Origin of the sequence: Ensifer adhaerens, from assembly GCF_002007205.1 — a bacterium.
Lineage (GTDB): Bacteria > Pseudomonadota > Alphaproteobacteria > Rhizobiales > Rhizobiaceae > Ensifer > Ensifer adhaerens_D.
This window is the reverse complement of sequence record NZ_LAZS01000005.1, coordinates 1,233,304-1,290,275: the sequence shown is the minus strand read 5'-3', so window position 1 is coordinate 1,290,275 and position 56,972 is coordinate 1,233,304. Positions and strand designations below refer to the sequence as shown.

53 protein-coding genes and 1 pseudogene (2 of these 54 only partly in view) are annotated in these 56,972 nt (G+C 62.0%); 40 read left to right on the top strand and 14 right to left on the bottom strand.

What is annotated here, in order from left to right:
• From XB14_RS09945 to hflX, 8 genes are all read left to right on the top strand, one after another.
• A protein-coding gene (locus tag XB14_RS09945) for a two-component system sensor histidine kinase NtrB (protein WP_077961414.1) crosses the window boundary here: on the top strand, positions 1–192 show its end. Its footprint begins 960 nt before the window's first position; only the last 192 of its 1,152 coding nucleotides appear in the window; the start codon falls outside the window, past its left edge; its stop codon occupies positions 190–192.
• Positions 189–1,643, top strand: a complete 1,455-nt coding sequence (gene ntrC, locus XB14_RS09940; RefSeq protein WP_077961413.1) for a nitrogen regulation protein NR(I) — start codon at positions 189–191, stop codon at positions 1,641–1,643. The genes XB14_RS09945 and ntrC overlap by 4 nt, the downstream gene beginning before the upstream one ends.
• Before the next feature lie 225 nt (positions 1,644–1,868).
• On the top strand, positions 1,869–4,139 hold the full coding sequence (locus XB14_RS09935) for a sensor histidine kinase NtrY-like (RefSeq protein ID WP_077961412.1): 2,271 nt from the start codon (positions 1,869–1,871) through the stop codon (positions 4,137–4,139).
• Complete coding sequence (ntrX, locus tag XB14_RS09930) at positions 4,129–5,493, top strand: two-component system response regulator NtrX (RefSeq protein WP_043622069.1); 1,365 nt, start codon at positions 4,129–4,131, stop codon at positions 5,491–5,493. The genes XB14_RS09935 and ntrX overlap by 11 nt, the downstream gene beginning before the upstream one ends.
• Positions 5,494–5,540: 47 nt before the next feature.
• The gene (trkA, locus tag XB14_RS09925; protein ID WP_077961411.1) at positions 5,541–6,917 is read left to right on the top strand and encodes a Trk system potassium transporter TrkA; all 1,377 of its coding nucleotides are present in this window, start codon (positions 5,541–5,543) and stop codon (positions 6,915–6,917) included.
• A gap of 10 nt (positions 6,918–6,927) precedes the next feature.
• Positions 6,928–7,791: a D-amino-acid transaminase gene (locus XB14_RS09920; RefSeq protein ID WP_077961410.1), complete on the top strand. Its 864-nt coding sequence runs from the start codon at positions 6,928–6,930 to the stop codon at positions 7,789–7,791.
• A gap of 110 nt (positions 7,792–7,901) precedes the next feature.
• The gene (gene hfq / locus XB14_RS09915) at positions 7,902–8,144 is read left to right on the top strand and encodes an RNA chaperone Hfq (protein WP_003535434.1); all 243 of its coding nucleotides are present in this window, start codon (positions 7,902–7,904) and stop codon (positions 8,142–8,144) included.
• 78 nt (positions 8,145–8,222) lie between these two features.
• Positions 8,223–9,548, top strand: a complete 1,326-nt coding sequence (gene hflX / locus XB14_RS09910; protein WP_077961409.1) for a GTPase HflX — start codon at positions 8,223–8,225, stop codon at positions 9,546–9,548.
• A 97-nt stretch (positions 9,549–9,645) separates the two neighbouring features.
• Here the strand turns inward: hflX and mazG are convergent, their stop codons facing one another.
• Complete coding sequence (gene mazG / locus XB14_RS09905) at positions 9,646–10,479, bottom strand: nucleoside triphosphate pyrophosphohydrolase (RefSeq protein WP_077961408.1); 834 nt, start codon at positions 10,477–10,479, stop codon at positions 9,646–9,648.
• A gap of 5 nt (positions 10,480–10,484) precedes the next feature.
• The gene (locus XB14_RS09900; protein ID WP_077961407.1) at positions 10,485–11,072 is read right to left on the bottom strand and encodes a deaminase; all 588 of its coding nucleotides are present in this window, start codon (positions 11,070–11,072) and stop codon (positions 10,485–10,487) included.
• A 232-nt stretch (positions 11,073–11,304) separates the two neighbouring features.
• Between XB14_RS09900 and cysG the strand changes: the two genes are divergently transcribed.
• From cysG to XB14_RS09870, 6 genes and pseudogenes are all read left to right on the top strand, one after another.
• A complete protein-coding gene (gene cysG, locus XB14_RS09895) occupies positions 11,305–12,765 on the top strand; it encodes a siroheme synthase CysG (protein WP_077961406.1) in 1,461 nt (486 codons plus the stop codon).
• Between the two features lie 10 nt (positions 12,766–12,775).
• The gene (locus XB14_RS09890; protein WP_077961405.1) at positions 12,776–13,090 is read left to right on the top strand and encodes a DUF2849 domain-containing protein; all 315 of its coding nucleotides are present in this window, start codon (positions 12,776–12,778) and stop codon (positions 13,088–13,090) included.
• A 14-nt stretch (positions 13,091–13,104) separates the two neighbouring features.
• A complete protein-coding gene (locus XB14_RS09885) occupies positions 13,105–14,775 on the top strand; it encodes a nitrite/sulfite reductase (RefSeq protein ID WP_077961404.1) in 1,671 nt (556 codons plus the stop codon).
• A gap of 17 nt (positions 14,776–14,792) precedes the next feature.
• On the top strand, positions 14,793–15,293 hold the full coding sequence (locus tag XB14_RS09880) for a DUF934 domain-containing protein (protein WP_077961403.1): 501 nt from the start codon (positions 14,793–14,795) through the stop codon (positions 15,291–15,293).
• Positions 15,294–15,440: 147 nt separating this feature from the next.
• The gene (locus XB14_RS09875) at positions 15,441–16,253 is read left to right on the top strand and encodes a ferredoxin--NADP reductase (protein WP_077961402.1); all 813 of its coding nucleotides are present in this window, start codon (positions 15,441–15,443) and stop codon (positions 16,251–16,253) included.
• A 257-nt stretch (positions 16,254–16,510) separates the two neighbouring features.
• Positions 16,511–18,030: pseudogene (locus XB14_RS09870) on the top strand (acetyl-CoA hydrolase/transferase family protein).
• 69 nt (positions 18,031–18,099) lie between these two features.
• Here the strand turns inward: XB14_RS09870 and XB14_RS09865 are convergent.
• Positions 18,100–18,717 carry a GntR family transcriptional regulator gene (locus tag XB14_RS09865; protein WP_077961401.1) on the bottom strand — a complete coding sequence of 206 codons (618 nt, stop codon included), beginning with the start codon at positions 18,715–18,717 and terminating at the stop codon, positions 18,100–18,102.
• A gap of 370 nt (positions 18,718–19,087) precedes the next feature.
• Here XB14_RS09865 and XB14_RS09860 point away from each other — a divergent pair, with 370 nt between their 5' ends.
• From XB14_RS09860 to XB14_RS09840, 5 genes are all read left to right on the top strand, one after another.
• Positions 19,088–20,347: a ferric reductase-like transmembrane domain-containing protein gene (locus XB14_RS09860; protein WP_143348314.1), complete on the top strand. Its 1,260-nt coding sequence runs from the start codon at positions 19,088–19,090 to the stop codon at positions 20,345–20,347.
• 143 nt (positions 20,348–20,490) lie between these two features.
• Positions 20,491–23,619 carry a c-type cytochrome gene (locus XB14_RS09855; protein ID WP_179119564.1) on the top strand — a complete coding sequence of 1,043 codons (3,129 nt, stop codon included), beginning with the start codon at positions 20,491–20,493 and terminating at the stop codon, positions 23,617–23,619.
• 10 nt (positions 23,620–23,629) lie between these two features.
• The gene (locus XB14_RS09850) at positions 23,630–24,529 is read left to right on the top strand and encodes an OmpA family protein (RefSeq protein WP_077961399.1); all 900 of its coding nucleotides are present in this window, start codon (positions 23,630–23,632) and stop codon (positions 24,527–24,529) included.
• Positions 24,526–26,076, top strand: a complete 1,551-nt coding sequence (locus tag XB14_RS09845) for a caspase family protein (protein WP_077961398.1) — start codon at positions 24,526–24,528, stop codon at positions 26,074–26,076. Before XB14_RS09850 ends, XB14_RS09845 begins: the two co-directional genes overlap by 4 nt.
• Positions 26,073–27,602: a caspase family protein gene (locus tag XB14_RS09840; RefSeq protein WP_077961397.1), complete on the top strand. Its 1,530-nt coding sequence runs from the start codon at positions 26,073–26,075 to the stop codon at positions 27,600–27,602. The genes XB14_RS09845 and XB14_RS09840 overlap by 4 nt, the downstream gene beginning before the upstream one ends.
• Before the next feature lie 75 nt (positions 27,603–27,677).
• Here XB14_RS09840 and XB14_RS09835 read toward each other — a convergent pair whose 3' ends face one another.
• The 4 genes from XB14_RS09835 to XB14_RS09820 form a co-directional block, all read right to left on the bottom strand.
• Positions 27,678–28,454, bottom strand: a complete 777-nt coding sequence (locus XB14_RS09835; protein WP_064816988.1) for an amino acid ABC transporter ATP-binding protein — start codon at positions 28,452–28,454, stop codon at positions 27,678–27,680.
• A gap of 17 nt (positions 28,455–28,471) precedes the next feature.
• Positions 28,472–29,629 carry an amino acid ABC transporter permease gene (locus XB14_RS09830; RefSeq protein WP_077961396.1) on the bottom strand — a complete coding sequence of 386 codons (1,158 nt, stop codon included), beginning with the start codon at positions 29,627–29,629 and terminating at the stop codon, positions 28,472–28,474.
• Between the two features lie 4 nt (positions 29,630–29,633).
• The gene (locus XB14_RS09825) at positions 29,634–30,827 is read right to left on the bottom strand and encodes an amino acid ABC transporter permease (RefSeq protein WP_077961395.1); all 1,194 of its coding nucleotides are present in this window, start codon (positions 30,825–30,827) and stop codon (positions 29,634–29,636) included.
• A gap of 89 nt (positions 30,828–30,916) precedes the next feature.
• Positions 30,917–31,942, bottom strand: coding sequence for an amino acid ABC transporter substrate-binding protein (locus XB14_RS09820; RefSeq protein WP_077961394.1), 1,026 nt, complete (start codon positions 31,940–31,942; stop codon positions 30,917–30,919).
• A gap of 339 nt (positions 31,943–32,281) precedes the next feature.
• Between XB14_RS09820 and XB14_RS09815 the strand changes: the two genes are divergently transcribed.
• Positions 32,282–33,472, top strand: coding sequence for a cystathionine beta-lyase (locus XB14_RS09815; RefSeq protein WP_077961393.1), 1,191 nt, complete (start codon positions 32,282–32,284; stop codon positions 33,470–33,472).
• Positions 33,473–33,589: 117 nt separating this feature from the next.
• On the opposite strand, the gene XB14_RS09810 is transcribed toward XB14_RS09815, so the two are convergent.
• Together XB14_RS09810 and XB14_RS09805 are read right to left on the bottom strand one after the other, a co-directional pair.
• On the bottom strand, positions 33,590–34,756 hold the full coding sequence (locus XB14_RS09810; protein ID WP_077961392.1) for an FAD-dependent monooxygenase: 1,167 nt from the start codon (positions 34,754–34,756) through the stop codon (positions 33,590–33,592).
• A 9-nt stretch (positions 34,757–34,765) separates the two neighbouring features.
• Positions 34,766–35,011 carry a zinc-finger domain-containing protein gene (locus XB14_RS09805; RefSeq protein ID WP_077961391.1) on the bottom strand — a complete coding sequence of 82 codons (246 nt, stop codon included), beginning with the start codon at positions 35,009–35,011 and terminating at the stop codon, positions 34,766–34,768.
• Between the two features lie 174 nt (positions 35,012–35,185).
• On the opposite strand from XB14_RS09805, the gene XB14_RS09800 reads away from it, so the two are divergent.
• From XB14_RS09800 to XB14_RS09765, 8 genes are all read left to right on the top strand, one after another.
• Positions 35,186–35,971, top strand: a complete 786-nt coding sequence (locus XB14_RS09800) for an alpha/beta fold hydrolase (RefSeq protein WP_077961390.1) — start codon at positions 35,186–35,188, stop codon at positions 35,969–35,971.
• Positions 35,972–36,059: 88 nt separating this feature from the next.
• A complete protein-coding gene (cysE, locus tag XB14_RS09795) occupies positions 36,060–36,887 on the top strand; it encodes a serine O-acetyltransferase (protein WP_077961389.1) in 828 nt (275 codons plus the stop codon).
• 98 nt (positions 36,888–36,985) lie between these two features.
• The gene (locus XB14_RS09790) at positions 36,986–37,189 is read left to right on the top strand and encodes a DUF3126 family protein (RefSeq protein WP_034796738.1); all 204 of its coding nucleotides are present in this window, start codon (positions 36,986–36,988) and stop codon (positions 37,187–37,189) included.
• Between the two features lie 279 nt (positions 37,190–37,468).
• Positions 37,469–37,825: a phasin family protein gene (locus tag XB14_RS09785; RefSeq protein ID WP_077961388.1), complete on the top strand. Its 357-nt coding sequence runs from the start codon at positions 37,469–37,471 to the stop codon at positions 37,823–37,825.
• Between the two features lie 243 nt (positions 37,826–38,068).
• Complete coding sequence (gene clpS, locus XB14_RS09780) at positions 38,069–38,422, top strand: ATP-dependent Clp protease adapter ClpS (RefSeq protein ID WP_043622145.1); 354 nt, start codon at positions 38,069–38,071, stop codon at positions 38,420–38,422.
• Positions 38,423–38,431: 9 nt separating this feature from the next.
• Positions 38,432–40,948, top strand: a complete 2,517-nt coding sequence (gene clpA / locus XB14_RS09775; protein WP_077961387.1) for an ATP-dependent Clp protease ATP-binding subunit ClpA — start codon at positions 38,432–38,434, stop codon at positions 40,946–40,948.
• Between the two features lie 194 nt (positions 40,949–41,142).
• Positions 41,143–41,880, top strand: a complete 738-nt coding sequence (locus XB14_RS09770; RefSeq protein WP_077961386.1) for an AzlC family ABC transporter permease — start codon at positions 41,143–41,145, stop codon at positions 41,878–41,880.
• A complete protein-coding gene (locus tag XB14_RS09765) occupies positions 41,877–42,221 on the top strand; it encodes an AzlD domain-containing protein (RefSeq protein WP_077961385.1) in 345 nt (114 codons plus the stop codon). The genes XB14_RS09770 and XB14_RS09765 overlap by 4 nt, the downstream gene beginning before the upstream one ends.
• A 94-nt stretch (positions 42,222–42,315) precedes the next feature.
• On the opposite strand, the gene XB14_RS09760 is transcribed toward XB14_RS09765, so the two are convergent.
• Genes XB14_RS09760 through XB14_RS09745 form a run of 4 tightly spaced genes read right to left on the bottom strand, consistent with a single transcriptional unit; the run spans position 42,316 to position 45,174 of the window.
• Positions 42,316–42,732, bottom strand: coding sequence for an HIT family protein (locus tag XB14_RS09760; RefSeq protein WP_077961384.1), 417 nt, complete (start codon positions 42,730–42,732; stop codon positions 42,316–42,318).
• 42 nt (positions 42,733–42,774) lie between these two features.
• A complete protein-coding gene (locus XB14_RS09755; RefSeq protein WP_077961383.1) occupies positions 42,775–43,962 on the bottom strand; it encodes a GNAT family N-acetyltransferase in 1,188 nt (395 codons plus the stop codon).
• A 4-nt stretch (positions 43,963–43,966) separates the two neighbouring features.
• The gene (locus XB14_RS09750; protein WP_077961382.1) at positions 43,967–44,692 is read right to left on the bottom strand and encodes a glycerophosphodiester phosphodiesterase; all 726 of its coding nucleotides are present in this window, start codon (positions 44,690–44,692) and stop codon (positions 43,967–43,969) included.
• A gap of 14 nt (positions 44,693–44,706) precedes the next feature.
• Positions 44,707–45,174 carry a RidA family protein gene (locus XB14_RS09745; protein WP_077961381.1) on the bottom strand — a complete coding sequence of 156 codons (468 nt, stop codon included), beginning with the start codon at positions 45,172–45,174 and terminating at the stop codon, positions 44,707–44,709.
• Between the two features lie 145 nt (positions 45,175–45,319).
• Here XB14_RS09745 and XB14_RS09740 point away from each other — a divergent pair, with 145 nt between their 5' ends.
• The 8 genes from XB14_RS09740 to rseP all read left to right on the top strand — a co-directional run bounded on the left by XB14_RS09740 (position 45,320) and on the right by rseP (position 52,583).
• A complete protein-coding gene (locus XB14_RS09740) occupies positions 45,320–46,147 on the top strand; it encodes a cell envelope integrity EipB family protein (RefSeq protein ID WP_077961380.1) in 828 nt (275 codons plus the stop codon).
• Positions 46,148–46,330: 183 nt separating this feature from the next.
• Positions 46,331–47,098 (top strand): 30S ribosomal protein S2, encoded by a 768-nt coding sequence (rpsB, locus tag XB14_RS09735; RefSeq protein WP_053247295.1) that lies wholly within the window; start codon positions 46,331–46,333, stop codon positions 47,096–47,098.
• Between the two features lie 253 nt (positions 47,099–47,351).
• Complete coding sequence (gene tsf, locus XB14_RS09730) at positions 47,352–48,275, top strand: translation elongation factor Ts (RefSeq protein WP_077961379.1); 924 nt, start codon at positions 47,352–47,354, stop codon at positions 48,273–48,275.
• A gap of 192 nt (positions 48,276–48,467) precedes the next feature.
• A complete protein-coding gene (gene pyrH / locus XB14_RS09725; protein ID WP_077961951.1) occupies positions 48,468–49,190 on the top strand; it encodes a UMP kinase in 723 nt (240 codons plus the stop codon).
• Between the two features lie 54 nt (positions 49,191–49,244).
• Positions 49,245–49,805, top strand: a complete 561-nt coding sequence (gene frr / locus XB14_RS09720) for a ribosome recycling factor (protein ID WP_034796704.1) — start codon at positions 49,245–49,247, stop codon at positions 49,803–49,805.
• Between the two features lie 37 nt (positions 49,806–49,842).
• Positions 49,843–50,586, top strand: coding sequence for an isoprenyl transferase (locus tag XB14_RS09715; RefSeq protein WP_077961378.1), 744 nt, complete (start codon positions 49,843–49,845; stop codon positions 50,584–50,586).
• Entirely contained in the window at positions 50,586–51,419 is an 834-nt protein-coding gene (locus XB14_RS09710) for a phosphatidate cytidylyltransferase (RefSeq protein ID WP_077961377.1), read from the top strand. Before XB14_RS09715 ends, XB14_RS09710 begins: the two co-directional genes overlap by 1 nt.
• 30 nt (positions 51,420–51,449) lie before the next feature.
• Positions 51,450–52,583: an RIP metalloprotease RseP gene (gene rseP, locus XB14_RS09705; protein ID WP_077961376.1), complete on the top strand. Its 1,134-nt coding sequence runs from the start codon at positions 51,450–51,452 to the stop codon at positions 52,581–52,583.
• An 84-nt stretch (positions 52,584–52,667) separates the two neighbouring features.
• Here rseP and XB14_RS33165 read toward each other — a convergent pair whose 3' ends face one another.
• Complete coding sequence (locus tag XB14_RS33165; RefSeq protein ID WP_179119520.1) at positions 52,668–52,892, bottom strand: hypothetical protein; 225 nt, start codon at positions 52,890–52,892, stop codon at positions 52,668–52,670.
• Here XB14_RS33165 and bamA point away from each other — a divergent pair.
• The 4 genes in view from bamA to lpxA are tightly spaced (at most 46 nt apart) and all read left to right on the top strand, a layout consistent with a single transcriptional unit that may run on beyond the window.
• The gene (bamA, locus tag XB14_RS09700; protein ID WP_077961375.1) at positions 52,834–55,167 is read left to right on the top strand and encodes an outer membrane protein assembly factor BamA; all 2,334 of its coding nucleotides are present in this window, start codon (positions 52,834–52,836) and stop codon (positions 55,165–55,167) included. The genes XB14_RS33165 and bamA overlap by 59 nt on opposite strands.
• A gap of 46 nt (positions 55,168–55,213) precedes the next feature.
• The gene (lpxD, locus tag XB14_RS09695; protein ID WP_077961374.1) at positions 55,214–56,281 is read left to right on the top strand and encodes a UDP-3-O-(3-hydroxymyristoyl)glucosamine N-acyltransferase; all 1,068 of its coding nucleotides are present in this window, start codon (positions 55,214–55,216) and stop codon (positions 56,279–56,281) included.
• Positions 56,274–56,738: a 3-hydroxyacyl-ACP dehydratase FabZ gene (gene fabZ, locus XB14_RS09690; protein WP_034796695.1), complete on the top strand. Its 465-nt coding sequence runs from the start codon at positions 56,274–56,276 to the stop codon at positions 56,736–56,738. Before lpxD ends, fabZ begins: the two co-directional genes overlap by 8 nt.
• On the top strand, positions 56,735–56,972 hold the start of the coding sequence (lpxA, locus tag XB14_RS09685; protein WP_077961373.1) for an acyl-ACP--UDP-N-acetylglucosamine O-acyltransferase. 578 nt of this gene lie beyond the right edge of the window; 238 of the gene's 816 nt are visible here — the first part of the coding sequence; it begins with the start codon at positions 56,735–56,737; its stop codon lies beyond the right edge, outside the window. Before fabZ ends, lpxA begins: the two co-directional genes overlap by 4 nt.

The following is a 56,972-nucleotide window of genomic DNA, read 5'->3' as shown; positions in this document are numbered from 1 at the left end:
TTCATCACCACCAAGACCAACGGTTCCGGCCTCGGTCTCGCCCTGGTTGCCAAGATCATCGGCGGCCACGGCGGGATCGTCGAATGCGACAGCCAGCAGAACCGCACCACCTTCCGCGTGCTGATGCCTGCCTCCAAGGGCGTGGCCGCGGATGACGACGACATGCCGATGACAAAAGGAAACCTTGCATGACCGGTGCCACGATCCTCGTCGCGGATGACGACGCCGCCATTCGCACCGTGCTGAACCAGGCGCTGAGCCGCGCCGGCTACGATGTCCGCATCACCTCCAATGCGGCGACGCTGTGGCGCTGGATTGCGGCGGGCGATGGCGATCTGGTTGTAACCGACGTGGTGATGCCGGACGAGAACGCGTTTGATCTTCTGCCGCGCATCAAGAAGGCGCGACCCGACCTGCCGGTGCTGGTCATGAGTGCCCAGAACACGTTCATGACAGCGATCAAGGCGTCGGAGAAGGGCGCCTACGACTACCTGCCGAAACCTTTCGACCTCACCGAACTGATCGGCATTATCGGCCGGGCGCTGTCGGAACCCAAGCGCCGGCCGGCGAAGCTCGACGACGATACCCAGGACGGCATGCCGCTGGTCGGCCGCTCGGCAGCGATGCAGGAAATCTACCGGGTGCTGGCGCGCCTCATGCAGACGGATCTGACGCTGATGATCACCGGCGAGTCCGGCACCGGCAAGGAGCTCGTCGCCCGCGCGCTGCACGACTATGGCAAACGCCGCAACGGTCCCTTCGTCGCCATCAACATGGCGGCGATCCCGCGCGACCTGATCGAATCGGAGCTGTTCGGCCACGAGAAGGGCGCCTTTACCGGCGCGCAGATGCGCTCGACCGGGCGTTTCGAGCAGGCCGAAGGCGGTACGCTCTTCCTCGACGAGATCGGCGACATGCCGATGGACGCACAGACGCGCCTGCTGCGCGTGTTGCAGCAGGGAGAATACACGACCGTCGGCGGACGCACGCCGATCCGCTCCGACGTGCGCATCGTCGCGGCGACCAACAAGGACCTGAAACAGTCGATCAACCAGGGCCTGTTCCGCGAAGACCTCTATTACCGCCTGAACGTCGTGCCGCTGCGGCTGCCGCCGCTGCGTGACCGGGCGGAGGATATTCCCGATCTCGTGCGCCACTTCGTCCAGCAGGCGGAAAAGGAAGGCTTGGACGTCAAGCGCTTCGACCATGAGGCGCTGGAACTGATGAAGGCGCATCCTTGGCCCGGCAATGTGCGCGAGCTGGAAAACCTCGTACGGCGCCTGACCGCACTTTATCCACAGGATGTGATCAGCCGCGAAATCATCGAAAACGAGCTTCGCTCCGAGATCCCGGACAGCCCGATCGAGAAGGCGGCGGCGCGGCCGGGCTCACTGACGATTTCGCAAGCGGTCGAAGAAAACATGCGCCAGTACTTCGCAAGCTTCGGCGATGCCTTGCCCCCGGCGGGCCTTTACGATCGAGTGCTCGCGGAAATGGAGTATCCGCTGATTCTCGCGGCGCTGACCGCCACCCGCGGTAACCAGATCAAGGCGGCCGATCTGCTCGGCCTCAACCGCAACACGCTGCGCAAGAAGATCCGCGAACTCGGCGTTTCGGTGTATCGCAGCTCACGCAGCGCTTGACTTGGTCACAGCCACCGTTGCATTTTCGCCACAATGCGTTGCTTGAACGTGTGATGGCCGACGAATCGTGCGTCGTCGCCGTCCCCTTCAATCGATTTGACCTGATCGATCTGGTCTGGGGACACGAACGCGACGGCCCATTTGGGTGGTGAGGTCAGCCTTTGACCAGAGAATGCAAGCAAGTGATGCCGTCGCCGGCTGGCGGCGGTTGGGGGAACGCTTTTCATGGTGGACGCAATGGCCTTGCCGCTGGGCACAGATGAGGGACTGGCGGCGCAGGATCGCCGTGCGTCCTTTGCCCTGCCGGGGCTGATGCTGGCAACCGGCGCGCTGATTTGCGCGACCGTCTCCCTGCTCGTGCTTCTCGGCTTGACGCCGATCCGGCTTGAGAGAAACGTCGTCATCGCCTGTGCGGCGATCAACAGTCTCTTCGTCGTCGGTCTCATCTATCTGATTGCCCGTGAAATCCTGCGTCTCCTGCGCGCCCGCCACAAGGGTCGCGCGGCCGCCCGGCTGCACGTGCGCATCGTCGCGCTGTTTTCGATCGTGGCGATCACGCCCGCGGTGCTCGTCGCGATCTTCGCCAGCATCACGCTCGATGTCGGCCTCGACCGCTGGTTTTCGCTCAGAACCCAGGCGATCGTGCGTTCCTCGATCAATGTGGCGCAGGCCTATGTGCTCGAAAATGCGAGCTACCTGCAGGGCCAGACCGTGTCGATGGCCAACGACCTCGAGCGCAACCGCCAACTCTACAGCCTCGACCGCACCGGTTTTGCCGAGCTGATGACCCGCCAGGCGCGGGGACGCGGCATGCTTGGCGCCTTTCTCGTGCGCGCCGACGGCAGCGCCATCGTCCAGGCCAACATCTCGACCGACCGGCCCTTGCCGGCCATCCCCCCGGACGCACTGAAGAGCTCCGTCTCCGGCCAGCCGACCCTGATCCCGCCGGGGATTACCAACCTTGTCGGCGCCGTCATACCGCTCGACGACATTCCGGGTACCTTCCTCTACACGGTTCGCAACGTCGATCCGGAGGTGATGCGGTCGCTCAGGCTGATGGAGGAGAACACCGCCGAGTACAAGATGCTCGAGGCGGGGCGAACCTTCACGCAGATTGCCTTCGGCGTCCTCTATATCGGCTTCGCGCTTATCGTTCTGCTTGCGGCGATCTGGACCGCGATCGCGGTCGCCGACCGGATTGTCCGGCCCATCCGGCAGTTGATAGGTGCTGCCGACAGCGTTGCCTCCGGCAATCTCGATGTCGTCGTGCCGGTGCGCGCCGTCGATGGCGACGTCGGTAACCTGTCGCGAACCTTCAACAAGATGGTTTCGGAGATCCGCAGCCAGCAGGAGCAGATCCTGGAGGCCAAGGACGAAGTCGACCATCGCCGCCGCTTCATCGAGGCGGTTCTGTCGGGCGTCACCGCTGCCGTCATCGGCGTCGGGCGTGATCGCCAGATCACCATCGCCAATCCGTCGTCCGAAGAATTCCTGAAGAAGGCAGCACCCGATCTTCTGGGCGCCGATCTGCGACAGGTCGCGCCCGAGATCGAGGACGTGCTGGTCGAGGCCGAAGGTCGCCATCGCAACGATTTCCGCAAGCAGATCAACGTCATGCGCGGCGGAACCGAGCGGACCTTGAATGTTCAGGTGACGCGGGAAGAGGGTGGCGAGGCGAACGAATCCTACGTCATCACCATCGATGACATCACCGATCTCGTCATCGCCCAGCGCTCCACCGCCTGGGCGGATGTGGCCCGCCGCATCGCCCACGAGATCAAGAACCCGCTGACGCCGATCCAGCTTTCCGCCGAACGCCTGAAGCGGCGATACGGCAAACAGATCAACCAGGAAGACAAGGCCGTCTTCGACCAGTGCACGGACACCATCGTTCGCCAGGTGGAAGACATCGGCCGCATGGTGGACGAGTTCTCGGCCTTCGCGCGGATGCCAAAACCGACCAAGGAGCGGGCGGATCTTCGCGCGATCCTGAAGGATGCGGTGTTCCTGCGCGAGATGGGCAACAACCACATCAACTTCGTACGCGATCTCGGCGAGGAGCCGCTTGAAGGCCAGTTCGACGGGCGCATGCTCGGCCAGGCCTTCGGCAACATCGTCAAGAATGCGGTGGAATCGATCGAGGCGGTGCCGGCGGACGCGGTCCGCGGCCAGCCGATGGTCGTGGCGCGTGCGCGAACCGATGCGGCGACCGGCCTGTTCGTCGTCGACATCATCGACAACGGCAAGGGCCTGCCCACGGAAAATCGGCACCGCATTCTGGAGCCATACATGACGATGCGCGAGAAGGGCACGGGCCTGGGTCTCGCCATCGTCAAGAAAATCATCGAGGACCATGGCGGACAATTGGAATTGCACGACGCGCCTGCCGAATACGACGGCGGTGTCGGGGCGATGATCCGCGTGATCCTGCCGCCTGCCGGAGAAACCGGGGGCGAAGACAGTTTGAAGGATAAGGGTGCGAGCGATGGCCGCTGATATTCTGGTTGTGGACGATGAGGAAGATATCCGCGAGATCGTGTCGGGTATTCTGTCTGACGAGGGGCACGAAACGCGCACCGCCTTCGACAGCGACAGCGCGCTGGCGGCGATCAGTGATCGTGTCCCGCGGCTGGTCTTCCTCGACATCTGGATGCAGGGAAGCCGCCTCGACGGCCTGGCGCTGCTCGACGAGATCAAGGGGCGCCACCCGGATCTTCCCGTCGTCATGATTTCCGGCCACGGCAACATCGAAACCGCCGTCAACGCCATCAAGCGCGGCGCCTATGACTTCATCGAGAAGCCCTTCAAGGCAGACCGCTTGATCCTGATTGCCGAGCGGGCGCTGGAAAACTCCAAGCTCAAGCGCGAAGTCTCGGAGTTGAAGAAGAAGTCCGGCGATCCGGTCGAACTGATCGGCACCTCCGTCGCCGTCTCGCAGCTTCGCCAGACGGTCGAAAAGGTCGCGCCGACCAACAGCCGCATCATGATCCAGGGCCCCTCCGGCTCCGGCAAGGAACTGGTCGCGCGCATGATCCACCGCAAGTCGACGCGGTCCGCCGGCCCCTTCGTGGCGCTGAACGCGGCGGCGATCACGCCGGACCGGATGGAGATCGCGCTCTTCGGAACCGAGGGCACGCCCGGCCAACCGCGCCGTACCGGCGCGCTCGAGGAAGCCCATGGCGGCATTCTCTATCTCGACGAGATCGGCGAGATGCCGCGCGAGACGCAGAACAAGATCCTGCGCGTGCTCGTCGACCAGCAGTTCGAGCGCGTCGGCGGTACCAAACGCGTGAAGGTCGATGTCCGCATCATCTCGTCCACCGCCTACAACCTCGAAAACATGATCTCCGAGGGCCTGTTCCGCGAAGACCTTTTCCACCGGCTCGCCGTCATTCCGGTCCGAGTGCCAGCACTTGCCGAGCGGCGCGAGGACATTCCGTTCCTCGTCGACATGTTCATGCGCCAGGTCAGCGAGCAGGCGGGCATCCGCCCGCGCAAGATCGGTGACGACGCTCTGGCGGTGCTTCAGGCGCATGACTGGCCGGGCAACATCCGCCAGCTTCGCAACAACATCGAGCGCCTGATGATTCTTGCCCGCAGCGACGGTCCGGATACGCCGATCTCGGCGGACATGCTGCCGACCGAAGTGGGCGATACCCTGCCGAAGATCTCGGCTCAGGGCGATCAGCACATTATGACCTTGCCGCTGCGCGAGGCTCGCGAAATGTTTGAACGTGATTATCTGATCGCGCAGATCAACCGATTCGGCGGCAACATTTCGCGCACGGCGGAATTTGTCGGCATGGAGCGGTCGGCGCTGCATCGAAAGCTGAAGTCGTTGGGCGTCTGAACCGGATTTTCCGGCCAACGGCCCGCGCTCGCATGTGAAAGAACGACATGAAGGTAGTCATTTGTGGCGCGGGGCAGGTCGGATACGGCATTGCCGAGCGGCTGGCACAGGAAGACAACGACGTTTCGGTGATCGACACCTCGGCGGCGCTGATCGCCAACATCACAGAGAGCCTCGACGTGCGCGGCTATGTCGGCCACGGCGCACATCCGGACGTGCTGGCCAAGGCCGGCGCCGACCAGGCCGACATGCTGATTGCGGTCACGCTGTCCGACGAAGTCAACATCGTCGCCTGTGAAGTCGCCCACGCGATCTTCAACGTTCCGACGAAGGTCGCGCGCATCCGGGCACAGAGCTACCTCGCACCCGAATATGCGAACCTGTTTTCGCGCGAGAACGTGCCGATCGACGTCACGATCTCGCCCGAAGTCGAGGTCGGGCGGCTGGTGCTGCGGCGCATTTCCTTTCCCGGCGCGATCGACGTCGTGCGTTTTGCCGACGACCGCATCGCCATGGTCGCCTTCGAGTGCCTGGAAGACTGCCCGGTCGTCGGCACGCCGCTGCAGCAGTTGAGCGAACTGTTTCCTGACTTGCTTGCCACCGTCACCGGCATTTTCCGCAATGGCAAGGTGATGGTGCCGCATTCCGACGATCAGTTGCAGGCGGGCGATATCGCCTATGTCGTCTGCGATCGGGATCATGCGCGGCGCACGCTGGCGCTCTTCGGCCACGAGGAGCAGGAGGCGCGGCGCATCATCATTTTCGGCGGCGGCAATGTCGGCTATTTCGTTGCCAAGACGATCGAGGAACACCAGCCGCGGACGCGGGTGAAGCTGATCGAGAGCGATCGCGACCGCGCGGTGATGATGGCGGACAAGCTGAGCAGTACGGTGGTTCTCAACGGCTCGGCCATGGACCAGCGGATCCTCGCCCAGGCTGACGTTCAGGATGCGGATCTCGTTGTGGCGCTCACCAACAACGACCAGATCAACATCCTCGGCAGCATGATGGCGAAGCACCTGGGTGCAAAGTCCACGCTCGTCCTCATCAACGAGCCGTCCTATCAGGATTTTGCCGCGACCGCCGGCGTCGATGCCTATGTGAACCCGCGCGCCGTCACGATCTCGCGCGTCCTGCAGCATGTGCGCAAGGGGCGCATTCGCTCTGTTTATGCTGTGCAGAAGGGCATGGCCGAGGTCATCGAGGCCGAGGCGCTGGAGACGTCGCCGCTCGTCGGCAAGGCGCTGCGCGATCTCGAACTTCCCGATGGCATCCGCATAGGTGCGCTCTATCGCGACAAGACGTTCATTCGTCCTGACGGCGCCACCCGGATCAAGGCGAAAGACCGTGTCGTGCTCTTCGCCACGGCCGACGCCGTGCGCCACGTCGAGCAGCTTTTCCGCGTCAGCATCCAGTATTTCTAAGGTCGGGACCATGCCCAGAATTGCCTATGTCAACGGCGCCTACGTGCCGCACGGAGACGCCGGCGTCCATATCGAGGACCGCGGCTACCAGTTTGCCGATGGCGTCTACGAGGTCTGCGAAGTGCGTCACGGCTACATCGTCGATCTCACGCGCCATCTTGATCGCCTCGACCGGTCGCTCAGCGAGCTGCGCATCGACTGGCCGATGAACAGGGCAGCGCTCGTCCATGTCATCCGCGAGGTTATCCGGCGCAACCGGGTGAGGAATGGTCTGTTCTATCTGCAGGTCACGCGCGGCGTGGCGCGCCGGGATCATGTGTTTCCGGCCAAGGGAACGATGCCGACTGTTGTCGTGACGGCAAAGCGCACCGATGCCGAGGCCATCGCCAGGAAGGCGACCCATGGAATTGCGGCGATCACCGTGGCGGAGAACCGCTGGGACCGGGTCGATATCAAGTCGGTCGGGCTTCTGCCCAACGTGCTCGCGCGCCAGAAGGCCAAGGAGGAAGGCGCGCAGGAGGCGATCTTCGTCGACGCCGACGGCACCGTGAAGGAGGGGGCAGCCACCAATGTCTGGATCGTCGATCGCGACGGAAACCTGCGCACGCGGCCGGCCGAGCATGGAATTCTGCGCGGGGTAACCCGCACGACACTGATGGATGTCGCAGCACCGCTGGGGCTCAAAATCGAGGAGAGGGCGTTTTCGGTAGACGAGATGCTCGCAGCGCGCGAAGTCTTCATCACGGCCGCCACCAGCATCTGTTTCCCCGTCATTTCGGTCGACGGCAGGCCGATCGGCAACGGTCATCCGGGAAGCATAGCACAGAATATTCGTGAAGCCTTTTTCGGCGTTGCGGAAAAGACATTGATTTGATACCAAACTCTGACGGGGTGTCGGGGAAGGTACTTGTGGCACCTCGGATTGCAGAATTTGACAAAAATGCACCGGCGCGAAACGCCGGCAAATAAGAAAGAAGCGGCGCGATGGCGGAACGTTCTCAAAACTTGCAGGATCTCTTTCTCAATACGGTCCGCAAGCAAAAGATTTCCTTGACAATTTTTCTCATCAACGGCGTCAAGCTCACCGGCGTTGTGACCTCGTTCGACAACTTCTGCGTCCTGCTGCGTCGCGATGGCCACTCGCAATTGGTCTACAAGCACGCGATCTCGACCATCATGCCCGGCCAGCCGCTGCAGATGTTCGAGAACGAAGAAGCCGCATCCTGACGGGACGTTAGGCACATTACCAAACGGGATTCAAAATCGTCGTCGATCATACCGGAGCTCGAGAAGCTCCGCGACGACATGCGCGCGGTCGTCATCGTCCCGGTCTTGAAGAAGACCGGGAGACAGTCCGCAGAGATTCTTGCCACGACGACGACACGCTCGGACGAAAGCCGCCTCGAAGAGGCGACCGGTCTGGCCATGGCGATCGATCTCGAGGTCGTGCACGGCGCCATCGTTCCGGTGTCGCAGCCGAAGCCCGGTACCTTGCTCGGCAGCGGCAAGATCGAGGAAATCGGACATATCCTCGTCGAGCTCGATGCCGGCCTCGTCATCGTCGACCATCCGCTGACGCCCGTGCAGCAGCGCAATCTTGAAAAGGAATGGAACGCCAAGGTCATTGACCGTACGGGCCTCATTCTCGAGATCTTCGGCCGCCGCGCCTCCACCAAGGAAGGCACGCTGCAGGTCGATCTCGCGCATCTCAACTATCAGAAGGGCCGGCTGGTTCGAAGCTGGACCCACCTTGAGCGCCAGCGCGGCGGTGGCGGCTTCATGGGCGGCCCCGGTGAAACCCAGATCGAAGCGGACCGTCGCTTGCTGCAGGATCGCATCGTCAAGCTCGAGCGCGAATTGGAGCAGGTGCGCCGCACCCGGCAATTGCACCGTTCCAAGCGCAAGAAGGTGCCGCACCCGATCGTCGCGCTCGTCGGCTACACCAACGCCGGCAAGTCGACGCTGTTCAATCGCATGACCGGGGCAGGGGTTCTGGCCGAGGACATGCTGTTTGCGACGCTCGATCCGACTCTTCGGCGGCTGAAGCTGCCGCATGGCCGTATGGTGATCCTGTCCGACACGGTCGGTTTCATTTCCGACCTGCCGACGCACTTGGTCGCCGCCTTCCGCGCGACGCTCGAAGAGGTGCTGGAGGCGGACCTGATCCTGCATGTGCGCGATCTCTCCGATCCGGACAACCAGGCGCAGGCAAGCGACGTGCTTCGCATTCTCGCCGATCTCGGCATCGACGAGAAGGAGGCCTCCGAGCGCCTGATCGAGGTCTGGAACAAGATCGACCGGCTCGACGCCGAATCGCGCGAGGCGCTGCAGGGCAAGGCGGCGACGTCGGAAAACACGGTCGCCGTTTCGGCGATATCGGGCGAAGGCGTCGATGGTCTGCTCGCGGAAATCGGCCGCCGCCTGTCCGGCGTGTTGACCGAATGCACCGTCGTTCTCGCCATCGACCAGTTGCAGCTTCTGCCCTGGATCTATCAGCACGCCATCGTTGATGGCCGCGAGGATCTGGAAGACGGACGCGTCAGCCTCGATCTTCGGCTCACCGAAAACGAGGCCTCCGATCTCGAGCGTCGGCTCGGGAACGGGCCGAAGCCCATCGCGGAAGACTGGTAGGCCGAAAACCGGCAGGCTTGCGCGTCTTGCTCGGATCCACACGCAGCCGGTTTGCTGGCTGCGTGCGGGGGTATCGTAAACATGCGTCCCGACGGCGTTAGCCGAGCTGCCGCTCGATCGCCTTTGCCGCCTGCCAAAGCTCTTCCATCCGCTCCAGCGTCGCTCCGTCGAGCGTCTCGCCGCCGGCTTCAAGCTCGCGCTCGATATGTGCGAACCGTCGACGGAATTTCGTGTTGGTGCCGCGCAGCGCCATCTCCGGGTCGGTGCCGACATGGCGGCCGATATTGACGACGGCGAAGATCAGGTCACCCAGTTCGTCGCTGACCTTGGCACGGTCCTTTTCGCGCAACGCCTGGCGCAATTCGCCGATCTCTTCCTCGATCTTGTCGAGTATAGGTTCGGGCTCCGACCAGTCGAAGCCGACTTTGGCCGCCCGTTCCTGTAGTTTCAGCGCCTCGATCAGGGCCGGAAACGAGCGCTGCACCGAGCCGAGATGGTTGGCGGCGGCGTCGGGAGCAAGACCGCGCTTGGCGCGTTTTTCCTGTCGCTCGGCCTTTTCGGCCTGCTTGATCTCATCCCATTGCAGCTTGACTGCCTCGGGCGTGTCGGCGTCGGATCGGGCAAAGACATGCGGATGGCGGCGGATCATCTTTCGCGTGACCGCCTCGACGACGTCGCCAAAGGCAAAGTCCCCGGCTTCCTCTGCCATCCGGGAGTGGAAGACCACCTGCAGCAGCAGGTCCCCGAGCTCGTCGCAAAGGTCGTGCATGTCGCTACGCTCGATGGCGTCGGCGACTTCATAGGCTTCCTCGATCGTATAGGGCTTGATCGTCTCGAAGGTCTGGACGATGTCCCAGGGGCAGCCGGTCTCTGGCTGGCGGAGCGCCGCCATGATGTCGAGCAGGCGCTTTATGTCGCGTGAAGGTTCCATGGATCTCAGTTCAGTGGAATGGCGTTTTCGTCCTTGCCCGACTGATAGCTGTCGGAAAGGCCCTGATAGCGGGCGCGGATACGGGCGTCCTGGGCGGCAAGGCGGTCACGAGTTTCGGGATCGGCGCCCTTCGAGAGAGCTGCGATCGAGGCCGAGTACCAGAAGGCATTGTCCTTGGCGTAGCCGCCCGGCTCCAGAAGGAAGACCTCTTTCAGGATCTTCAGGTCGTGCGGGATCGCGAACGAGTCGCGGGAATCCTCGTGGCTGAAGAAATAATAGAAATTGTCGAAACCGGCCCAGGTGATGGCCGAAAGGCACATGGAGCAGGGCTCGTGCGTCGACAGGAAGACGAGGTCGCGCGTATCCGGCTTTTCCGCCATCTCGTAGAAACGCTTTAGCGTGTGCACTTCGCCGTGCCAGAGCGGATTTTCCGTCTCGTTGTTGGTTTCGGCGAGCACCAGCGACAGGTCGGACTTGCGCAGGATCGCCGCGCCGAAGACCTTGTTGCCGGCGGCGACACCCTTTTCGGTAAGCGGCAGAATATCCTGCTCGATCACGGTCAAAAGCCGTTCGGCGAGTTCGGGTTTTGTCATGTCATAGGTCTCCGGCAAGTCAGTGACCGCATTTAACGGAGGTTCCCCATGCGGCGCAATGGCCGCGGAAAGAGCAGGTGTTGTGCAGGGCTCGGAGATATTTGCTCAAAATGATGCACCGCCGAGCAAAACAATACGGGACCGGAAAGGCATTGAAATTTCTGTTCCTTCAATTGTCGTGCCGCATGCGGGATATTCGCCGCAGCCTGTAGAAGGAACCGTTTGTCAGACCATGTCGCAGCAGCTCGCCGTTTTCCCCGCATTCTTTCGCGTCGCGCAAAAGCGCGTGGCGGTTTTCGGCAATGGCGACGAAGCCTTTGCCAAGGTGCGGCTGCTGCTGAACACCGAAGCGTCGATCGTCGTCTTCGCCGACGCGCCGGAAGCGGAGTTCGCACAATACCTTCGTGACCGTGGGATCGAACATGTCGCGGCCGCCTTCGCACCCGAGCAGCTCGACGGCGCCATTCTCGTTTTTGCCGCGACCGGCAATGCCGTCGAGGATCAGCGCATCGTCCTTGCAGCGCGTGAACGCAAGATCCCGGCAAATGCCGTCGACCAGCCCGACTTCTGCGACTTCTTCACGCCGGCGCTCGTGAACCGTGCCCCCGTTGCAGTCGCCATCGGGACCGAAGGGGCAGGACCCGTTCTGGCGCAGATGATCCGTGCGCAGATAGATCAGCTGCTGTCCCCCTCGCTCGGCGTCGTTGCTTCGCTTGCCGCGAGCTATCGCGAGGCCGTCGATCGCCTGGTGCCGCGCGGCGTTGCCCGCCGCATGTTCTGGCGCCGGTTTTTCCAGGGGCCGGTGGCAGACAAGGTCGCCGGCGGCGATCTGGCTGCTGCCCGCCGTGAGGCTTCGCGTCTGCTCGATGCGCCCGAGAAGGCGAGGGGCCATGTCTGGCTCGTCGGCGCCGGCCCGGGTGCCGAAGACCTGCTGACGCTGCGCGCCCAGCGCGTGATGATGGAGGCTGATGCGATCGTTTATGATGCGCTGGTGCCGCAGGCGATCGTCGATATGGGCCGCCGCGATGCCGAGCGCCTGTCTGTCGGCAAGCGCAAGGGCTGCCACACGAAGTCTCAAGGTGAGATCAACCAGCTGCTGGTGATGCTCGCTGCCGAAGGCAAGCGCGTCGTTCGTCTGAAGTCCGGCGATCCGCTGGTCTACGGCCGTGCCGGCGAAGAAATGGCGGCACTCCGCGAAGCCGGCATCAGCTATGACATCGTCCCCGGTATCACGTCCGCCTTCGCCGCTGCGGCCGATTTCGAACTGCCGCTGACGCTGCGCGGCGTTGCCTCCTCGCTGGTCTTCACGACAGGGCATGATCTGACTGGCGAAGTCCTGCCCGATTGGGCGCGCCTTGCCGTCTCCGGTGCCACGATTGCCGTCTACATGGGGCGCACGGTCGCCGCGTCGGTTGCCGGCCGCCTGATGGAGGCCGGCCTGCCGGCGGAAACGACCGTCGCCGTCATCGAGAATGCCAGCCGGGCGGACCGCCGCCTGTTGCACGGCACGCTGAAGGACCTGCCGGATCTCGAAAGCCGCAGCGAGCTTTCAGGCCCGGTCATGGTGATCATCGGCGACGCCGTTGCCGGCGCCAATTTCGAGCGCTCCGAGCCGCTCGTTGTCGGCAAGTCGCGCGCTGGCAAGAGAACGGTTGAAGTCGCCCCGGCGCACAACGAACAGATTTTGAATTGAGGAAGAGACGATGGTGAGCAAGGTATTGACGGCAAATCGGCTTTCGGACGGGATCTCCGTCTGGCTGGATGCTGCGGGCAACTGGGGCGAGTCGCTTCAGGATGCGTTCATTGCCCGCCACGCCGAGGCTGTGACGGCGCTTGAAGCCACGGGCAAACAGGCGTTCGATGACAACAAGGTCGTCGATGTGAATGTCGTCGATGTCGAAGAGGTCAACGGTACGCTTCGTCCGCTGCGCATGCGCGAACGCATCCGCGCCGAAGGGCCCTCGATCCCCTATGCTGCCGGCTACAATGGCCTTTCCGGCCCGAAACACGCTGCCTGAGGAACCGATACCCCATGTACCGCTACGATGAATTCGACCACGCCTTCGTTTCCTCCCGCGTCGAACAGTTCCGCGACCAGGTCGAGCGCCGCCTGAGCGGTGAGCTCGCCGAAGACGCCTTCAAGCCGCTTCGCCTGATGAACGGCGTCTACCTGCAGCTTCATGCCTATATGCTGCGCGTCGCCATTCCCTATGGCACGCTGTCGAGCCGCCAGATGCGCATGCTCGCCCATATCGCGCGCAAGTATGACCGCGGCTATGGCCACTTCACCACGCGCCAGAACATCCAGTACAACTGGCCGCGCCTTTCCGACACGCCGGATATCCTCAACGAACTGGCAAGCGTCGAGATGCATGCGCTGCAGACCTCGGGCAACTGCATTCGCAACGTCACGGCTGACCACTTCGCCGGCGCGGCCGCCGATGAGGTAGCCGATCCAAGGCCTTATGCCGAAATCCTCAGGCAATGGTCGAGCGTGCATCCGGAATTCTCGTTCCTGCCGCGCAAGTTCAAGATCGCCGTCACCGGCGCCGAGCGCGACCGCGCCGCGATCCAGGTTCACGATATCGGCCTGCACCTGAAGAAGGATGAGAACGGCCGCCTCGGCTTTGCCGTCTATGTTGGCGGTGGTCAGGGCCGCACGCCGATGATCGCCAAGAAAATCCGCGACTTCCTGCCGGAGGAGGACCTGCTGTCCTACACCACGGCGATCATGCGTGTGTACAACCTGCACGGCCGCCGCGACAACAAGTACAAGGCCCGCATCAAGATCCTCGTACACGAGACCGGCGCCGAAGAATTGTCGCGTCAGGTCGAAGTCGAGTTCGCGGCCCTCAAGGACACCGAGCTGAAGCTGCCGGAGACCGACATCCAGGCGATCTCCACCTATTTCGCGCCGCCGGCTCTCGACAACCGCGCCGAAGGCTGGGAGAGCCTGGCGCGCTGGAAGAAGACCGACAGCGAGTTTGCCCGCTGGGTGCAGCAGAACGTGCAACCGCACAAGCATCCGGATTACGGCATGGTGACGATCTCGCTGAAGCCGATCGGCGGCATTCCGGGTGACGCCAGCGACGCGCAGATGGACGCCGTTGCCGATATCGCCGAGGAATATGCCTTCGACGAGATCCGCGTCAGCCACGAACAGAACCTGATCCTGCCGCACGTGGCGCTGGCCGATCTTGAGCCGGTTTACCGCGCACTGGTCGCCGCCGGTCTCGCGACCGCCAATGCCGGCCTGATCACCGACATCATCGCCTGTCCCGGCCTGGACTACTGCGCGCTTGCCAATGCGCGCTCCATACCGGTGGCGCAGGAGATTTCGACCCGCTTCGGCTCGCCCGAGCGCCAGGCCGAGATTGGCGAGCTGAAGATCAAGATCTCCGGCTGCATCAATGCCTGCGGTCATCATCATGTCGGCCATATTGGCCTGCTCGGTGTCGAGAAGAAGGGTGCGGAACTCTATCAGATCACGCTCGGCGGCTCCGGCGACGAGAACACCTCGATCGGCGAGATCATCGGCCGCGGCTTCGAGCCGGAGAAGGTGACCGACGCCGTCGAGACCATCGTCGACACCTACTTGGGACTGCGCCGCGACGGTCAAGAGACGTTCCTCGAGGCCTATCGCCGCGTCGGCCCGCAACCCTTCAAGGATGCGCTCTACGGCAGCGCGCAGGAAGCTGCCTGAGGCGCTGAGGAACGGACATGACGAAAATCTGGAAGGAAACCGGCTTCGTGGGCGATGATCCCTGGGTCATCGAGACGGAGGAAACCAAGGCAGGCTCGAACGAGAAGGCGATCGTCGGTCTCGACGCCTTCCTCGCCAAGGTCGCAGACAGCGACGAAACCGGTCTCGGCGTGGTCATCACGCCGGCCGACGACGTGACGAAGCTTGCGCCGCACCTTGACCGCCTTGCGCTGGTTGCTGTCGCGTTCCCGGCGTTTAACGACGGCCGCGCCTTCAGCCATGCGTCGCTGCTGCGCTCGCGCCTTGGCTTCAGCGGCGAGGTGAGGGCGGTCGGCGACGTGCTGATCGACCAGATCCCGCTGATGCTGCGCTGTGGTGTCGAAAGCTTTGCCGTCAGCAACGCGACGGCGCTGAAGCGTCTTTCAGAAGGACGCCTGCCGGGCATTGCCGTGCACTACCAGCCGACCGCCAAGCCCTCGACCGACGCTAAATCCTATAGCTGGCGCCGGGTGTCATAGGGTAGAGTTGGCCGCGACAGTGTGAAGCACGCCGAAATCCCCAAAAGCGACTATATTTGGAAGAGATTTCCTTTCAACAAGGCGCAGCTTGGAATATCGGCTTATTGTTGATAGACAGGGTCATCATTTACAGGACTTGTAGCTAAGATGAATGCTCCGGCAAAAACGGAAGATTTCGCGATCCAGGCACCGGCAGGCGTCTACGTCGAGACGGTAACCAGCGTTGAACACTATACGGATCGGCTCTTCCGCTTCCGCATGACCCGCCCTGCCGAATTCCGCTTCCGCTCGGGCGAATTCGCGATGATCGGCCTGATGGTCGGCGACAAGCCGGTCTATCGCGCCTATTCGATCGCCAGCCCCGCCTGGGACGAAGAACTCGAGTTCTTCTCGATCAAGGTGCCGGATGGCCCGCTGACCTCGCACCTGCAAGGGATCAAGCCCGGCGACAAGGTGCTGATGCGCAAGAAGCCGACCGGCACGCTGGTGCTCGACGCGCTCGTTCCCGGCCGCCGGCTCTACATGTTCTCGACCGGCACCGGCATTGCGCCCTTCGCCAGCCTGATCCGCGATCCCGAGACCTATGAGAAATTCGAGGAAGTGATCCTCACCCACACCTGCCGCGATGTCGCCGAGCTGAAATACGGTTTCGATCTCGTCGAGGAAATCCGCAACCACGAATTTCTGAACGAGATCGTCGGCGACAAGTTGCGCCACTACGCGACGGTGACCCGCGAGGATTTCGCCTTCAAGGGACGAATCACCGACCTGATGGTCAACGGCAAGTTCTTCTCCGATCTCGGCCTGCCGCCGCTCGATCCGGCCGTCGATCGCGGCATGATCTGCGGCTCGACGGCGATGCTGAAGGACACCAAGGAAATCCTCGAGGCCGCCGGCCTGACGGAAGGCGCCAACAACAAGCCGGCTGAATTCGTGATCGAACGGGCCTTCGTCGGCTGATCGTTTTTTGTGCAGTTGAGGTTCGAAGGGCGTGCCTTGGGTGCGCCCTTCGTCATTTCTGGCTGAACGCCTGCTGAGCTATGCGCATGCGGTAGCCCCGCCTTTCCAATTCTGCGTACCGCCCGGCGTCTCCAAGAGCTATCGTGCTCCCGCAAATCTTCATAGCGTGCGCACGCAGCCATGCGAAAACAAGCGTACGCCGAACCAAGCCCGCGCCGTCCAGAATGAGCCTCGTGGGCCATTGCTGGGAGTGCCCGATGAGCCGAGTTCCGCAATCCGCCCTGGAAACCAGGATCCGCTGCAAGCCGTTGCGCGACCGCATCGCCACGCCGGAAGACGCGGCTGCGCTGATCAAGGACGGCATGACCATCGGCATGAGCGGTTTCACCAAGGCCGGCGACGCGAAGGCAGTGCCGCTTGCCATGGCCGAGCGGGCGGCCCGGGAGAAGTTTCGCATCACGCTGATGACCGGGGCTTCGCTTGGGCACGACATCGACAAGACGCTGACGGAAGCCGGCGTCCTTGCCAGGCGCCTACCGTTCCAGTCCGATCCGGTTCTGAGGGCCGCGATCAACCGCGGCGAGGTGATGTTCATCGACCAGCATCTTTCGGAAACCGTTGAGCAACTGCGGACCGGCCAGATCAGCCCGATCGACTATGCGGTGGTTGAGGCAGTGGCGATCACCGAGGATGGCGGCATCGTGCCGTCGACGTCGGTCGGCAATTCCGCAAGCTTCGCGATCCTGGCAAAGAAAGTGATCGTCGAGCTCAATCTCAGCCATAGCCCCGAGCTCGAGGGCCTGCACGATATCTATATTCCGGCGAAGCGCCCGAGCCGCACGCCGATCCCGGTCGTCGCCTGCGACAGCCGCGCGGGCTCGCCCTATATCCCCGTCGATCCCGAGAAGATCGTTGCGATCGTCGTCACCGAGAAGGAGGACAGCGCCGCACGCATCTCGCCACCGGATGTCGAGACCACGGCCATCGCCGGCCATCTGATCGGTTTCCTGCAGGAAGAGGTGCGTAAGGGGCGGCTCGACATGACGCTGAACCCGCTGCAGGCGGGCATCGGCGTGATCGCCAATTCGGTCCTGAGCGGCCTTGTCGACAGCCCGTTCCATGACCTGCGCATGTACAGCGAGGTGCTTCAGGACAGCACGATTGAGCTTTTCGAGGCCGGCAAGCTGAGCTTTGCCTCGGCCTCGTCGATGACGCTTTCCAGCGCCTGGGCTGATCGCGTGTTCCGCAACATCCGCGCCTACAAGGACAAGCTGGTGCTGCGGCCGCAGGAGGTGAGCAATCATCCGGAGATCATTCGGCGCCTCGGTGTCATCGGCATCAACACGGCGCTCGAATTCGATATTTACGGCAACGTCAACTCGACCCATGTCGGCGGTCCGACATGATGAACGGTATCGGCGGCTCCGGCGATTTCGCCCGCAACGCCTTCCTGTCGATCTTCGTCGCCAAGTCGGTTGCCAAGGGCGGGGCGATATCGTCTGTCGTGCCGATGGTGTCCCATGTCGACCACACGGAGCACGACGTCGATATTCTGGTGACCGAGCATGGTCTTGCAGATCTGCGCGGCCTGGCGCCGCGGGAGCGCGCACCCGTCATCATCGAAAACTGCTGCCACCCGGCCTATCGGGAGCTTTTGTCGGATTACTTCAATCGTGCGGTCGCCACCCGTGGCGGACAGACCCCGCATATTCTGGAAGAGGCTTTCGACTGGCATGTGCGCCGGCTGAAGACCGGCAGCATGATGCCGACGGCCTGAAGTGTGTTGAAGAAACAACTTTGAAAGCAATCGCTTGCCGTTGTTTCTTCTCGTGCAGGCAAGGTTTCTTCAGGCGTCTGATAGATAGCTCATCAGGTCCGCCATCGCGGCCGACGCGCCTTCAGCGTCGGCCCGCTCGATCGCATCGATCACCGTGACATGGCGGCGGACCGATCCGGCCATCTTTTCAGGCGAGGACGAAGCAAACCAGATGCGGCGCGCATGTGTCTGCAGCGGGGCAAGTGCTGCGGTCAGGAACCGGTTGGGGCAGGCTTCTTCCATCAGTTCGTCGAACACCTTGTCGGCGACGAGAAAGCCCCCCATGTCGCCCGCATCAAGACAGGCGGCCATCTCCGCACCGCAGGCTTTCATCGCGCTTCGCTCCTCGGCGCTTGCGTGCGTTGCGACGAGGGCGGCGGCAAGCGGCTCCAGCTTCTGGCGCGTCTGCATGACATGCACCTGGTCGTCCGGCCGGATCCGGGTGATTTGCAGGCCGACCCGTGGGCGGATCTCCATGAGGCCTTGCCAGGCCAATTTCTGGATCGCTTCGCGAACCGGTGTTCGTCCGAGACCGGCAAGTTCGATCAACTGTCGCTCGGTGACCAGGGCGCCGGGCTCGAGCTTCAACGTGACGATCAGGCGTTCGAGCGCGAGATAGGCGAGGTGAGCCTGGGACTGCGATGACATATCGTTCCTTTGGTTCTGATATATCAGTAACTTGCACAATTTTCGGCGGTGAGGCAAGCGCGCGGCGCCCCGCACCAGAGCAGGTCATGAGGGGATGCTCGCAGGCGCGGACGGAAAAATAAGCGTATGCTTAAAAAATACGGATTTCAAAGGCATGAATAAACGAACCTCACCGGCCGTTCCGATAGGAATCGTGTTGACGAACAGGGAGGTGCTTGCCACTCTCCCAAAAGGGCCGCGCGTGAAAGAGGCGCGAGGGCCGTTGTGGCACAGAGCTTGGTTGCATGTTTCCTTGGTCGGCTGAGATCGAAGGCAACGGGCAGAAGGTGAAGGGCAACAACCGTCAGCCATCGGCGTTGAGGGGCGCAAGGTGCAAGTGGGCGCGTTTCTGGTCTGGTCGTTGATGGCATTTGCGGCGCTGCTGGCCGTGCCGGCGGTCAGTCACACCAATGCATTGACGACGTTCTCGCTGATGGCCTCGTCGGCCGCCTTCGTCGGCATGGCGATTGCTCAGTTCATGGCCGCTCGTCCGCCCTTCGTCGAAGGCCTGTTCGGCGGGCTTGATCGCGTCTATCATTTTCATCGCAGGATCGGCATCTCGGTTCTGGTCCTCATCCTCATCCATTATTTCCTGAAGCCCGATTTCAAGGGCCTGGCGCTGACGAGCGGTCTGAACGAACTCGCTGCGTCCGCCGGAAAATACGCCTTCTACGCTTTCGTCGCTTTGCTCGTTCTCAGCATCGTCAAGGTCATCCCGCGCACGAAGATCGAGATTCCCTACCATCTTTGGCGCTACACGCACCGCTTCATCGGTCTGCTCTTCATGATGGTCGCCTTCCATCAGATGTTCATCAAGCGCCCCTATGACGGCACCGCGCTGCTGGCAGTCTACCTCAACGCCTTCGCGGCCCTTGGCATCCTGAGCTACGCCTATACACAGCTTCTGCCCTGGTTGCGCACGCGCAGCTATGAGGTCTTCGATGTGGCGCGGGAGGATGGGGCGACGGTGATTGCGGCGCGGCCGTTGCGGCGTGCCTTGCGTGCCAGGCCGGGGCAGTTCGGTTTTCTGCGCGTGCTGAAGCCGGGCCTGCGCGAGCCGCACCCGTTCACGATCGCGGGTATCGAGCCCGACGGGGTCGTGCGCTTCGCGATCAAGCCGCTTGGCGATTACACCCAGGCGCTTCGGGACAATATCGCGGTCGGTGACCGGTTGAAGCTTGAGGGCGGTTATGGCCGCTTCAACCATCGCCGCGGCGGCAAGAAGCAGATCTGGCTTGCCGGCGGCATCGGCGTCACGCCGTTCCTGGCGATGGCGCGGCATCTGAAGGGCGACGAGGGGCAGGACATCCACATGGTCTATTGCGTGCGCGACCGGCGCGAGGCGATCGGCCTGGAGACCTTCGAGGGGCAGGCCGGAAGGCTCGGCAACTTCACTTTTGTCCTGCACGACAGTTCCGTGGACGGACGACTGGATGCGGCCAATCTGGTGAGCCGCAGCGCGATCGATCCGGCCGACGCCGATCTCTGGTTTTGCGGCCCGCCACCCCTCAGGGAAGCGATCGTCAAGGGCTTGAAAGATCTTGGCAAGCGACCGAAACGGGTCGAGTTCGAGCGATTTCAGTTTCGATAAGGCAGCAGATTTCAGTAACGATTCTATTGTTTTAGGGAGTAGGTTTCATGTGCGGTCTGCAGAGAAAGCGAGAAGGCGTCTCGCCATTGTCCGGTCTTGGCCGCGGATATTGGGCCGTTTCGTTCGCGGCGCTAGTCACAGTCTTGCTCTGTCCCGCTAGTGCCTCGGCGCGCGATGCCTTCTCTGAGGATGCCTTCTCCACCTACAAGGCCAATGTCGACAACGGCAAATACATGTTCAACGCCGCAGGCTGCGGCGCCTGTCACGGATCCGGTGACAATACGGAACTGCTGTCCGGCGGCATGCAGATGAACACGGCGATCGGCACCTTCTATGCGCCGAACATTTCGCCGCACGCCAATGGCATCGGCGGCTGGACCAATGCGCAGTTTCTGAATGCGGTTCTGGTCGGCCTCGATCGGGAGGGCAACAACCTCTACCCGGTCATGCCCTACACCTCCTATGGCGGGATGAAGCCGGAGGATGCGCTCGACATCAAGGCCTATATCGAGACGCTGCCGCAGACGGATGCGGCATCGAAGGAGCATGAGATCGCGTTCCCCTTCAGCCGGCAGACGACGATCACGCTCTGGAAGCGCAGCCACTTCACGGTGCCGTCCTATCAGCCGCGGGAGGAAACGCAGGCCGAGCGCGGTCGCTATCTGGTCGAGAATATCGGCGGCTGCGGCGATTGCCATACGCCACGCACGACCACCTACGGGCTGGACCTGGAGCGGGCATACCAGGGCGAAAAAGACCTAACCGGTGCGGTAGCGCCCGACATCAGCAAGGCGAAGATGGCGGGTCTTGTTTCGCCCGAGGTCTTTACCAAGGGCCTGATCGACGAAGGCAAGAAGCTCTCGGGCGCGCCGATCAGCGATCCCGTCATGCGGCGGCTCGCCAAGGGGCTGAGTGTTCTCTCAGACGACGATCGCCGCGCCATTTATGCCTTCCTTGCCGATCGTGAAGTGAAGGCCCCGGCGCCGGTGGCGCAGTCGGTCACGGCCGTCTGCAAGGAGAATACGGCGACTGAAGCGCTGGGCGGCGGCAATGCGGTGCTGGCGCAGCAGGCCGATGCCTTCATCGGCAGATACTGCCGCAACTGTCACGGGCCGGGCGAAAGCTCGCAAGGAAGCTATCCGGCCGGCGACCTCGCTTCGATCGCAGCCGACGCCAATTTTGTCGTGCCCGGGGATGCCGCCAAGTCGCGCCTCTACACGACCGTCGTCAGCGGCCGCATGCCGCTCGGCAAGCGCCCGTCTGCCGAAGAAATCAAGGTGCTGGAGGACTGGATCAATTCGCTCAACGAAAGGAGCCTGCCGCAAACCGCTGCCGCCAAGCCGGACCGCTCGCGCCCGATACTGACCTATGACCAGTTCGTCGAGGCGGCGCTCAAGGACATTGCGACCGTCAATGCACTCGACCGTCCCTTCATGCGCTACTTCTCCTATCGCGACCAGTACAACGGCATGATGGGCTGCGAGGACGACCAGACCTTCATGAAGCGCATGGATGTTCTCGCCGGCGGCTTCAAGAAGCTTTTGAATTCTCTGTCCTACGGGCCAAAGCTGGTGCTGCCGGCGGAGGTCGACGGCACCAAAGGGTTGCTGGTGCGTGTCGATCTGCGCGAACTGCAGTGGGACGAGGCAGACTACGATTTCCTCATCAAGCGTTATTTCTATGGCGTTGATCCCGAGAGCGACGCGTCGCTTTCCGCCCTTTCCAGGGAAATGGCGACAACGCTGCCGATCATGCGCGTCGATTGGTTCATGAGCAACGGCGCGCGGCCGGAGATCTACAACCGTCTGATGCGGCTGCCGACCGAGATCAGCGAACTGGAAAAGCGCTTCAACATCGACGCTGCCGAAAACATCCGCCGGCGCAACGTGCTGCGGGCCGGTTTCGCCGACGGCTCCTCCGGTGTTTCCGACCACAACCGCATGCTCGAGCGGCACGACATGCCGTTCGGTGGCTACTACTGGAAGTCCTATGATTTCGGTGGCGACGTCGGCAAGCAGGTGCTGAAGCGATTCCCACACGGGCCAACGGAGCTGGCGCCGCTCGATGCGGGCCTCGTGCCTTTCGAGCACGACGGCGGCGAGATGATCTTCTCGCTGCCGAACGGCCTGCAGGGCTATTATCTCTCGACATCAGCCGGCAAGCAGCTCGATGTTGGGCCGACGACGATCGTGTCGTTCCGCAAGCGGCCGATCGGCAAGGGTGTCGAGATCATCAATGCGCGGTCCTGCGTCGACTGCCATGCCGACGGCATCCTTTCGAAGCGCGATCAGTTGCGCGAGCAGATCGAGACATCGACGCTATTCAGCAAGGACCAGCAGGACGTGCTGCTCGCCATGTATGTGAAGCAGGAGGAACTGGACGAAACCTACCGCAAGGATCGCGAGCGCTTCGTCAACGCGCTGAAGACGCTCGGCGTCACCGAACCGACACCCGATGGTGGCCTCCAGAGCAAGCATGCGCCGGGCGAAGCGGAGATCATCACCTACTTTGCCGACAAATACGAAGACGAGCTCGACTTCGATGCCCTGGCGGCCGAGTTCGACATGACGCCGAAGCAATTCTCGGAAGCGATCAAGCGGGTGACGAATAGCGATGTGCTGCGCCTCGGGCTCGATTGGGTAACGACGCTGGAAGCGGGGGGAACCATTCCGCGCAACGAGCTCGAACAGCAATACGCGTTACTGCTGGAGCCGCTCAGCCAACGCCGCCCGCTCGATACGGCGGCGCTCATCGTGGCCGGTGCCGAGCCGGACGACGCAAAGCCGCAGTCGATCGCGGCCGCGGTTCCCGATTATCGCAAGCAGGATAAAGATTCCGGCACCAAGCTCGAACTGGCGCTGAAGGTGAAATCGACGACGGCCAAGGTCGGCGACGAGCTATCCTTTGAACTCAGGGCCAATCAGGCCTGCGAGTTGCAGATCCTCTATGTCGAGGAGAACGGCAACGTCGAGGTCATCCCGGATGTGATGATCGGCAACACCACGCTTAAGCCGGGCGAGCGGCGCCTGATCCCGCAGCCGGGCACGGGCACGCTCACCTTCGACACACCTGCGCCCGCCGAAACCATGCTGGCCTTCTGTCGGACCGGCGGGCTCGGCGACCAGAAGCTGACGGTGGAGAAGGCACGCGAATATGTGGCGACGTCGCGGTTGCCGCCGACACGGGGACTGGCGATCAACCTGGCCAAGCGGGCGCAAGGCGATGCCGGTGCCAGCAGTGTCCAGATGGTGACGTTCGAGATCAAGGATTGATGGTCGAGTGATGGTTCAGCTACGAGCATTTCTCCTCGCTTCGGCGGTTCTGGCGGTCTTCATCGCGCCGGCCAAGGCCTGCGATGGCCTTCGCCTGGCTTCCGAGGCGCTGAACCGCGCCGACGAAGCCGGCATCAAAGTGGCGGCAGATCCCGCAAACATGAAGGGCTGCTCGGCCACCGAGATCGCGTTGACCCGGCGTGTCGCAGCACTCGCGACCTTCAATCGTGTCGCAGCGGCCGTGGGGCAGGGCGCCAAGCTTGAGACCTTCGAAGCGGAACTGACGGCGGCAAGCCGCGACGCCGGTGGCCCCTGGCAGATCCTCGATGCGCTCGGCGACATCAAGCGCGAGCGCAAGGATTACGACGCGGCTGCCACCTCCTATCAGCAAGCGCTGGAAGATGCGGCAAACGAGGAGCTGACGCCGGATTGGATGGCGCCGGACAAGGCCTATATCGAGCGGCTGGACCGCCTGGCTTCGGAAATGCGGCTCGCGGCAACCAGGCCGGTCAAGCTCGCCGCGCGCGGCGCCTGCAAGTTCTCCTATCGCGGTGTTTCGATCCGCAAGAAGGCGACGCCGGTGCGCTACGTCTTCGGCACGGCCGAGTTTACGCCCGAAGGTCTCGAGTCGGCCAAGGACCTGTTCGAGTGCCTGAAGTCGGCGAAGCCGGCCGCGATCACCCTGATTGGCCACACCGATCCGGTTGGAACCGCTGAGGCGAACATGGCGCTCTCCGTCGCCCGTGCAAAAGCGCTGGCTCAGTATCTCGTCGACGCCGGCTATCCCGGCACCTGGACCGTGGTCGGCAAGGGCGAGGACGAGCCGTTCAAGCCGGACGATCCGAGCGCCTATAGCGAGGAGATGCTGCACCAGCTCGATCGCCGGGTGGAAGTGGACGTGGGAAAATGACGGTGCTGCGCGAGATCGTCTTTGTGGCAACTCTGTTCGCCTTGCCCGTGGCTCCGGCCATCGCCGCGACCTCGGCGCTGGTCGTCGGGATCGATTCCTATCCGCACGAAGTAAGCCTCGATGGAGCTGTTCGCGACGCGCTCGACGTCACGCAGGCGCTGAAGGCAGCCGACGTCGGCCCGATCCGCCAGTTCATCAATGAACAGGCGACCAAGGATGCGATCCGTGAGGCTTGGGTGGAACTTGTGGCGGCCGCCGAGCGCGGCGACACGATCCTCTTCACCTATGCCGGCCATGGCGCGCAGATGCCGGAGCTGATCGCCGGCAGCGAGGAGGACGGGCTTGACGAATTCCTGGAGCTGCCGGGCTTCGACCGGGCGCGTGCGGAGGAGACGGCAAGCGAAATCATTGTCGACAACGAGCTCAGCGCCTGGTTTGCCGAAGCCGAGGCTAAAGGCATTCACGTGCTGTTCGTCTCCGACAGTTGCTATTCCGGCGGTATGAACCGGTCCATTTCCGGAAAGACGCGACTGGCGCCGATGGTCCGCGCCAAGGTGCCGCCACCGTCCAAGGAGGCGATTTCCGGCGCCAAGGTGAGAGATGCGGAGCTGTCGCAGGTGACGATCCTGGCCGCGTCGCTCGAAAGCCAACCGACGCCGGAGGTGGTGATCGGCGGCGAGCCGCGTGGCGCGCTTAGCTGGAGTTTTGCCCGTGCCCTTGAGGGCGCCGCCGATCGCGATGGCGATGGCCGGATTTCGCGCGTCGAACTCGAAGACTACGTGTTTTCCAACGTCAAGCTGCAATCGGAAGCCTTGCAGGTGCCGAACTTCACGCCGCAGCTGCCGCGGTCCGACAAGGAGATCGTGCTGCCCCTGCCGCGCAGCGCCAAGGTCGCCGGCGCGGAAACGGCAAGCGGGAAGTCTGCACTGAAGTCGCCGCGCCATCTCGGATGGACGGGCAGGTTGCCGTTGAGCGTCGTCGGTCAAATGCCTGGTCTTGCCAATGTCGGTGGTGAAGGTCTGCCCTACCGGTGGGAGGCGGCGTCCGGTGTGTTCTATACGCCGAACGGCGATGTTGCCGGCGAGCACGTTGCACCGGACATGGTTCAGCGCGTCGTCGACAAGTTCATCCTCGTCGATTTCCTGAAGGCGATGGCGGCGCAAAGCCCCGGAACGGTATCGCTGAAGCCTGTCAAGGATATCTACCTTGCCGGCGATCGGCTGACATTCGAGGCCGATCAGGGCCGCTACGCAAACATGCTGGTTTTCAATCTGGCGAACACCGGCGAGGTGCAGCTGCTCGACGTGCAGATCGCCGGACGCGGCAGCCACACCTTCAGCCTTCAGGGGCTGGAGGTGGTGAAACCATTCGGCGCCGATCACCTCGTGGTGATTTCGACCGACGCGCCGATCGATGCCATCGCCGCTGCCTTCTCCAATTCCAGCCTCGATGGAGCGTCGCTGCTGCGGCTGCTGGAAACCCGGTTGGAAGGCAGCGACAGCACCATCGCGATCCAGCCGCTGTATACGAGGGGGCAAGGCCAATGAGCGGGCGCGGCAACAGGTGGTTTTCGCGTCTGGGCGCGCTCGTCTGTGTAACGGCGCTTGCCGCTCCGGCCCTGGCGGCTGACCGAGCCTTGCTCATCGGGGTCGGCAATTACGAGAACCTGCCGGCAAGGTTCGTGCTGAACGGTCCGCGGAATGATCTTCGGGCAATGCAAGCGCTCCTGACGGATCGGCTCGGTTTCGATGCGTCGTCCATCCGCGTTTTGCAGGATGAACAGGCGACGCGGGCGGAGATTCTTGCATCGATGAACACCTGGCTCGTCGATGGGACCAAGCCGGGCGATCGAGTCTATCTCTATTTCTCCGGCCACGGCCTGCAGGTGAAAGATACAGATGGCGACGAGGCGGACGGACTCGACGAAGCTCTGGCGCCGTTCGACATCGCCGAGGGCGGGACCGATTGGCAAGGGGCGATCCTCGACGACGAGGTCGACGGGATGCTCGGGCGCCTGAACGGGCGGGCAGTCACCATGGTAGTCGATGCCTGCTATTCCAGTGCGGTCTCGCACTTACGTGTCGAAGATAGCGCAGCGGGCATCGAAGGGGCACGCTTCCTGCCGCGCCCGGGTGCCAAGCCGGTCGAACAGGCGCTGACTCGTGGCATCAGGATCGACCTCGCGGTCATCGACAAACCGCAACTGGTGGACGCCGGTGTGACGGCCTGGAGTGCGGCTGCCCCTTATCAGGTGGTCTGGGACGACGTGCGGCTTCCCGCGCCGGATCGCCATGGCGTATTCACATCCGCTTTCATTGCCGGTCAGATGGATAGTTCTGCCGACGGGAACGGCAACGGGCTGACGAGCAACGCCGAATTGCTCGAGTTCGTGAAGGCGCAGTCGAGCGCCTACTGCGCGTCGCAGGACATGTGCGGCAATCTCGATCCGCAGTTGGAGATCAAGGCGCAAACGCTGGGCGACAGCGTCGTTGCGCCGGACGGCGCCGCTGCCGGCGGCGGCGGGCAGGGGATCTATCAACCGGCAAGCAGCGAGAGCGCGGCGCACCTGGCCTACCAGGATGCCAACGCCATCGACGCCGTCAGCGATATCGTCGGCAAGACCGAAAACGGCGACGTCGAACTCTCGATCGATCGTCCGACGACGATGAAGGCCGGTGAGGTTTTCAAGCTGACCGTCACCAGCCGAAGCGGCGGCGACCTTCTGCTTTTCGATGTCGGCGCCCGCGGAAAGGCGACGCAGATTTTTCCGAACGAATTCGCCCGGACGATCACGCCGCTTGCCCCCGACGTGCCGCTGACGCTGCCGGACGACTATTACGGCTTCGATTTCGAGGCTTCGGGCGAGGGGGAAAGCGTCTTCGTCGCGCTTGTCGTCAGTGACGCCGTCGATCTGAGCGAGGTCGCGCCGAAAGAACGAGGCCTCAAGGTCGAGTTGAATGCCCGCGAAACCTTGGGCGAGGTTGTCGCGCGGCTGCAGAAGACCTGGACGGATGATCTCGACAGGCGCGGCATACGCTGGTCCATAGGCACGCTGCCCTACCGGGTGGAATGAACCGAAGCTCCTGGCAGACGACAGCAAAAAGCCCGCCTCGATGAGGCGGGCTTTGTCATGAGGCTGCAGCCGATCCTAGTGCAGGATCTGGCTGAGGAACAGCTTGGTGCGCTCGTGCTGCGGATTGTCGAAGAACTCGGCCGGCGAGTTCTGCTCGACGATCTGGCCCTGGTCCATGAAGATCACGCGGTTGGCGACCTGGCGGGCGAAGCCCATTTCGTGGGTCACGCACAGCATGGTCATGCCTTCTTCGGCGAGCGACACCATGGTGTCGAGCACTTCCTTGACCATTTCCGGGTCGAGCGCCGAGGTCGGCTCATCGAAGAGCAGGATCTTCGGCTTCATGCACAGCGAGCGGGCGATCGCCACGCGCTGCTGCTGGCCGCCCGAGAGCTGGCCCGGATACTTGTTGGCCTGCTCGGGGATCTTGACGCGCTTCAGGAAGTGCATCGCGATTTCTTCGGCCTGCTTCTTCGGCATCTTGCGCACCCAGATCGGCGCAAGCGTGCAGTTTTCGAGGATCGTCAGGTGCGGGAAGAGGTTGAAGTGCTGGAATACCATGCCGACTTCGCGGCGCACTTCATCGATCTTCTTGAGGTCGTTGGTGAGTTCGATGCCGTCGACGACGATCTTGCCCTTCTGGTGCTCTTCGAGGCGATTGATGCAGCGGATCATCGTCGACTTGCCGGAGCCAGACGGGCCGGCAATGACGATACGCTCGCCTTTCATAACCTTCAGGTTGATGTCACGAAGGACGTGGAAGTCCCCGTACCACTTGTTCATTCCAGTGATTTCGACTGCGACATCCGTTGCGGATACGGTCATTTTGGAAGCAGTGGCTGCGTTTGCCATGCGATCCTCCCCTCATTTTATCGTTTATGGGCCGTGTCGAGCACGCGTTCCATGAAACCTGAATAGCGCGACATACCAAAGCAGAAAAGCCAGAATATGAAGCCGGCGAAAATTAGCCCCGAGATCGGCGTCACCGACGAGGCCCAGTTGGCATCGGTAAAGTTGAAGCGAACGATGCCGAGCAGGTCGAACATGCCGATGATCGAAACCAGCGACGTATCCTTGAAGAGGCCGATGAAGGTGTTGACGATGCCGGGGATCACCAGCTTCAGCGCCTGCGGCAGCACGATGAGGTTCATCTTCTGCCAGAAGCTGAGACCGAGGGAATCGGCGCCTTCATACTGCCCCTTTGGAATGGCCTGCAGGCCGCCGCGCACCACTTCGGCCATGTAGGCGGAGGCAAAGAGCGACACGCCGATCAGTGCGCGCAGGAACTTGTCGAAGGTGACGCCCTGCGGCAGGAACAGCGGCAGCATGACGCTCGCCATGAACAGCACCGTGATCAGCGGAATGCCGCGCACCAGTTCGATGAAGGCGGTGCAGAGCATCTTGATCACAGGCATGTGCGATCGCCGCCCCAGTGCCAGGAGAATACCGAGTGGCAACGATACGGCGATGCCCACGAACGACAGGATAAGCGTCACCATCAGGCCGCCCCAGAGCGGCGTCTCGACGAATGTCAGCCCAAACCAGCCGCCAGGAAGCAGGATCAAGGAGATGAGCGGCAGAACGGCGAAAAGCAGGATGGCGTTGATGCCCTTGTAAGGAACCTTCGGTATCGCCATCGGCACGAGGAAAAGAATAAAGAGAATGCCGACCAGCGTCGGTCTCCAGCGTTCCTCGAGCGGATAGCGGCCGTAGACGAACTGGTCGAGCTTCGCATTGACGAAGGCCCAGCACGCTCCGCTCCAGCCTTCCGGCTGGCTACCGCCTTGTGCAACCGTGGCGCAGACACCACGGCCTCCGCCGGTCCAGGCGGCGTCAAGGAACAGCCACTGGATCGCCGGCGGCAGGAACCACGCGAGCGCAAGTGCGCCGATGATCGTAAGCACGGTATCCTTCGGCGTGGCGAAAAGGTTCACGCGCAGCCAATGGACGATGCCGCCTTCTGCAATCGGCGGAGGGGAACCCTCGATCATCGAGGCGCGGACGAAAGTTGCCTGGTGTGTGTTCATGATCTTATCTCTCCACCAGGGCCATGCGGGCATTGAACCAGTTCATGAACAGCGACGTCGCGAGGCTCAGCGACAGGTAGACGACGATCCAGATCGTCACGATCTCGATCGACTGCCCTGTCTGGTTGAGGATCGTGCCGCCGACGGCGACAAGATCCGCGTAACCGATCGCGACGGCAAGCGACGAGTTTTTGGTCAGGTTCAGATACTGGCTGGTAAGCGGTGGAATGATGATCCGGAGCGCCTGAGGAACCACCACGAGGCGCGTCGTCAGGCCGGGCCGGACACCGAGCGCATGCGCGGCTTCGGTCTGGCCCTTGGATACGCCGCGAATACCGGCCCGCACGATCTCGGCGATGAAGGCGGCGGTGTAGAACGAGAGCGCCAGGAACAGCGACAGGAACTCCGGTCCGATGACCGAGCCGCCGGTGAGGTTGAATTTGCCGGCGATGGGGACGTCGAACGTGATCGGCGATCCCGTGGCGAGGAAGACCAACAACGGCAGACCGATGATCAGGCCAAGAGACGTCCAAAGAACCGGGAAACGCTGTCCGGTGGCCTCCTGCTTCTTGCGCGCATAGCGTGCCAGGAGGAAGCTGGCGACGATCGCGAGGACAAAGGCAAGAACCGTGTACAGCGAACCGTCGCCAAAGATCGGCTTCGGAAAGGCAAGGCCGCGGTTGTTGAGAAACATGTTGAGCGGCAGGGCGGCCGATTCACGCGGCTGCGGCAGGATCGCCAGAACGCCGCTGTACCAGAAGAAGATGACCAGTAGCGGCGGGATGTTGCGGAAGATCTCGACATAGGCGAGCGACAGCTTGGCGATCAGCCAGTTGTGCGACAGGCGGCCGATGCCGACGGCAAAGCCGATGATAGTGGCGGTGAAGATGCCGCAGACAGCCACCAGCAGCGTATTGAGCAGACCGACGATGAGCGCGCGCTGATAGGTCGAATCGCTGGTATAGGCGATCAGCGACTGTCCGACGTCGAAACCGGCGCGCCCATTCAGGAAATCGTAGCCGGAAGCGATATTCGCCCGTTTGAGGTTCTCGATCGTGTTGTCGGCCACCCAATAGACGAAGGCCGCGAGAACGACGAGGGTGAGTACCTGATAGAAGATCCCGCGGACCTGCGGGTCATTGATGATCGACCCCGACGGTTTCGTTTTCTCAGGCGTAGTTGTGACGCCAATCGCCATGCAATGCCTCTTTCCCCTTATCACCCTTTGGGTGTTTTTATAGTTGGGATGGGGAAGCGGTGACCCGCTTCCCCAGTCTTGGAATGAACTTAGCGGACCGGCGGAGCGTACTGGATGCCGCCCTTGCTCCACAATGCGTTGAGGCCGCGCTCGATCTTGAGCGGGCTGCCAGCGCCGATGTTGCGATCGAAGACTTCGCCGTAGTTGCCGACGGCCTTGATGATGTTCACGGCCCATTCGTTGGTCAGGCCGAGGTCAGTGCCGATCTTGCTGTCAGCTTCGACGCCGAGGAAGCGCTGAACGTCCGGGTTGGCGGACTTCTTCATTTCTTCGACGTTGGCCTGGGTGATACCGAAATCTTCGGCCTGGATCAGCGCGTAGTGAACCCAGCTGACGATATCGAACCACTGGTCGTCACCCTGGCGCACGGCCGGGCCGAGCGGCTCCTTCGAGATGATTTCCGGCAGGATCATGTGATCGTCCGGCTTCGACAGCGTCAGACGCAGCGAATAAAGGCCGGACTGGTCGGTCGTGTAGACGTCGCAACGGCCGGCGTCGTAGGCGGCGTTGACTTCTTCAAGCTTTTCGAAAACGACCGGGTTGTACTGCAGGTTGTTCGACTTGAAGTAGTCGGCCAGGTTGAGTTCGGTGGTGGTGCCCGTCTGCACGCAGACAGCCGCGCCCGAAAGCTCCAGCGCCGATTTGACGTTCAGGCCCTTGCGAACCATGAAGCCCTGGCCGTCATAGTAGTTGACCGGGCGGAAGTTGAAGCCGAGCGCGGTGTCGCGGTTGATCGTCCAGGTGGTGTTACGCGCAAGTACGTCGACTTCGCCCGACTGCAGCGCCGGGAAGCGTTCCTTGGCGGAGGTCGGCGTGTACTTCACCTTGCTGCCATCCGCGAAGATCGCGGCGGCGATTGCCTTGCAGTAGTCCACGTCGAAGCCGCTCCAGTTGCCCGAAGCGTCCGGCGCTGCGAAGCCGGCAAGGCCGGTGTTCACGCCGCACTGAACAAAGCCCTTGGCCTTGACGTCATCAAGAGTAGCGCCCGAAGCCGCCTGTGTGCCAATCCCCATGACAGCAGCGCCAACGAGAGCTGTCAGAATTCTTTTTGCCATTTTTAGAACCTTTTTCTGTTGTCGTTAGTTCCAGTCTGCACCGGCGCGTCTCCTAGCGCGGTGAGCCTCCGCCACCCTCCTGGCGCGAGTGTCGGCTATCTCATGCTCAAATTCCATGAGGGTCAAGAGAGGCCGCCGATTTTCTGGTTTTGCATGTGAAAAACTCGAAGCAAGCCAGAAAGTTAGGCAGATTTTGGGGGTGAAGAGCACGCTCTGGCGGAAAAATCGTCAAAAGCGGCCCCGCAACGGCCAAAACGACACTCCATGATTTTGCCACTTGACCGCGGTTGTGGCTCGTTCGAAGAGTTTCGCATTCGAAATCTAGAAGCGGAATGTGCAATGGCAGACAGTGGCAATGTGAACGGCAAGGCAGGAATCAACACGCGTCTCGCCCACAGCGGTAACAATCCCTCCGACTATTTCGGCTTCGTCAATCCGCCGGTGGTACATGCGTCCACCGTGCTGTTCCCGAACGCCAAGACCATGGAGACGCGGGCGCAGAAATACACCTATGGCACCCGCGGAACACCGACGACGGATGCGCTCTGCGACGCAATCAACGAACTCGAAGGTTCCGCCGGAACGATCCTCGTTCCCTCGGGTCTGGCCGCCGTCACGGTGCCGTTCCTCGCCTACCTCTCGGCCGGCGACCATGCCTTGATTGTCGATTCGGTTTACTTCCCGACGCGCCACTTCTGCGACACGATGCTGAAGCGTCTTGGCGTCACGGTCGAATATTACGATCCGATGATCGGTGCGGCGATCGAGAGCCTGATCCGTCCGAACACGCGTCTGGTGCACACGGAAGCGCCGGGATCGAACACATTCGAAATGCAGGATATACGCGCCATTGCCGATGCCGCCCATCGTCACGGCTGCATCGTCACCATGGACAATACCTGGGCGACGCCTATCTATTTCAAGCCGCTCGATCACGGCGTCGACGTGTCTATCCATGCGGCGACCAAGTATCCGTCCGGCCACTCGGACGTCCTCTTCGGCACCGTTTCGGCCAATGCCGAGCACTGGCCGGCCCTGACCGAGGCGATGGTGACACTCGGCGTCTGCGTTTCGCCCGATGACAGCTACCAGATCTTGCGTGGCCTCAGGACCATGGGCATCCGCCTCGAGCGCCACCAGGAAAGCGCACTGACGCTGGCAAAGTGGCTGGAGACGCGCGACGAAGTGGCTCGCGTCCTGCATCCGGCACTGCCGAGCTTCCCGGGCCACGAGCTCTGGAAGCGCGATTTCACCGGCGCAAGCGGCATCTTTTCCTTCGTTCTGAAGGCGGAAAGTCCCGACCGTTTCAAGGCCAAGGCGCACGCCTTCCTCGATGCGCTGAGACTGTTCGGGCTAGGCTACTCCTGGGGTGGTTTCGAAAGCCTCGCGCTCCATGTCGGGCTTGGTGACCGCAAGGTCGCGCTGGCACCGACGGAAGGACCGGTCCTGCGCCTGCAGATCGGCCTTGAGGATGTGCCTGACATCCGCCGCGACATCGAAGCGGGACTGGCTGCGGCGAACGCCGTTTGACGAAGGCAATGCAAGGCGCCGCAGTCATCTCTCTGCGGCGTTCTGCTTTTCTGGTGTTGGTCCTGCCGGGCGAGCCGAAGCTTGAACGGGCCAATCACGGCGGACGACGACTGGTTCTCAGCGCTCTGGCGCCCCGTAGCCGTATAGCCAGTCGAGGTCGGCCGCGAGTGCGTCGGGGCCCTTGAATTTCAGCACCATGTCGCGGCCGATGCGGACCGGGCCGCGGGCGTGATAGGCGAAATGGTTGAACGCCGCCCTGCGGCGGACACGTGCGATGCGCGGCCGGCGAAGGGTCTCGAATTTCTGCAACGCATCCGGGACGCTGGTGTTTTCAGACAGGCAAGCTGCAAGCGCATACGCGTCCTCGATCGCCATGGCCGCGCCCTGCGCCGCAAAGGGCGTCATCGCATGGGCGGCGTCGCCGATCAGCACGGTCTTCCGCCCATCCTGCCAGGCGCCGTCGTCGACGGTGCAGAGCGGCCAGTAGGTGGGCGCCACGGCTTTATCGAGAAGCGAGCGGATGCCGGCGTTCCAGCCCGAGAAGGCGTTCAGGCAATCCTGGCGTCGCGCGTCAGAATCCTTTCCGACCCATAGAGCGTCGGTCTCCTTGCCCTCGATGATCGCGACGAGATTGAAACCGCCGACTTCCCGCAAGGGGTAGGCGACGAGATGAGCGCGAGAGCCGAGGAAGGCGGTGACCTGCTCGTGGTTGAGCAGGCCTGCTGCCATGTCGCCCGCAAGCGTCATGCGCCAGGCTATGTTGCCGGAGAACCGGACGCGACCGGCGCCGGGTACGGCCTCGCGCAGCCGCGACCAGATGCCGTCGGCGCCGATAACGACGTCCGGGTTGCGCCCCGTCACATCTGCGATCGGCTGTTCCCCGGGCTTGTCGATCTGGCATCCGAGGTGGAGCCGGCAGCGCGGTTCCGATTGAACGGCGGAGAGCAGGATTTTCTGGAGGCTGGCGCGGTGGAGAACGGCATAGGGCGCATGCCAGCGGCGGCGCGCGAAGTTTCCGGCCGATACGCTGGCTAGCGGGCGCAAGGAGCGGCCGTCAACAAGACCGATGCGCTCGGGTTCTGTCCATACGCCCTCGAGCTGCGGCAGCAGGCCGAGCTCGATGAGGATGCGTGAGGCGTTCGGCGAGAGTTGCAGGCCGGCGCCGACCTCGGTCAGCGCCGTCGCCCGCTCGATGATATCGACCTCGAAGCCGCTTCGGGCAAGGCAGAGCGCAGCCGTGAGCCCGCCGATGCCGGCGCCGATGATCGCGACCGGGCGCGACATCGCGGCTTATCAGGCAGCTTTATGGGCGAAAAGACAGCCGGGGGGATTCGTTTCCGTCGCCTTCAGCTTCGGATTGTAGCGGTAGAGCGTGGAGCAGTAGGAGCAGACCTTCTCGCTGTCGTCACCCATGTCGATGAAAATGTGCGGGTGATCGTAGGGAATGGATGCGCCGGTGCACATGAATTCCTTGACGCCGATTTCGATTGCCTGATGTCCGCCGTCATTCTGGAAATGCGGGATGCTGTGGCCGGCCATGTCATGCTCCGATGAATGCAAGTCTGAAAGGTCAAATTTGGCGGCACCATAGTCAGCTTTGCCGGAAATGTGTAGCGGCAAAGCTGCCGCAGCTGTGGTTTTTGCCGGTGCGGGGTTTCGCCCGCCGGAGCGACGAACTAGGTTGCGCCGGATCGATATGCCGAGGATGAAAAGATGGATCTCACCCCGCCGCCGTTTTCCCGTTTCAATCATGACGGTCTGGAGATCGCCTTCTTCGATGAGGGCGACCCGTCCGGCGCGCCCATCCTGCTCATCCACGGCTTTGCCTCCAGCGCCAACGTCAACTGGGTGTTCCCGGGCTGGCTGAAGACGCTCGGCGATGCCGGCTACCGGGTCATCGCTCTCGACAATCGCGGCCATGGCAAAAGCAGCAAGCCCTACGATCCGGAGCTCTATCATCCGCAGCAGATGGCGGGCGACGCCGCCGCGCTGCTCCGGCATCTCGGGATCGCCGAGGCCCATGTGATGGGCTATTCGATGGGCGCGCGTATCTCCGCCTTCCTGGCGCTCGCATATCCCGACCGCGTACGTTCGCTGGTCTTCGGCGGCCTCGGCATCGGCATGGTGTCTGGAGTAGGGGATTGGGACCCGATCGCCGATGCTCTGGTGGCGCCGTTGCTGGCTGACGTGAGCCATGCGCGCGGCCGCATGTTCCGTGCCTTCGCCGACCAGACCAAGAGCGACCGGCAGGCGCTTGCGGCGTGTATCTCGACCTCCAGGGATCTGCTGACGCCGCAGGACATGGCGCGCATCGAACAGCCGACGCTGATCGGTGTCGGGACGACCGACGATATCGCCGGATCGGCGCAGGAACTGGCGGCGCTGATGCCGCATGCGCGCGCGCTCGACATTCCCGGCCGCGACCATATGCTCGCCGTCGGCGACCGGGTTTTCAAGAAAGCGGTGCTCGAATTTCTGGCCGAGATCGATCGCGCCTAACGGATCGTCATTGCCGGCAGACGCCATTTAAGTCACGCCTGATTTCCCCTATAGTGATGACAGGCACGGACAAGGAAGGAGAGCGACGATGGTCGCCAAGACCGAACTTCGCCAGGCAGAAGCGCTGAAAGTGATGGATCCGATCTGGAATAGCCTGCGCGAAGAAGCCCGCGTGGCCGCCGAGCAGGATCCGATGCTTGCGGCCTTCCTCTATTCCACCGTGGTCAACCAGCATTCCCTCGAAGAAAGCGTGATCTACCGCATCTGCGAAAGGCTGGATCACCCCGATCTGCAGGCAAACCTTTTGCGCCAGACCTTCTCCGAGATGCTGGAGGACTGGCCGGAGTGGGGCACCATTCTGCGCGTCGACATCCAGGCCGTCTACGACCGCGATCCCGCCTGCACCCGCTTCATCGAGCCGGTGCTCTACTTCAAGGGCTTCCATGCGATCCAGACCCATCGCCTGGCCCATTGGCTGTTGAAGCGTGGCCGCAAGGATTTCGCCTTCTACCTCCAGAGCCGCGCATCGAGCGTCTTCCAGACGGACATCAACCCCGCCGCCCGCATCGGGCGTGGCATTTTCCTTGATCATGCCACCGGCCTCGTCGTTGGCGAGACGGCTGTCATCGGCGACAACGTCTCTATCCTGCACGGCGTGACGCTCGGCGGTACCGGCAAGGAAGGCAGCGACCGCCATCCGAAGATCGCCGATGGCGTGCTCATCGGTGCCGGCGCCAAGATCCTCGGCAACATTCACATCGGGCATTGCTCGCGCGTCGCTGCCGGCTCGGTCGTGCTGAAACCGGTACCGCCGAAGTCGACCGTCGCCGGCGTGCCGGCAAAGGTGGTGGGCGAGGCCGGTTGTTCCGAGCCGTCGCGCCAGATGGACCAGATCCTTGCCAGCTTCGATATCTGACATGCGGGAACCGGTGTGTACCCTCTTTCGAGGGGTTTACACCCGCCGATGCAGCATGCGAGAAGCGCCGCACAGTTAAACGGCTACGGAGACGTGTTTTGAAGCCCGAAGAAATCCGCAAGCTTGAAGCCTATTTCAAGCGCACCTTCAATCAGCAGATGGTCGTCAAGGCTCGCCCGAAGAAGGACGAGTCCGCTGAAGTCTATCTCGGTGACGAGTTCCTCGGTGTCGTCTTCCGCGATGAGGAAGACGGCGAGCTTTCCTACAACTTCTCCATGGCGATCCTCGACATCGATCTCTAAGGTCTGCCGTCGGACGCTTTCAGTATAAACCCCGAAAATCCCTGGGATTTTTGGGGTTTATTGTTTTGGGCGAGATGTTGATGTCTTGCTGGGCAATTGCTCGCCATCGCTTGTCTTGGAGCTGTAGCGAGCGCGGCCAATAAATTTTACGCCGGACCGCGATATTTCATCAAGTTGTTGCATCTGTTGTATTTTATTGCGTCGCACACTTGTCTTGACTTTTTGTGCAGTGCACATAAACTGAAGCCTCAAATCCGGCCGTCACCAAGGAGACACCCGATGTTCAACTTCGATGATGCAAACAAGAAGAGCAAAGAAGCCATTGACGTGGCTGTAAAGAGCTATTCCGCTTGGACCAAGGGTCTCCAGGCTATCGCGACCGAAGCCGCCGATTACTCCAAGAAGTCCTTCGAGGACGGCGTGGCGCACGTCGAAAAGCTGACCAGCGTCAAGAGCGTCGAGGCTGCTTTCGAACTGCAGACCAACTTCGTGAAGTCGAGCTATGAAGGCTTCGTTGCTGAAGCAACGAAGATCGGCGAAATGTACGCCGATCTCGCAAAGGACGCCTACAAGCCCTACGAAGCACCGGTTGCCAAGGCAACGGCAGCAGTCAAGGCTGCCGCTGCAGCAGCCTGATCGCCGGCTAGGACAAACTCTCAACAAAAAAAGGCCGGTCGCAGCGCTTGCGACCGGCCTTTTTTGTTTTCCGCATAAGCTGTGCGCAGCCCAAAGAAAGTTGATCAATCTTGCGAACCAACGTGCGATTATGATTGCAGTGTGTTGGTTCGGTCTTAAAATCTGAAAACGAACCATTAGATAAAGGGCAAGCAGGCTGCGGCCGAGTTCGATGGGTCGCTGCTGTACAAGGAACTGACAAGAATGATCGCCATGCCGGTCCGGATGCAGCAAGGTAGCGATGATGAGGGGAACGGCAACAACCGCAGCACGTCCGTCATCACGCGTACCAAGCCGAAGACCAAAAAGCCGAGTTTGTATCGCGTTCTGCTTTTGAATGACGATTACACGCCGATGGAATTTGTCATCCATATTCTGGAGCGCTTCTTTCAAAAGAACCCGGAAGAGGCGACCCGCATCATGCTCCACGTCCACAATCACGGCGTGGGAGAGTGCGGCGTCTTCACCTATGAGGTCGCCGAAACCAAGGTGACGCAGGTGATGGATTTCGCCCGGCAGCATCAGCATCCGTTGCAATGCGTCATGGAAAAGAAATGAGGAACTAACGTGCCAACATTTTCGCCCAGCCTCGAAAAGGCGCTGCACCAGGCACTGACTTTTGCCAACGAGCGCCACCACGAATACGCTACGCTCGAGCATCTGCTTCTGGCATTGATCGACGATGCCGACGCTGCGGCCGTGATGGGCGCCTGCAACGTCAACCTTGAAACGCTGCGCAAGACCGTGACCGATTACGTCGACAACGAATTGTCGAACCTGGTGACCGGCTACGACGAAGATTCCAAGCCGACGGCCGGGTTCCAGCGCGTGATCCAGCGGGCGGTGATCCACGTGCAATCGTCCGGTCGCGAGGAAGTGACCGGGGCCAACGTGCTGGTCGCGATCTTCGCCGAGCGCGAAAGTCACGCTGCCTATTTCCTGCAGGAGCAGGAGATGACCCGCTACGACGCGGTCAACTTCATCTCGCACGGCATCGGCAAGCGGCCCGGCAGCTCCGAGGCCCGTCCGGTGCGCGGCTCCGACGATCACGAGAGCGAGCAGAAGCCCGCGCGCGATAATGAAGAGACTGGCGCCAAGAAGCAGCAGGACGCGCTGACCGCCTATTGCGTCAACCTCAATGAGAAGGCGAAGTCCGGCAAGATCGACCCGCTGATCGGCCGTCACGCCGAGGTGAACCGCACGATCCAGGTGCTCTGCCGCCGCTCCAAGAACAATCCGCTCTATGTCGGTGACCCCGGCGTCGGCAAGACGGCGATCGCCGAAGGCCTCGCCAAGCGCATCGTCGAAAAGAAGGTGCCCGAGGCGTTGCAGGATGCGACGATCTTCTCGCTCGACATGGGCACGCTTCTTGCCGGCACGCGCTACCGTGGCGATTTCGAAGAGCGCCTGAAACAGGTCGTCAAGGAGCTCGAGGACTATCCGGGCGCCGTACTCTTCATCGACGAGATCCATACGGTCATCGGCGCAGGCGCCACGTCCGGCGGCGCGATGGATGCGTCTAACCTTTTGAAACCGGCGCTGTCCTCCGGCGCGATCCGCTGCATCGGTTCGACTACCTACAAGGAATACCGCCAGTTCTTCGAGAAGGATCGGGCGCTGGTCCGTCGCTTCCAGAAGATCGACGTGAACGAGCCGACGATTGCCGACGCGATCGAGATCATGAAGGGGCTGAAGCCTTACTACGAGGAATATCATCACCTGAAATACTCGAACGAGGCGATTAAGGCCGCGGTCGAGCTTTCGGCCCGCTACATCAACGACCGCAAGCTGCCGGACAAGGCGATCGACGTGATCGATGAATCCGGTGCCGCACAGATGCTGCTGCCCGCCAGCAAGCGCCGCAAGCTGATCACCGAGAAGGAGATCGAGGCGACGATCGCGACGATGGCGCGCATCCCGCCGAAGACCGTTTCCAAGGACGACGAGGCGGTACTCGCCAACCTCGAGAAAGAGCTGCGCTCGGTCGTCTACGGCCAGGACCTGGCGATCGAGGCGCTCGCGTCGTCGATCAAGCTGGCGCGCGCCGGCCTGCGCGAACCGAACAAGCCGATCGGCTGCTATGTCTTCTCCGGCCCGACCGGCGTCGGCAAGACGGAAGTCGCCAAGCAGCTTGCGACTTCGCTCGGCGTCGAACTCCTGCGCTTCGACATGTCGGAATACATGGAGCGGCACACGGTTTCGCGTCTGCTCGGTGCACCTCCCGGCTATGTCGGCTTCGACCAGGGCGGTCTCCTGACCGATGGCGTCGACCAGCATCCGCATTGCGTGCTGCTGCTCGACGAGATCGAGAAGGCGCATCCGGACCTGTTCAACATCCTGTTGCAGGTCATGGATCACGGCTCGCTGACCGACCATAACGGCAAGAAGATCGACTTCCGCAACGTCATCCTGATCATGACGACCAATGCCGGAGCATCGGAAATGGCCCGGGCCGCCATCGGCTTCGGATCGTCCAAGCGCACCGGTGAAGACGAAGAGGCACTGAACCGTCTGTTCACGCCGGAGTTCCGCAACCGTCTGGATGCGGTCATTCCCTTCGCCTCGCTGCCGACCCCGGTCATCCACCAGGTGGTGCAGAAGTTCGTCATGCAGCTGGAAACTCAGCTTGCCGAGCGCAACGTCACCTTCGACCTTGCGCACGAGGCAATCGCCTGGCTTGCCGAGAAGGGCTACGACGAGAAGATGGGTGCGCGGCCGCTCGCCCGTGTCATCCAGGAAAACATCAAGAAGCCGCTCGCCGATGAAATCCTCTTCGGCAAGCTGAAGAAGGGCGGCGTCGTCAAGGTGACGATCGGCACGAAGGCCGACGGCACCAAGGGTCTGCTGCTCGATGCGGTTCCGGAGACAACGCCGATCAAGCCGAAGGCGGAGGTTTCCCGCCCGGCGATGAAGGCGTCCAAGCCGAAGAAGGCTGAAGACAAGGAAGAGGTGGGCGCCGAGCCCACGCCAAAGTCCAAGCCGAAGAAGGCCGCCGCCAAGGCCTCTGCCGATGGCGAAGCTGGGGCGAGCGACGCGGCTCCGAGAAAGGGCCGTACGGTGCCGAAGGTGCCGCGCAAGAAATAGATCGCCCTTGCAGGAATGTTCGACGGTGCCGGATGCAACCCATCCGGCACCGTTTTTCTTTGGGGCCAAGCGGGAAAACCCTTTGCGGTTCTTCGCCAAGTCCCGGTCTGATAACCTATAGTCGGTCACGATGATCCCCGGACGATTCGATCCGGGATCGTCGTGGTCGATGAGCAAACAATCCGGAATCGCCGATGAAGAGAGAAGAAGACGAGCAATCTTCGCTCGCCTGGTTCGGGAAAGGCATGCGCGGCATTTTCAGCCTGCCGGCCTTCATACTCATGCTGTCCTTCGTCGGCTTCTGTTCGCTGACGGCCCAGGCCGGTATCCCGGTCGAGCAGGTGGTCTTCATGGTCGGCATGGTCTGGGCGCTTCCCGCCAAGGTCATTCTCGTCAGCTCGATAATGAGCGGCGCGGGCCTCGCAACCGCTTTCCTTGCGGTCTCGCTGTCATCCGTCCGCCTGATGCCGATGGTCGCCGCGCTGATACCGGAGCTGCGTGGGTCGCGCACGCCGACCTGGCTCTTGCTCCTCCTGTCGCATTTCGTGGCGATCACCGCCTGGGTGTTTGCAATGGAGAAGGTGCCGCAGGTGCCGCGCGAACGGCGCGTTGCCTTCTTTGCCGGCTTCGGTATCACGCTCGTTGCGGCAAACATGCTGCTCGTCGCCGTGATCTACCACTTCGTCGCCGATTTTCCGCCAATCGTTGCCGGCTGCCTGTTTTTTCTGACGCCGGTCTATTTCTTGGCGTCGATCTGGCACTCGGCGCGCCACCCGGTCGTCTACGTCGCGCTTTTGTTCGGTCTTGCCGGCGGGCCGCTGTTTTATTGGCTGCTTCCGGAATTCGACATCCTGCTCGCCGGCCTTGTCGGCGGCACGCTCGCCTGGCTCGTCGAGCGCCTGTGGCGCCGAAGAAAGGAGGTGGGGGCATGACGTGGCACGACGGTTGGTGGGCCTATGTCTTCATCGCGATTGCCGGCTGGTTGGCGACCGACCTGTGGCGATGGCTCGGCGTGCTGGCGGGCAACAGGCTTCGTGATGATTCCGAGGCGCTGAACTGGGTGAGGGCGGTGGCCACCGCGCTGGTCGCAGCGGTTATCGCAAAGCTCATCCTTTATCCGACGGGTGTACTCGAACAATCCCCGCTTTGGCTGCGGGCAGGTGCGGTCGCGCTCGGGGCCGCCGCCTTCTTCCTGTTCGGAAGAAAGCCGGCAATCGGGATCGCGACTGCCATCGCCGGGCTGGCCGTCGGGCTCTGGTGGCTTGGCTTTTAGCCAAGCCGATGCTGAGAGCCGGGCACCAAGGAGCCGGCGGGGACGCCGGCTCAATCAAATTCGCCGAGTTGTCGATTCTCGGGCGCAGGTGCGACTACAGCGCCTGCCGGACCTTTTCAGCATTGGCCGCCAGCACGGCGCCATCTTCCATCGTGCCGGAATGCGGCTTCAGCGGGACGCCTGCACGGCGCGGAATGACGTGGAAGTGCAGATGGAAGACCGATTGTCCGGCCGGCGCTTCGTTGAACTGCATCACCGTCACGCCGTCGGCATCGAACGCTTCCTTGGCGGCGACCGCCAGTTTCTGCACGGTCGCAATCAGCGCTGGCAGCGTTGCAGTGTCGGCGTCGAGAAGGTTGCGCGAGGGCGCCTTCGGAACGACGAGCAGGTGGCCTTCGGCCTGCGGCATGACATCCATGAACGCGATCGTTGCGTCGTCCTCGTAGACGCGATGCGAGGGGATTTCGCCGCGCAGGATCTTGGCGAAGATGTTGTTGTCGTCGTAGCTCATTGTTCTTCCTCGTGTATTGAAGCCGGCCTTCACGAAAAGCGATCAGTCGTCCTGCCGCTCACCTTTGCGGAAAGGTCCGTGTTCTGCAAGAAACTCGCCTGTTTCCTCCACATCCCTGCGCTCGCGCTGCAGATAGTCGCCGACGGCGCGGGCGAGCCCCGGATGCGTGATGAAATGGGCGGAATGGGTGGTGACGGGCATGTAGCCGCGCGCGAGCTTGTGTTCGCCCTGGGCGCCGGCCTCGACCCGCTTCAGTCCCTTGGCGATCGCAAAGTCGATCGCCTGGTGATAGCAGACCTCGAAGTGCAGGAACGGATGGTCCTCGATGCAGCCCCAGTGGCGACCGTAGAGCGCGTCGCCGCCGATGAAATTGATGGCGCCGGCGATGTAGCGGCCGTTGCGGCGCGCCATCACCAGCAGGATATCGTCGGCCATGCGCTCGCCGATCAGCGAATAAAACGCACGCGTCAGATAGGGGCGGCCCCATTTGCGTCCGCCGGTGTCCATGTAGAAGGAGAAGAACTCGTCCCAGATCGCTTCCGTCAGGTCGCTGCCGGTGAGCCAGTCGATCGAGATGCTGCTTTCGAGCGCGGCCCTGCGTTCCTTCTTCAGCGCCTTGCGCTTGCGTGAGGCAAGGGTCTCCAGGAAATCGGCTTGCGATCCATAGCCTTCATTGGTGAAGTGGAACTGCTGGTCGGTGCGGTGCAGGAACCCGGCGCGCTCGAGGGCAGGCATCTCGGCTTCCGGCACGAAGGTCACGTGCGCCGACGACACATCGTGTCTGCGGGCAAGCTCCTTCAAGCCCGCGGCAAGCGCATCCTGAACGGCACTCTGGCTTTCATTCGGCGCCGATAGCAGCCTTGGTCCGGTCGCCGGGGTGAACGGGATGGAACTTTGCAGTTTCGGATAGTAGCGGCCGCCGGCGCGCTCGAAGGCGTCGGCCCAGCCGTGGTCGAAGACATATTCCCCCTGGCTGTGGTTCTTCAGGTAGCAGACGAGGCCGCCGCGCAGCTGTCCGTCGGCGCCTTCGAGGAGCAGGTGCTGGCCAAGCCACCCTGTCTTGGCGGTTGCCGATCCGGATTCCTCTAAAGCCGAAAGATAGGCATGCGAGAGGAAAGGATTGTAGACGCCGTCGGGATGCGCCTTCGATGCACCGGACAGCACGTTCCAGCGTGCCGCCGGTATATCGGTGAAGGATTGCGCGATGCGGAGAGTGACGGCGTCTGACATCGCTTTAGGAAACCAGGGCCTCCCGCGGGTCGAAACCCTCGAAGGTCATCTGGTCCGCATGGGCGAATGTGTACGCCTCGGCCTGCCGGTCGCGCACGGTCCAGGTTATGATCGTCCGGCCGAGCGTCCGTTCCTTGGTGATGAACGGGTTCGGCAGGTGGCCGTAGTGATAGGAGATGAAGTCGAGCCCGAGCTGCATTGCTTCCTCGTGCACGAAGAAGGTCTCCGGATTGGCGCCTTCCGCGGTGAGACCCAGCGGGTATGGCGCGTCGAGCGCCTTCAGGTCCTTGAGCAGCCAGTGGTCGAAGCTCATCAGGGCGACGTGCCCCTTATAGCCCTCGAGCGTTTCGAGCACGGCGGCGGCAAAGCCTTCGTCGTCGCCCTTGCGGCCCTTGAGTTCGATGACCAGCGGCACCTTGCCGGCGACCAGGCGCAGCATCTGCGTCAGCGTCGGCACCTTGTCCTTCGTCCCGCCGATCGCCATCAGGCCGAGTTCGCCGGCCGTACGCGAGCGCACGTCGCCCTTGATGCCGCAGAGGCGCTCCGTGTCGTCATCGTGGAAGACGACCGGAATGCTGTCGGCGGTATATTGCAGGTCGCATTCGATCGCGAAGCCTGCGTCCACGGCGCGGGAGAACGCCGAAAGCGTGTTCTCCCAAACCTGCCTGTTCATGTCGTGATAGCCGCGATGGGCGATCGGTTGGGCCTTCAGCCAGGAAATGTCAGCCATTGTCATGGACTCTGTCACGCGATCTCGATGACCGCGTCGATCTCGACGGCGGCATTGAAGGGAAGCGAGGCCATGCCGACGGCGGCGCGGGCATGCTTGCCGGCCTCGCCGAGCACGGTGGCGAGCAGGTTGGACGCACCGTTGATGACCAGATGCTGCTCGACGAATTCCGGCGTCGAGGCGACGAAGCCGTTGATTTTCACCAGACGATGGATCCGACCGAGGTCGCCGCCGAGCGCGGCCTTGGCTTGCGCCAGGATGTTGATCGAGCAGAGTTCGGCGGCGCGCTGGGCCCGGGCAACATCGACGTCCTTGCCGACGATGCCGGTCACCGCGACCTTGCCGTCTTCCATCGGAAGCTGCCCGGAGATGTAGAGCATCGAGCCGCTGATGACGTAGGGAACGTAGTTCGCGACCGGGGTCGCAGCCTGGGGAAGGGTGACGCCGAGGTCCTTGAGGCGCGCTTCGATCTCTGCCGACATGGAAAGCTCCATTGTTGTCTTTTGTGTTAAAATCCTGCATTCAGGCCGGATCGCGGCGGGCGCCGGCTTTTTTCTGCAAGCACCGCCTCGCTTCTGCCGAACGCTTGTTTATAGCATTGCCGGCGAGTCCAACAGGAGGAAACGGATGTTTCATAAAGGCTTCGGTCTCGTCACATTGGGCAGCGCCTGTTTCGCCGTCATGACCGCATCCGGCGCCACGGCGGCCCATGCAAATGCCCTCGTGCCGCACCGTGCCGTCTATGATCTCGAACTCAAGGATGCATCGGACCGTTCGGGCATCGCCGGAATGTATGGTCGCATGGTCTACGAGTTCAATGGCTCGGCCTGCGAGGGCTATACCGTCAGTTTCCGTTTCGTCACTCAGGTCGACACCGGCGAGGAAGTTCGCCTCACCGACCAGCAGACCACGACCTACGAAGACCTGAGGAACGGCAACTTCCGTTTCCTGACGCGGTCCTTCACCGACGAAAAGCTGGACAAGGAAGTGCGGGGCACGGCGCATGAGGAAAAGGCGGGCGTCAAGGTCGAACTGACCGCGCCTGACAAGCGCGAGGTCGAGCTTGCAGCGAGCCGTTTCCCGACGGCGCATATGATGGAGGTGATCTCGCGGGCGAAGAAGGGCGAGGGCCTGTTCGAGGCGCGCATATTCGATGGCTCCGATTCGGGCGACAAGACCTTGATTACCTCGACCTTCGTCGGCAAGTCGCGCAAGCCGACGGCCGACGAGCCGGACGCCGGCAAGGCGGGCAAGCTCAGCGGCGACAGCTACTGGCCGGTGACCATCTCCTATTTCAATGACGACAAGAGCGGCGATGCGCTGCCGATCTACCGCATGTCGTTCAAGCTCTACGAGAACGGGATTACCCGCGACCTGACGATGGACTACGGCGATTTTGTCCTGAGCGGCAAGCTTGCGGACCTCGAAGTGTTCAAATCCGAGGACTGCAAATAGCCGATTGCTGCAAAAAGCGGCGTTTGCGGCTTGATTTCTCGGGCGGTTGCCGTTAAGGGGCTGCCCATTCCACACGTGAAGCATGGGATGTTCCGGGAGAAATCCGGATCGTTCCGCCGGTGGGCAAGTCGAAAGACCATGCTCGACGCTTCGCGGAGGTTCAACCGGAAAAGGAGAAAAGGCATGGCATTGCCTGATTTTAGCATGCGTCAGCTTCTGGAAGCTGGCGTTCACTTCGGCCACCAGACGCACCGCTGGAACCCGAAGATGAAGCCGTACATTTTCGGCGATCGCAACAACGTCCACATCATCGACCTCGCTCAGACCGTGCCGATGCTGTCGCGCGCCCTGCAGATCGTCAGCGACACCGTTGCCAACGGCGGCCGTGTTCTGTTCGTCGGCACCAAGCGCCAGGCTTCCGAAATCATCGCTGACGCTGCCAAGCGTTCGGCCCAGTACTACGTCAACGCCCGCTGGCTCGGCGGCATGATGACCAACTGGAAGACGATTTCGAACTCGATCCAGCGCCTGCGCAAGCTCGACGAAATCCTCGCTTCGGAAGCTTCGGGCTTCACCAAGAAGGAACGCCTGAACCTCGAGCGCGAACGCGAGAAGCTGAACCGTGCTCTCGGCGGTATCCGCGACATGGGCGGCACACCGGACCTGATGTTCATCATCGACACCAACAAGGAATCGATCGCGATCGACGAAGCCAAGCGCCTCGGCATCCCGGTTGTCGCAGTCATCGACTCGAACTGCGACCCGGACCAGATCGATTACCCGATCCCCGGCAACGACGACGCTTCGCGCGCCATCGCTCTCTACTGCGACCTGATCGCTCGTGCAGCCATCGACGGCATTGCCCGTCAGCAGGGCGCATCGGGCCGCGATCTCGGCGCATCGGCAGAAGCTATGGTCGAGCCGGCGCTCGACGAGGCCTCCGAAGCCTGATCGGGCCTTGGCGGCAGGTAACTCTGCCGCCCCCAATGAAATGTCGGGACAAGGCCGTTTGTGATGGAAATCTGAACGGCCTTGTTCTTTTCTGCCGGGGATGGTGCCGATCGGTTCGGATTGTTGGATCCGAGCAAAAACACCGTGATGCAGTCATCACGGTGTCACATTGAAAAGCCATTCCCTGCCACACCTCCTGGTGCCGCGCCTTTAGCGGGCAGCGCGCCAGCCAAACACGCAAAGAGGCAATAAGATGAGTGTAACTGCAGCAATGGTGAAGGAACTGCGCGAAAAGACCGGCGCAGGCATGATGGATTGCAAGAAGGCGCTCGCCGAAACCAATGGCGACATGGAAGCTGCGATCGACTGGCTGCGTGCCAAGGGCATCGCAAAGGCCGACAAGAAGTCGGGCCGCACGGCTGCTGAAGGCCTCATCGGTATTGTCAGCGGTGGCGTCAAGGCCGTCGTCGTCGAAATCAACTCCGAGACCGACTTCGTCGCCCGCAACGAAGCCTTCCAGGAACTCGTTCGTGGCGTCGCCAACGTCGCGCTCGGCACCGACGGTTCCGTTGACGCCATTGCCGCTGCCAACTACCCGGCAACCGGCAAGTCGGTCGACGAGACCATCAAGGACGCGATTGCCACGATCGGCGAGAACATGACGCTGCGTCGCGCGGCTCTGCTTCAGGTCGAAGACGGCGTGGTCGCAACCTACATCCACAACGCTGCCGGCGACGGCATCGGCAAGCTCGGCGTTCTCGTCGCGCTGAAGTCGATCGGCGACAAGGAAGTTCTGTTCTCGGTCGGCCGCCAGATCGCCATGCACATCGCTGCCACCAACCCGCTCGCGATCCGTGCGGACGAAGTTGACGCTGCTGTCGCCGAGCGCGAGCGCAACGTTTTCATCGAGCAGTCGCGCGCTTCGGGCAAGCCGGACAACATCATCGAAAAGATGGTCGAAGGCCGTATGCGCAAGTTCTTCGAAGAAGTTGCCCTGCTGTCGCAGGCCTTCGTCATGAACCCGGAAATCACCGTCGGTCAGGCCGTCAAGGACGCTGAAAAGCTCGCTGGCGCACCGATCGAAGTCACCGGCATGGCTCGCCTGCTGCTCGGCGAAGGCGTCGAGAAGGAAGAGTCCGACTTCGCTGCAGAAGTTGCAGCCGTCGCCAAGGGCTGATTTCTTCACCCATATTGGGAAAACCTTGGGGCATCGCGTGACAACGCGGTGCCCTTCGTGTATCCGGCTTCGTCAATGCGCTGGACCCGCCGGAAAATACGCCGCTGCGGTTGAAACCATGGAGCGCAATGTGTCCTTATGCGCTGTGCGCCGCCGTTGTGCGCACGCGCGCCGATCTGTTCAGGAGCGATGATGCCGGCCGAGCCACTCTACAAACGCGTTCTACTCAAAGCCTCCGGTGAAGCCCTGATGGGCAGCCAGGGCTTCGGCATCGACGTTGCGGTCGCTGACCGCATCGCCGCAGATATCGCCGAAGCGCGCGCCATGGGCGTCGAAGTGGGCGTGGTTGTCGGCGGCGGCAACATCTTCCGCGGCGTCGCCGTTGCCTCCAAGGGCGGCGATCGGGTGACCGGCGACCACATGGGCATGCTGGCGACCGTCATCAACGCGCTGGCGCTTGCAACCTCGCTGCGCAAGCTCGATATCGACACAGTGGTGCTTTCGGCAATCGCGATGCCCGAGATCTGCGAAAGCTTCTCGCAGCGCGCCACGCTCTATCACCTTTCCCTCGGCCGCGTCGTGATCTTCGCCGGCGGCACCGGCAATCCCTTCTTCACGACCGATTCGGCCGCGGCTCTTCGCGCCGCCGAAATGGGCGCGCAGGCGATCTTCAAGGGCACCCAGGTCGACGGCATCTATTCCGCCGACCCGAAGAAGGATCCGACTGCGACCCGCTTCGACCGCCTGACGCACAGCGAAGTCCTCGAGAAGGGCCTTGCCGTCATGGATGTTGCCGCCGTCGCGCTTGCGCGCGAAAATGCCATTCCGATCGTTGTCTTCTCCATTCATGAGAAGGGTGGCTTTGCGGAAATATTGACCGGCGGCGGTTGCGCGACCATCGTTACAGACAACTAAGACGCTGCAGAACGGCCCCTTGGGCCGGCGTATGATAGAACGGGAGTTTCGACCATGAGTGAAGGTGTTGACCTCAAGGAACTGAAGCGTCGCATGGATGGCGCCATTTCCGCATTCAAGAGCGATATCGCGTCGCTCCGTACCGGCCGCGCATCGGCGAACGTTCTGGATCCGGTGACCGTCGAAGCCTACGGCTCGCGCGTGCCGCTCAACCAGGTGGCGAACATCACGGTTCCCGAGCCGCGCATGCTGTCCGTCTCTGTCTGGGACAAGCAGATGGTCGGCGCCGTCGATCGCGGCATTCGCGAATCGAATCTCGGCCTCAATCCGATCATCGACGGCCAGAACCTGCGCATTCCGCTGCCCGAGCTCAACGAAGAGCGCCGCAAGTCGCTCGTCAAGGTGGCACATGATTATGCGGAAAAGGCGAAGGTCGCCGTGCGTCACGTTCGCCGCGATGGCATGGACGACCTGAAAAAAGCCGAAAAGGACGGCGACATCGGCCAGGATATCAGCCGTTCTCAGTCCGAGCGCGTGCAAAAGATGACCGACGAAACGATTTCCGATATCGACCGCTTGCTCGTCGAGAAGGAAAAGGAAATCATGCAGGTCTGATCTGCTCGTGATCTGAGTCTCCTTTCGCGGACGCCTTATGCAAAACCTCACAGCCACGACCGTTCCACAGCATGTTGCCATCATCATGGATGGCAACGGACGTTGGGCAAACGCGCGTGGGTTGCCGCGCACCATGGGGCATCGCAAGGGCGTCGAGACCGTTCGCGCCGCCGTGAAGACGGCGGGCGAGCTGGGCATCCGCTATCTCACGCTTTTTGCCTTTTCCTCGGAAAACTGGAGCAGGCCGGCGGCGGAAGTCAGCGATCTCATGGGGCTGCTCAAGACCTTCATCCGCCGGGATCTTGCCGATCTGCACCGCGAGAATGTCCGCATCCGCGTGATCGGCGACCGCTCCAATCTCAGAGGCGACATTCTACCGCTGCTGGTGGAGGCCGAGGAGACGACGCGGGCAAATACCGGGATCACCCTCGTCATCGCCTTCAATTATGGCGCGCGGGACGAGATGACACGGGCCATGCGGCGCCTGGCGGCGGACGTCGCCGAAGGGAGGTTGCGGCCGGAGGACATCACTCCTGAGCGTATCGCCGCAACGCTGGACACGTCAGGCATTCCCGATCCGGACCTGATCATCCGCACCAGCGGCGAAGAGCGTCTCTCCAATTTTCTTCTGTGGCAGGGCGCCTATTCGGAGTTGATCTTCGTACCGGAGCTGTGGCCGGACTTTACCCGCGAGACCTTCCTCGCGGCGCTTGAGAAGTACGCCTGCCGGGAACGCCGCTTCGGCGGCGTCACTGAGCCCACGCTGGCGGTTGGTTCCTGATGCAGACTGAACTCAAGCTTCGCATCGCTTCGGGAGTGGTCCTCGCAGCGGTGGCACTGGCGGCGACCTGGTTCGGCGGTTTGGCGTTTCAGGTCCTGTCGGCGCTGATCGCGCTGCTCGTCTATTACGAGTGGTCGACGATTACGGGTCTCCACGAACGGGACTTCCAGGGCAATGCCGTCGGCTGGCTGGCCATTGCCGTGATCGCCGGACTGATCGTGACCGGCTATATCGGCTACAGCCTGCCGGTGCTGGCCGTGTTCGTCGTCCTCACCGTACTTTGGGTATTGCTGCAGAAAACCAGCTGGTGGCTGCCGGGCGGTGTCGCCTATGCCGGACTGACCGGCATCTCGCTGGCAGCGCTGCGTGGCGCCGACGACCTTGGCCTGATGGCGACGCTGTTCGTCTTCGCCGTCGTCTGGTCGACCGACATTTTTGCCTATTTTACCGGTCGTGCGATCGGTGGCCCCAAGCTCGCGCCGCGCATATCGCCCGGCAAGACATGGTCGGGTGCCATCGGTGGCACAATTTGCGGCATCGTTGCCGGCGTTGCCGTCTTTATGGCTTATTTTTCACTGCAAGATCTCCGGATTCCGATTATCGCGCTGGTGCTTTCCGTCGCCAGCCAGGTGGGAGACTTGTTCGAATCCTTCATCAAGCGCCGTTTTGGGGTGAAGGATTCCAGCCGCCTCATTCCAGGGCATGGCGGCGTTATGGATCGGGTCGACGGGTTGATATTCGCGTGCGTCGCGGCATTGATTCTGGTCATGGTTCAGTATTTCGTCAGCGATGGGCGCCAGATCGCTTTCGGATCAGTCCTGTATAGCCTTTAACCCAGGCCCGCGGGTGCTTGAGGAACGTTCATGACATATCTGCTTGATGCCCTTCAGATTCTGACCGGCTACGTTATCCCATTCCTTCTGGTGCTGACGTTGCTGGTCTTCGTGCACGAGATGGGCCACTATCTCGTCGGCCGCTGGTCGGGCATTCGCATCCTCGCGTTTTCGATCGGCTTTGGCCCCGAGCTTGTCGGCTGGACCGATCGGCATGGAACCCGGTGGAAGCTGGCGGCAATCCCTCTTGGCGGCTACGTCAAGTTCTACGGCGACGAGGATGCGGCGAGCACTCCGGACTACACGCGGCTGGAGGCGCTGGCGCCGGAAGAACGCAGCCGGACCTTCCTCGGCGCCAAGCTGTGGAAGCGGGCGGCAACCGTGGCGGCCGGGCCGATCGCGAACTTCATCCTCGCCATCGCCATCTTTGCCGTTCTGTTCTCCGTCTACGGGCGTCAGGTTGCTGACCCCGTCGTTGCGCGGGTGAACGAGAACAGTGCCGCCGCACAGGCTGGTGTCGTTCCGGGGGATCGCCTGATCTCGATCGACAATACGCCGGTCGTCACCTTCGACGACGTTCGCCGCTATGTCAGCGTTCGTCCGGAGATGCCGATTTCGATCCGAATCGAGCGCAACGGCGCGATGCTCGATCTGTCCATGGTGCCGCAGCGCACCGAACTCACGGACCAGTTCGGCAACAAGATGGAAATCGGCGTCATCGGTATCCTGACCGATCAGGAGGCCGGCAACTTCCGCACCGTCAACTATGGCCCGATCGAGGCCGTCGGGCAGGGCGTCCTGCAAAGCTGGCACGTCGTCACCGGCACGTTCGACTATCTCTACAATGTCGTGACCGGGCGGATGAAGGCGGACCAGATCGGCGGGCCGATCCGCGTCGCCAAGGTTTCGGGGCAGATGGCGACGCTTGGAATTCCGTTTTTGCTGAATATTGCTGCGATCCTGTCTGTTTCCATAGGATTGCTTAACCTCATGCCCGTTCCGGTGCTTGATGGCGGCCACTTGATGTTCTATGCGGTTGAGGCCTTGCGCGGGAGGCCGGTGGGCCCGGCCGCGCAGGATGTCGCCTACCGGATCGGCTTTGCCATGGTGCTGATGCTCATGGTTTTTGCCACCTGGAACGACATATCGATGTTCTTCGGCTAGCGTTCGGCCGGGGAAACGGCGAGGGGGATTTCGACGGATACTGTGAACGATTGGTTTTCAACGGCTTGCGACGAAAGGTTTTGTTTACGATAAATCGAGGCTGTAGTGGCCGTTAAGCCACGGTTCGAATTGAAGTAAACAGAAATTAACGAGCTGGCTTGCTTGTATGGGAAAAGCGGTTAAAACGGCAACCGTGACCGGAGTCGGCACGAAATTGCCGCGCGACGTTTGGAAAAGGTAAGATTTGAACATGAAAGCTGGTTCAAGGTTTTTGAACGCGGTGTCGGCGGCTGCGCTGTCAACAAGCATTGTTGTTTCCGGCGCTGGTGTTGGGTTGCTCGCAGGCACGTCCGTTGCAGAAGCTGCGGTCATCAATCGTGTCGAAGTTCGCGGCGCCACGCGCGTCAGCGCTGAGACGGTTCGCGCCAACATCACGATCGTTCCCGGCAAGAGCTTCAGCAACACCGACATCGACGCTTCCGTGAAGCGCCTGTATGCGACCGGCTATTTCTCCGACGTCAGCATCAACGTTTCCGGCGGAACGCTGGTCGTCAGCGTGAGCGAGAATCAGCTGGTCAATCAGGTCGTCTTCAACGGCAACCGCAAGATCAAGGACGACAAGCTCCAGGGCATCGTGCGCACGCAACCGCTTGGTCCTTACAGCGAAGCGACGGTCGAGACGGACATCCAGAACATCAAGGACGCCTATTCCGCGATCGGTCGCGGCGACGTCACGGTGACGACGCAGGTCGTTCCGGTCGCCGAAGGGCGGGTCAACCTTGCATTCGTCATCAACGAAGGCGAGCGCACCAAGATTTCCCAGATCAATTTCGTCGGCAACGAGGCCTACAGCGACGGTCGCCTGCAGTCCGTTATCGCGACGAAGGAATCGGGCATTTTCTCCTTCATCACCCGCAAGGACGTCTACAATCCGGACAAGCTGCGCGCCGACGAAGAACTGCTGCGCCAGTTCTACTACAACCGCGGTTTTGCCGACTTCCAGGTCGTTTCCTCGGATGCCGCGCTCAACGAAGCGACCAACGAGTACACGGTGACGATCACCGTCGAAGAAGGTCCGCGCTATGATTTCGGCGCCGTCAACGTCGAATCGACGGTCGAAGGCGTCAACGCCGAAGAGTTGAAGGGTCTCGTTCTGAGCCGTGAGGGCTCGGTCTACAAGGCCAAGGACGTTCAGGCGACGATGAGCGAGATTTCGAAGCGCGTCGCTTCGGAGGGCTATCCTTTTGCGCGCGTTACGCCGCGCGGCAACCGCGACCTCGCCAATCACACGATCGCCGTCGACTACCTGGTCGATCAGGGCGAGCGTGCTTACGTCGAGCGCATCGAGATCCGCGGCAACACCCGCACGCGCGACTATGTCATCCGTCGCGAGTTCGACATGGGCGAAGGTGACGCCTTCAACCAGGAAATGGTCGCGCGCGCCAAGCGCCGTCTGGAAGCGCTCGGTTATTTCTCGAGCGTCAACATCTCGACCGCGCCGGGCAGTGCTGCTGACCGCGTCGTCGTGATCGTCGACGTTCAGGATCAGTCGACCGGTTCGTTCGGTATCGGCGCGGGTTACTCCGCCGGTAGCGGTGGTGGTTTCCTCGTCGAAGCTTCGATCGAAGAAAAGAACTTCCTGGGTCGCGGTCAGTACATTCGCGTCGCCGCCGGTCGTGGTGACGAAAGCCGTACCTACAACGTTTCGTTCACGGAGCCGTACTTCCTCGGCTATCGTCTGGCCGCGGGTTTCGACGTCTTCAAGAACGAAAACGACTTCGATGACGACAACTACAGCTACGAAGACCAGGGCTTCAGCCTGCGCGTAACGGCGCCGATCACCGAGAACCTGTCGACGACGCTGCGTTACAACTTCACGCAGTTCGACTATAGCGGCAACGTCGCGAAGCTTTCTTCGCCTTACGTTCGTGCGGTTGAAGGCGGAAACTGGGTTCGTTCGTCGGTGTCGCAGTCGATCACCTACAACACGCTCGACGATGCGCAGCTGCCGCACGACGGTATTCTCGCGACCTTCACGCATGAATTCGCCGGCCTCGGCGGTGATTCCGACTTCTACAAGATGACCGGCAAGGCCAAGTGGTACTACACGGTCAACGACGAAGCCGACATCATCGCTTCGCTCGGCGGTAGCGCCGGCCATATCTTCGAAACCGGCAGCGACCTGCAGGTCTTCGACCAGTTCCAGCTTGGCACCAGCGACATCCGCGGCTTCGAGCGCAATGGTATCGGCCCGCGCGACAAGGCGACAGGCGACTCGCTCGGCGGTACGACCTACTTCACGGCTTCGGCCGAAGCGACGTTCCCGCTCCCGGGTATTCCGCGTGACAGCGGCTTCCGCGGCGCGGTCTTCGCTGATGCCGGCACGCTCTATAGCAACCAGGTCAAGATGGCTCCGGGCGAAACCGTGCAAGGCAACAATTCGTCGCTGCGTGCGTCGGTTGGCGTCGGTCTGATCTGGGCATCGCCCTTCGGTCCGCTGCGTGTCGACTATGCATGGCCGATTGCCAAGGAAGATTTCGACCGGGTACAGAACCTGAAGTTCGGTATTTCCTCGTCGTTCTGATAAGAAGCAGTCCAGAACTGCCAGAGAAGATCGTTCTGGAGTGTCCATGGAACAGAACTGGTTTTTTCCGCCCCATGATGGGATCCGCCTGGGTGACCTGGCGGATCAAATTGGGGCGGAGTTGGTGGATGTCGCGGTCGCAGACCGCGCCGTTCGTTCCGTAGCGCCGGTCTATCGGGCAAAGCCCGGTGACGTCTGCTACATGTTGTCTCGCAAGAGCCGCGCCGAACTCGAAACGTGCGAGGCGTCGGCGATCATCTGCGACAAGGCGATTGCGTCGCTCGTTCCTTCCCATATACCCGTCCTTCTGACGGCCCGCCCGCATACGGCCTTTGCGCTTGCCGGCACGCTGTTGCACGAGATTGCGATGCGTCCGGCACGCAATACGAGCCTGCGCGGCATCGCGCCCGGCGCTTTCGTGGACCCGACGGCGCGGCTTGAAGACGATGTCGAGGTCGAGCCGATGGCTGTCGTTGGCGCCGGCGCAGAGATCGGCCGCGGCACGCGGATCGCGGCGGGCGCTATCATCGGTCCGGGCGTGCGCATCGGTCGTGACTGCACGATTGCCGCAGGCGCGAGCGTGCTCTGTGCGCTCGTCGGCAACAGCGTCATCATTCACCCCGGTGCTCGGATCGGACAGGACGGCTTTGGCTATGCACCGGGTCCGAAGGGCGGGATGATCAAGATCGTCCAGGTCGGGCGCGTGATCATCCAGGATCACGTCGAGATCGGCGCGAATACGACGATTGACCGTGGCACGATGGATGACACGGTGATCGGTGAGGGCACCAAGATCGACAATCTCGTTCAAGTCGGTCACAACGTGCGCATCGGTCGCTATTGCGGCATCGTCAGCGGGGTCGGCATCGCCGGTAGCACGAAGATCGGCGATGGCGTCATGATCGGCGGCGGCAGCGGCGTCAATGGCCACATTACCGTCGGCGACGGCGTCCAGATCGCCGCCATGAGCGGCGTGGCGGCCGATGTTCCCGCCGGCGAACGTTATGGCGGTATTCCTGCGCGCCCGATGCGTGATTTCCTGCGCGACGTTGCGGAAATGGCCATGCGGGCAGAGGAAAGACAGAAAAAGAAGAAGGGCGGCGCGAATGAGTGAAGCAGCAACGGTTCTCGGTACGGCGGATATTCAGGAAATCCTGAAACTGCTTCCCCATCGCTACCCATTTCTGCTCGTCGATCGCATCATCGAGATCGACGGTGACAATTCGGCGATCGGCATCAAGAACGTCTCGGCGAACGAGCCGCATTTCACCGGCCACTTCCCCGAGCAGCCGATCATGCCTGGCGTCCTGCTCGTCGAGGGCATGGCGCAGACGGCCGGCGCGATCTGCGCCCGCAAGGTCGGAACGGGCACGAACCTGGTCTATTTCATGACCATCGACAATGCGCGTTTCCGCAAGCCGGTCGTGCCCGGCGATCGCGTCGAATTCCATGTCGTCAAGCAGAAGCAGCGCGGCAATATCTGGAAATTTCACTGTGATGCAAAAGTTGACGGGCAACTTGTCGCAGAAGCTGATATCGGCGCGATGATAGTCAGCAAGGAAGACGCCTGAACATGATTGCAGCATCTGCGAAGGTCCACCCGTCCTCGATCGTCGAGAGCGGGGCTGTGATCGGCGAGAACGTCAAGATCGGCCCGTTTTGCTATATCGGGCCGAAAGTCGTTCTGGGCGACGATATCGAGCTTCTTAGCCATGTTGTGGTGTCCGGCCGGACGACCGTTGGCAAGGGAACAAAGATTTTTCCGAACGCCGCAATCGGTGGCGATTCCCAGAGCGTTCATCACA

Coding starts and splice junctions, on each gene's coding strand:
- ntrC (WP_077961413.1), top strand. CDS start 189: ATGACCGGTGCCACGATCCTCGTCGCGGATGACGACGCCGCCATTCGC.
- XB14_RS09935 (WP_077961412.1), top strand. CDS start 1,869: ATGGTGGACGCAATGGCCTTGCCGCTGGGCACAGATGAGGGACTGGCG.
- ntrX (WP_043622069.1), top strand. CDS start 4,129: ATGGCCGCTGATATTCTGGTTGTGGACGATGAGGAAGATATCCGCGAG.
- trkA (WP_077961411.1), top strand. CDS start 5,541: ATGAAGGTAGTCATTTGTGGCGCGGGGCAGGTCGGATACGGCATTGCC.
- XB14_RS09920 (WP_077961410.1), top strand. CDS start 6,928: ATGCCCAGAATTGCCTATGTCAACGGCGCCTACGTGCCGCACGGAGAC.
- hfq (WP_003535434.1), top strand. CDS start 7,902: ATGGCGGAACGTTCTCAAAACTTGCAGGATCTCTTTCTCAATACGGTC.
- hflX (WP_077961409.1), top strand. CDS start 8,223: ATGCGCGCGGTCGTCATCGTCCCGGTCTTGAAGAAGACCGGGAGACAG.
- mazG (WP_077961408.1), bottom strand. CDS start 10,479: ATGGAACCTTCACGCGACATAAAGCGCCTGCTCGACATCATGGCGGCG.
- XB14_RS09900 (WP_077961407.1), bottom strand. CDS start 11,072: ATGACAAAACCCGAACTCGCCGAACGGCTTTTGACCGTGATCGAGCAG.
- cysG (WP_077961406.1), top strand. CDS start 11,305: ATGTCGCAGCAGCTCGCCGTTTTCCCCGCATTCTTTCGCGTCGCGCAA.
- XB14_RS09890 (WP_077961405.1), top strand. CDS start 12,776: ATGGTGAGCAAGGTATTGACGGCAAATCGGCTTTCGGACGGGATCTCC.
- XB14_RS09885 (WP_077961404.1), top strand. CDS start 13,105: ATGTACCGCTACGATGAATTCGACCACGCCTTCGTTTCCTCCCGCGTC.
- XB14_RS09880 (WP_077961403.1), top strand. CDS start 14,793: ATGACGAAAATCTGGAAGGAAACCGGCTTCGTGGGCGATGATCCCTGG.
- XB14_RS09875 (WP_077961402.1), top strand. CDS start 15,441: ATGAATGCTCCGGCAAAAACGGAAGATTTCGCGATCCAGGCACCGGCA.
- XB14_RS09865 (WP_077961401.1), bottom strand. CDS start 18,717: ATGTCATCGCAGTCCCAGGCTCACCTCGCCTATCTCGCGCTCGAACGC.
- XB14_RS09850 (WP_077961399.1), top strand. CDS start 23,630: ATGGTTCAGCTACGAGCATTTCTCCTCGCTTCGGCGGTTCTGGCGGTC.
- XB14_RS09845 (WP_077961398.1), top strand. CDS start 24,526: ATGACGGTGCTGCGCGAGATCGTCTTTGTGGCAACTCTGTTCGCCTTG.
- XB14_RS09840 (WP_077961397.1), top strand. CDS start 26,073: ATGAGCGGGCGCGGCAACAGGTGGTTTTCGCGTCTGGGCGCGCTCGTC.
- XB14_RS09835 (WP_064816988.1), bottom strand. CDS start 28,454: ATGGCAAACGCAGCCACTGCTTCCAAAATGACCGTATCCGCAACGGAT.
- XB14_RS09830 (WP_077961396.1), bottom strand. CDS start 29,629: ATGAACACACACCAGGCAACTTTCGTCCGCGCCTCGATGATCGAGGGT.
- XB14_RS09825 (WP_077961395.1), bottom strand. CDS start 30,827: ATGGCGATTGGCGTCACAACTACGCCTGAGAAAACGAAACCGTCGGGG.
- XB14_RS09820 (WP_077961394.1), bottom strand. CDS start 31,942: ATGGCAAAAAGAATTCTGACAGCTCTCGTTGGCGCTGCTGTCATGGGG.
- XB14_RS09815 (WP_077961393.1), top strand. CDS start 32,282: ATGGCAGACAGTGGCAATGTGAACGGCAAGGCAGGAATCAACACGCGT.
- XB14_RS09810 (WP_077961392.1), bottom strand. CDS start 34,756: ATGTCGCGCCCGGTCGCGATCATCGGCGCCGGCATCGGCGGGCTCACG.
- XB14_RS09805 (WP_077961391.1), bottom strand. CDS start 35,011: ATGGCCGGCCACAGCATCCCGCATTTCCAGAATGACGGCGGACATCAG.
- XB14_RS09800 (WP_077961390.1), top strand. CDS start 35,186: ATGGATCTCACCCCGCCGCCGTTTTCCCGTTTCAATCATGACGGTCTG.
- cysE (WP_077961389.1), top strand. CDS start 36,060: ATGGTCGCCAAGACCGAACTTCGCCAGGCAGAAGCGCTGAAAGTGATG.
- XB14_RS09785 (WP_077961388.1), top strand. CDS start 37,469: ATGTTCAACTTCGATGATGCAAACAAGAAGAGCAAAGAAGCCATTGAC.
- clpS (WP_043622145.1), top strand. CDS start 38,069: ATGATCGCCATGCCGGTCCGGATGCAGCAAGGTAGCGATGATGAGGGG.
- XB14_RS09770 (WP_077961386.1), top strand. CDS start 41,143: ATGAAGAGAGAAGAAGACGAGCAATCTTCGCTCGCCTGGTTCGGGAAA.
- XB14_RS09765 (WP_077961385.1), top strand. CDS start 41,877: ATGACGTGGCACGACGGTTGGTGGGCCTATGTCTTCATCGCGATTGCC.
- XB14_RS09760 (WP_077961384.1), bottom strand. CDS start 42,732: ATGAGCTACGACGACAACAACATCTTCGCCAAGATCCTGCGCGGCGAA.
- XB14_RS09755 (WP_077961383.1), bottom strand. CDS start 43,962: ATGTCAGACGCCGTCACTCTCCGCATCGCGCAATCCTTCACCGATATA.
- XB14_RS09750 (WP_077961382.1), bottom strand. CDS start 44,692: ATGGCTGACATTTCCTGGCTGAAGGCCCAACCGATCGCCCATCGCGGC.
- XB14_RS09745 (WP_077961381.1), bottom strand. CDS start 45,174: ATGTCGGCAGAGATCGAAGCGCGCCTCAAGGACCTCGGCGTCACCCTT.
- XB14_RS09740 (WP_077961380.1), top strand. CDS start 45,320: ATGTTTCATAAAGGCTTCGGTCTCGTCACATTGGGCAGCGCCTGTTTC.
- rpsB (WP_053247295.1), top strand. CDS start 46,331: ATGGCATTGCCTGATTTTAGCATGCGTCAGCTTCTGGAAGCTGGCGTT.
- tsf (WP_077961379.1), top strand. CDS start 47,352: ATGAGTGTAACTGCAGCAATGGTGAAGGAACTGCGCGAAAAGACCGGC.
- pyrH (WP_077961951.1), top strand. CDS start 48,468: ATGCCGGCCGAGCCACTCTACAAACGCGTTCTACTCAAAGCCTCCGGT.
- frr (WP_034796704.1), top strand. CDS start 49,245: ATGAGTGAAGGTGTTGACCTCAAGGAACTGAAGCGTCGCATGGATGGC.
- XB14_RS09715 (WP_077961378.1), top strand. CDS start 49,843: ATGCAAAACCTCACAGCCACGACCGTTCCACAGCATGTTGCCATCATC.
- XB14_RS09710 (WP_077961377.1), top strand. CDS start 50,586: ATGCAGACTGAACTCAAGCTTCGCATCGCTTCGGGAGTGGTCCTCGCA.
- rseP (WP_077961376.1), top strand. CDS start 51,450: ATGACATATCTGCTTGATGCCCTTCAGATTCTGACCGGCTACGTTATC.
- bamA (WP_077961375.1), top strand. CDS start 52,834: ATGAAAGCTGGTTCAAGGTTTTTGAACGCGGTGTCGGCGGCTGCGCTG.
- XB14_RS33165 (WP_179119520.1), bottom strand. CDS start 52,892: ATGCTTGTTGACAGCGCAGCCGCCGACACCGCGTTCAAAAACCTTGAA.
- lpxD (WP_077961374.1), top strand. CDS start 55,214: ATGGAACAGAACTGGTTTTTTCCGCCCCATGATGGGATCCGCCTGGGT.
- fabZ (WP_034796695.1), top strand. CDS start 56,274: ATGAGTGAAGCAGCAACGGTTCTCGGTACGGCGGATATTCAGGAAATC.